The sequence below is a fragment of the Streptomyces sp. NPDC020780 genome, assembly GCF_044334475.1.
Lineage (GTDB): Bacteria > Actinomycetota > Actinomycetes > Streptomycetales > Streptomycetaceae > Streptomyces.
In genome coordinates, this window is record NZ_JBIRTB010000007.1 from 317,184 (window position 1) to 374,854 (window position 57,671).

50 protein-coding genes and 1 pseudogene (1 of these 51 only partly in view) are annotated in these 57,671 nt (G+C 71.7%); 42 read left to right on the forward strand and 9 right to left on the reverse strand.

Features of this window, described 5'->3' with window-relative positions:
• Positions 1 to 141: 141 nt before the first annotated feature.
• Together ACH4VO_RS16135 and ACH4VO_RS16140 are read right to left on the reverse strand one after the other, a co-directional pair.
• On the reverse strand, positions 142 to 1,371 hold the full coding sequence (locus ACH4VO_RS16135) for a DUF349 domain-containing protein (RefSeq protein ID WP_360997749.1): 1,230 nt from the start codon (positions 1,369 to 1,371) through the stop codon (positions 142 to 144).
• Between the two features lie 190 nt (positions 1,372 to 1,561).
• Entirely contained in the window at positions 1,562 to 2,347 is a 786-nt protein-coding gene (locus tag ACH4VO_RS16140; protein WP_360997751.1) for a peptidylprolyl isomerase, read from the reverse strand.
• A 149-nt stretch (positions 2,348 to 2,496) separates the two neighbouring features.
• On the opposite strand from ACH4VO_RS16140, the gene ACH4VO_RS16145 reads away from it, so the two are divergent.
• The 4 genes from ACH4VO_RS16145 (at position 2,497) to ACH4VO_RS16160 (ending at position 6,861) form a co-directional block, all read left to right on the forward strand.
• Entirely contained in the window at positions 2,497 to 3,183 is a 687-nt protein-coding gene (locus ACH4VO_RS16145; RefSeq protein WP_360997752.1) for an MBL fold metallo-hydrolase, read from the forward strand.
• A gap of 13 nt (positions 3,184 to 3,196) precedes the next feature.
• Complete coding sequence (gene hisS / locus ACH4VO_RS16150; RefSeq protein ID WP_360997754.1) at positions 3,197 to 4,459, forward strand: histidine--tRNA ligase; 1,263 nt, start codon at positions 3,197 to 3,199, stop codon at positions 4,457 to 4,459.
• A gap of 339 nt (positions 4,460 to 4,798) precedes the next feature.
• Complete coding sequence (locus ACH4VO_RS16155) at positions 4,799 to 5,446, forward strand: vitamin K epoxide reductase family protein (protein ID WP_360997756.1); 648 nt, start codon at positions 4,799 to 4,801, stop codon at positions 5,444 to 5,446.
• Positions 5,447 to 5,487: 41 nt separating this feature from the next.
• Positions 5,488 to 6,861, forward strand: coding sequence for a replication-associated recombination protein A (locus tag ACH4VO_RS16160; RefSeq protein WP_360997758.1), 1,374 nt, complete (start codon positions 5,488 to 5,490; stop codon positions 6,859 to 6,861).
• Positions 6,862 to 6,957: 96 nt separating this feature from the next.
• On the opposite strand, the pseudogene ACH4VO_RS16165 reads toward ACH4VO_RS16160, so the two are convergent.
• Positions 6,958 to 7,029: pseudogene (locus ACH4VO_RS16165) on the reverse strand (DUF2470 domain-containing protein); the annotation flags it as partial.
• Positions 7,030 to 7,213: 184 nt separating this feature from the next.
• On the opposite strand from ACH4VO_RS16165, the gene rpsD reads away from it, so the two are divergent.
• The 14 genes from rpsD to nusB all read left to right on the forward strand — a co-directional run bounded on the left by rpsD (position 7,214) and on the right by nusB (position 21,856).
• The gene (gene rpsD, locus ACH4VO_RS16170) at positions 7,214 to 7,828 is read left to right on the forward strand and encodes a 30S ribosomal protein S4 (RefSeq protein ID WP_069173264.1); all 615 of its coding nucleotides are present in this window, start codon (positions 7,214 to 7,216) and stop codon (positions 7,826 to 7,828) included.
• A 622-nt stretch (positions 7,829 to 8,450) separates the two neighbouring features.
• Positions 8,451 to 8,894 (forward strand): DUF948 domain-containing protein, encoded by a 444-nt coding sequence (locus tag ACH4VO_RS16175; protein WP_360997810.1) that lies wholly within the window; start codon positions 8,451 to 8,453, stop codon positions 8,892 to 8,894.
• 7 nt (positions 8,895 to 8,901) lie between these two features.
• Positions 8,902 to 9,246, forward strand: a complete 345-nt coding sequence (locus tag ACH4VO_RS16180; RefSeq protein WP_360997759.1) for a DUF6167 family protein — start codon at positions 8,902 to 8,904, stop codon at positions 9,244 to 9,246.
• Positions 9,246 to 11,915: an alanine--tRNA ligase gene (gene alaS / locus ACH4VO_RS16185; protein WP_360997760.1), complete on the forward strand. Its 2,670-nt coding sequence runs from the start codon at positions 9,246 to 9,248 to the stop codon at positions 11,913 to 11,915. The genes ACH4VO_RS16180 and alaS overlap by 1 nt, the downstream gene beginning before the upstream one ends.
• An 8-nt stretch (positions 11,916 to 11,923) precedes the next feature.
• Positions 11,924 to 12,397: a Holliday junction resolvase RuvX gene (gene ruvX / locus ACH4VO_RS16190; protein WP_360997812.1), complete on the forward strand. Its 474-nt coding sequence runs from the start codon at positions 11,924 to 11,926 to the stop codon at positions 12,395 to 12,397.
• 99 nt (positions 12,398 to 12,496) lie between these two features.
• Positions 12,497 to 14,383: an endolytic transglycosylase MltG gene (gene mltG / locus ACH4VO_RS16195; protein ID WP_360997762.1), complete on the forward strand. Its 1,887-nt coding sequence runs from the start codon at positions 12,497 to 12,499 to the stop codon at positions 14,381 to 14,383.
• The gene (locus ACH4VO_RS16200) at positions 14,370 to 15,206 is read left to right on the forward strand and encodes a shikimate dehydrogenase (RefSeq protein ID WP_360997764.1); all 837 of its coding nucleotides are present in this window, start codon (positions 14,370 to 14,372) and stop codon (positions 15,204 to 15,206) included. Before mltG ends, ACH4VO_RS16200 begins: the two co-directional genes overlap by 14 nt.
• A 161-nt stretch (positions 15,207 to 15,367) precedes the next feature.
• On the forward strand, positions 15,368 to 16,552 hold the full coding sequence (gene aroC / locus ACH4VO_RS16205) for a chorismate synthase (RefSeq protein ID WP_360997766.1): 1,185 nt from the start codon (positions 15,368 to 15,370) through the stop codon (positions 16,550 to 16,552).
• Positions 16,549 to 18,195, forward strand: coding sequence for a 3-dehydroquinate synthase (gene aroB, locus ACH4VO_RS16210; RefSeq protein ID WP_360997768.1), 1,647 nt, complete (start codon positions 16,549 to 16,551; stop codon positions 18,193 to 18,195). Before aroC ends, aroB begins: the two co-directional genes overlap by 4 nt.
• Positions 18,192 to 18,635: a type II 3-dehydroquinate dehydratase gene (aroQ, locus tag ACH4VO_RS16215; RefSeq protein ID WP_360997770.1), complete on the forward strand. Its 444-nt coding sequence runs from the start codon at positions 18,192 to 18,194 to the stop codon at positions 18,633 to 18,635. The genes aroB and aroQ overlap by 4 nt, the downstream gene beginning before the upstream one ends.
• 107 nt (positions 18,636 to 18,742) lie before the next feature.
• Positions 18,743 to 19,600: a Pro-rich N-terminal domain-containing protein gene (locus ACH4VO_RS16220; RefSeq protein ID WP_360997771.1), complete on the forward strand. Its 858-nt coding sequence runs from the start codon at positions 18,743 to 18,745 to the stop codon at positions 19,598 to 19,600.
• Between the two features lie 74 nt (positions 19,601 to 19,674).
• A complete protein-coding gene (locus ACH4VO_RS16225) occupies positions 19,675 to 20,781 on the forward strand; it encodes a M24 family metallopeptidase (protein ID WP_360997772.1) in 1,107 nt (368 codons plus the stop codon).
• Positions 20,782 to 20,855: 74 nt separating this feature from the next.
• Positions 20,856 to 21,422, forward strand: a complete 567-nt coding sequence (gene efp / locus ACH4VO_RS16230) for an elongation factor P (RefSeq protein ID WP_030918902.1) — start codon at positions 20,856 to 20,858, stop codon at positions 21,420 to 21,422.
• Between the two features lie 2 nt (positions 21,423 to 21,424).
• Complete coding sequence (nusB, locus tag ACH4VO_RS16235) at positions 21,425 to 21,856, forward strand: transcription antitermination factor NusB (protein WP_358685974.1); 432 nt, start codon at positions 21,425 to 21,427, stop codon at positions 21,854 to 21,856.
• Between the two features lie 181 nt (positions 21,857 to 22,037).
• Here the strand turns inward: nusB and bldD are convergent, their stop codons facing one another.
• Complete coding sequence (bldD, locus tag ACH4VO_RS16240; RefSeq protein ID WP_014157378.1) at positions 22,038 to 22,538, reverse strand: transcriptional regulator BldD; 501 nt, start codon at positions 22,536 to 22,538, stop codon at positions 22,038 to 22,040.
• A gap of 222 nt (positions 22,539 to 22,760) precedes the next feature.
• On the opposite strand from bldD, the gene pyrR reads away from it, so the two are divergent.
• From pyrR to ACH4VO_RS16310, 14 genes are all read left to right on the forward strand, one after another.
• Positions 22,761 to 23,345 carry a bifunctional pyr operon transcriptional regulator/uracil phosphoribosyltransferase PyrR gene (gene pyrR / locus ACH4VO_RS16245; protein ID WP_360997774.1) on the forward strand — a complete coding sequence of 195 codons (585 nt, stop codon included), beginning with the start codon at positions 22,761 to 22,763 and terminating at the stop codon, positions 23,343 to 23,345.
• 85 nt (positions 23,346 to 23,430) lie between these two features.
• Positions 23,431 to 24,450, forward strand: coding sequence for an aspartate carbamoyltransferase catalytic subunit (locus ACH4VO_RS16250; protein ID WP_360997775.1), 1,020 nt, complete (start codon positions 23,431 to 23,433; stop codon positions 24,448 to 24,450).
• A complete protein-coding gene (locus ACH4VO_RS16255) occupies positions 24,447 to 25,733 on the forward strand; it encodes a dihydroorotase (RefSeq protein WP_360997776.1) in 1,287 nt (428 codons plus the stop codon). Before ACH4VO_RS16250 ends, ACH4VO_RS16255 begins: the two co-directional genes overlap by 4 nt.
• Positions 25,730 to 26,317 (forward strand): hypothetical protein, encoded by a 588-nt coding sequence (locus ACH4VO_RS16260; RefSeq protein WP_360997778.1) that lies wholly within the window; start codon positions 25,730 to 25,732, stop codon positions 26,315 to 26,317. The genes ACH4VO_RS16255 and ACH4VO_RS16260 overlap by 4 nt, the downstream gene beginning before the upstream one ends.
• Entirely contained in the window at positions 26,314 to 27,456 is a 1,143-nt protein-coding gene (carA, locus tag ACH4VO_RS16265) for a glutamine-hydrolyzing carbamoyl-phosphate synthase small subunit (protein WP_360997780.1), read from the forward strand. The genes ACH4VO_RS16260 and carA overlap by 4 nt, the downstream gene beginning before the upstream one ends.
• Positions 27,449 to 30,757, forward strand: coding sequence for a carbamoyl-phosphate synthase large subunit (gene carB / locus ACH4VO_RS16270; protein ID WP_360997782.1), 3,309 nt, complete (start codon positions 27,449 to 27,451; stop codon positions 30,755 to 30,757). Before carA ends, carB begins: the two co-directional genes overlap by 8 nt.
• 77 nt (positions 30,758 to 30,834) lie before the next feature.
• Positions 30,835 to 31,944, forward strand: a complete 1,110-nt coding sequence (locus ACH4VO_RS16275) for a quinone-dependent dihydroorotate dehydrogenase (protein ID WP_360997784.1) — start codon at positions 30,835 to 30,837, stop codon at positions 31,942 to 31,944.
• 2 nt (positions 31,945 to 31,946) lie between these two features.
• Positions 31,947 to 32,786 (forward strand): orotidine-5'-phosphate decarboxylase, encoded by an 840-nt coding sequence (gene pyrF / locus ACH4VO_RS16280; RefSeq protein ID WP_360997813.1) that lies wholly within the window; start codon positions 31,947 to 31,949, stop codon positions 32,784 to 32,786.
• Positions 32,787 to 33,029: 243 nt separating this feature from the next.
• Positions 33,030 to 33,353 carry an integration host factor gene (locus ACH4VO_RS16285; RefSeq protein ID WP_014157387.1) on the forward strand — a complete coding sequence of 108 codons (324 nt, stop codon included), beginning with the start codon at positions 33,030 to 33,032 and terminating at the stop codon, positions 33,351 to 33,353.
• Positions 33,354 to 33,391: 38 nt separating this feature from the next.
• A complete protein-coding gene (gene gmk, locus ACH4VO_RS16290) occupies positions 33,392 to 34,009 on the forward strand; it encodes a guanylate kinase (RefSeq protein WP_360997785.1) in 618 nt (205 codons plus the stop codon).
• 101 nt (positions 34,010 to 34,110) lie between these two features.
• Positions 34,111 to 34,383, forward strand: coding sequence for a DNA-directed RNA polymerase subunit omega (rpoZ, locus tag ACH4VO_RS16295; protein ID WP_003970369.1), 273 nt, complete (start codon positions 34,111 to 34,113; stop codon positions 34,381 to 34,383).
• Between the two features lie 172 nt (positions 34,384 to 34,555).
• Positions 34,556 to 35,758, forward strand: a complete 1,203-nt coding sequence (gene coaBC, locus ACH4VO_RS16300; protein ID WP_360997787.1) for a bifunctional phosphopantothenoylcysteine decarboxylase/phosphopantothenate--cysteine ligase CoaBC — start codon at positions 34,556 to 34,558, stop codon at positions 35,756 to 35,758.
• Between the two features lie 241 nt (positions 35,759 to 35,999).
• Entirely contained in the window at positions 36,000 to 37,208 is a 1,209-nt protein-coding gene (metK, locus tag ACH4VO_RS16305; protein ID WP_360997788.1) for a methionine adenosyltransferase, read from the forward strand.
• A 465-nt stretch (positions 37,209 to 37,673) separates the two neighbouring features.
• Positions 37,674 to 39,818, forward strand: coding sequence for a primosomal protein N' (locus tag ACH4VO_RS16310; protein ID WP_360997790.1), 2,145 nt, complete (start codon positions 37,674 to 37,676; stop codon positions 39,816 to 39,818).
• 199 nt (positions 39,819 to 40,017) lie between these two features.
• Here the strand turns inward: ACH4VO_RS16310 and ACH4VO_RS16315 are convergent, their stop codons facing one another.
• Positions 40,018 to 40,578: a hypothetical protein gene (locus tag ACH4VO_RS16315; RefSeq protein ID WP_360997792.1), complete on the reverse strand. Its 561-nt coding sequence runs from the start codon at positions 40,576 to 40,578 to the stop codon at positions 40,018 to 40,020.
• 494 nt (positions 40,579 to 41,072) lie between these two features.
• On the opposite strand from ACH4VO_RS16315, the gene fmt reads away from it, so the two are divergent.
• The 4 genes from fmt to ACH4VO_RS16335 all read left to right on the forward strand — a co-directional run bounded on the left by fmt (position 41,073) and on the right by ACH4VO_RS16335 (position 45,543).
• Positions 41,073 to 42,002, forward strand: coding sequence for a methionyl-tRNA formyltransferase (gene fmt / locus ACH4VO_RS16320; protein WP_360997793.1), 930 nt, complete (start codon positions 41,073 to 41,075; stop codon positions 42,000 to 42,002).
• Positions 42,003 to 42,103: 101 nt separating this feature from the next.
• Positions 42,104 to 43,537 carry a transcription antitermination factor NusB gene (locus ACH4VO_RS16325; protein ID WP_360997795.1) on the forward strand — a complete coding sequence of 478 codons (1,434 nt, stop codon included), beginning with the start codon at positions 42,104 to 42,106 and terminating at the stop codon, positions 43,535 to 43,537.
• A 196-nt stretch (positions 43,538 to 43,733) separates the two neighbouring features.
• On the forward strand, positions 43,734 to 44,417 hold the full coding sequence (gene rpe / locus ACH4VO_RS16330; protein ID WP_360997797.1) for a ribulose-phosphate 3-epimerase: 684 nt from the start codon (positions 43,734 to 43,736) through the stop codon (positions 44,415 to 44,417).
• 139 nt (positions 44,418 to 44,556) lie between these two features.
• Entirely contained in the window at positions 44,557 to 45,543 is a 987-nt protein-coding gene (locus ACH4VO_RS16335; protein WP_360997815.1) for a sugar-binding domain-containing protein, read from the forward strand.
• A gap of 120 nt (positions 45,544 to 45,663) precedes the next feature.
• Here the strand turns inward: ACH4VO_RS16335 and ACH4VO_RS16340 are convergent, their stop codons facing one another.
• A complete protein-coding gene (locus ACH4VO_RS16340) occupies positions 45,664 to 46,722 on the reverse strand; it encodes a terpene cyclase (RefSeq protein WP_360997799.1) in 1,059 nt (352 codons plus the stop codon).
• A 294-nt stretch (positions 46,723 to 47,016) separates the two neighbouring features.
• Between ACH4VO_RS16340 and ACH4VO_RS16345 the strand changes: the two genes are divergently transcribed.
• From ACH4VO_RS16345 to ACH4VO_RS16365, 5 genes are all read left to right on the forward strand, one after another.
• Positions 47,017 to 48,483 carry a GuaB1 family IMP dehydrogenase-related protein gene (locus ACH4VO_RS16345; RefSeq protein ID WP_360997801.1) on the forward strand — a complete coding sequence of 489 codons (1,467 nt, stop codon included), beginning with the start codon at positions 47,017 to 47,019 and terminating at the stop codon, positions 48,481 to 48,483.
• A gap of 185 nt (positions 48,484 to 48,668) precedes the next feature.
• Positions 48,669 to 50,129 (forward strand): aldehyde dehydrogenase family protein, encoded by a 1,461-nt coding sequence (locus ACH4VO_RS16350; RefSeq protein WP_360997803.1) that lies wholly within the window; start codon positions 48,669 to 48,671, stop codon positions 50,127 to 50,129.
• 159 nt (positions 50,130 to 50,288) lie between these two features.
• Positions 50,289 to 50,744 carry an Lrp/AsnC family transcriptional regulator gene (locus ACH4VO_RS16355; protein WP_360997805.1) on the forward strand — a complete coding sequence of 152 codons (456 nt, stop codon included), beginning with the start codon at positions 50,289 to 50,291 and terminating at the stop codon, positions 50,742 to 50,744.
• 177 nt (positions 50,745 to 50,921) lie between these two features.
• The gene (locus tag ACH4VO_RS16360) at positions 50,922 to 51,719 is read left to right on the forward strand and encodes a carbon-nitrogen hydrolase family protein (RefSeq protein ID WP_360997806.1); all 798 of its coding nucleotides are present in this window, start codon (positions 50,922 to 50,924) and stop codon (positions 51,717 to 51,719) included.
• Between the two features lie 98 nt (positions 51,720 to 51,817).
• Positions 51,818 to 53,509, forward strand: a complete 1,692-nt coding sequence (locus ACH4VO_RS16365) for an NAD(P)/FAD-dependent oxidoreductase (RefSeq protein WP_360997808.1) — start codon at positions 51,818 to 51,820, stop codon at positions 53,507 to 53,509.
• Positions 53,510 to 53,566: 57 nt separating this feature from the next.
• Here the strand turns inward: ACH4VO_RS16365 and ACH4VO_RS16370 are convergent, their stop codons facing one another.
• The 3 genes from ACH4VO_RS16370 to ACH4VO_RS16380 all read right to left on the reverse strand — a co-directional run bounded on the left by ACH4VO_RS16370 (position 53,567) and on the right by ACH4VO_RS16380 (position 57,339).
• Complete coding sequence (locus ACH4VO_RS16370; protein WP_398440952.1) at positions 53,567 to 54,313, reverse strand: DUF5995 family protein; 747 nt, start codon at positions 54,311 to 54,313, stop codon at positions 53,567 to 53,569.
• A 124-nt stretch (positions 54,314 to 54,437) separates the two neighbouring features.
• The gene (locus tag ACH4VO_RS16375; protein ID WP_360998136.1) at positions 54,438 to 55,832 is read right to left on the reverse strand and encodes a solute carrier family 23 protein; all 1,395 of its coding nucleotides are present in this window, start codon (positions 55,830 to 55,832) and stop codon (positions 54,438 to 54,440) included.
• Between the two features lie 271 nt (positions 55,833 to 56,103).
• A complete protein-coding gene (locus ACH4VO_RS16380; protein WP_360998134.1) occupies positions 56,104 to 57,339 on the reverse strand; it encodes an MFS transporter in 1,236 nt (411 codons plus the stop codon).
• Positions 57,340 to 57,480: 141 nt separating this feature from the next.
• Between ACH4VO_RS16380 and ACH4VO_RS16385 the strand changes: the two genes are divergently transcribed.
• Positions 57,481 to 57,671, forward strand: partial view of an ROK family transcriptional regulator gene (locus tag ACH4VO_RS16385; protein ID WP_360998132.1) — the 5' portion only. The gene runs 1,015 nt beyond the window's last position; 191 of the gene's 1,206 nt are visible here — the first part of the coding sequence; it begins with the start codon at positions 57,481 to 57,483; its stop codon lies off the right edge, out of view.

Consider the following 57,671-nt stretch of genomic DNA (forward strand, 5'->3'; position numbering starts at 1 on the left):
AACCTTTTCTCCGGCGGGGGGGGGCCCGGCCGGGGGCGGGGGGGGGGGGGGCCCCCGGGGGGGGGCCCCCCCCGGGCCCCCGGGGGGGGCCCCCGGGGGGGGGGGGGGGCCCCCCCTTCCGTGCGTCCGCCGTGACCGGCTTCAGCCGCCGAACTCCTCCAGGCCCTTGAGCGCCTGGTCCAGCAGCGCCTGCCGGCCTTCGAGCTCACGCGAGAGCTTGTCGGCACGCGCGTTGTTGCCCGAGGCGCGCGCCGCGTCGATCTGCGTGCGCAGCTTGTCGACGGCGGCCTGGAGCTGACCGGTCAGGCCCTCGGCGCGGGCCCGCGCCTCCGGGTTCGTCCGGCGCCACTCGGACTCCTCGGCCTCCTGGAGCGCCCGCTCCACCGCGTGCATCCGCCCCTCGACCTTCGGGCGGGCGTCACGCGGCACATGGCCGACGGCCTCCCAGCGCTCGTTCAGGGCACGGAACGCGGCCCTGGCCGCCTTCAGGTCCGTCACGGGCACCAGTTTCTCGGCCTCGGCAGCGAGCTCCTCCTTGAGCTGGAGGTTCTCGCCCTGCTCCGCGTCCCGCTCGGCGAAGACACCGCTGCGGGCCGCGAAGAACACGTCCTGCGCACCCCGGAAGCGGTTCCACAGCTCGTCCTCGGCCTCGCGCTGGGCTCGTCCCGCCGCCTTCCACTCGGTCATCAGGTCGCGGTAGCGGGCGGCCGTGGCACCCCAGTCGGTCGAGCCGGAGAGCGACTCCGCCTCGGCGGCCAGCTTCTCCTTGACCTTGCGGGCTTCCTCGCGCTGGGCGTCCAGCGCGGCGAAGTGCGCCTTGCGGCGCTTGGAGAACGCGGACCGGGCGTGCGAGAAGCGGTGCCACAGCTCGTCGTCCGACTTGCGGTCGAGACGCGGCAGCCCCTTCCACGTGTCGACGAGCGCCCGCAGCCGCTCACCGGCGGACCGCCACTGCTCGCTCTGCGCCAGCTCCTCGGCCTCGACGACGAGCGCCTCCTTGGCGCCGCGCGCCTCGTCGGCCTGCTTCGCCTTCTGGGCTTTGCGTTCCTCGCGCCGGGAGTCGACCGTCGCGACGAGCGCGTCCAGCCGCTTGCCCAGCGCGGCGAGGTCGCCGACGGCGTGGTGCTCGTCGACCTGCTGACGCAGGTGCTCGATCGCAGCGGTGGCGTCCTTCGCCGACAGGTCGGTGGTCTTCACCCGCCGCTCGAGGAGGCCGATCTCGACCACCAGGCCCTCGTACTTGCGCTCGAAATAGGCCAGGGCCTCCTCGGGGGAACCGGCCTGCCACGATCCGACGACCTGCTCGCCCTCGGCCGTACGCACGTACACGGTGCCCGTCTCGTCGACACGGCCCCACGGGTCGCTGCTCACAGCGCCTCCTCCACCTGATGCCAGCGAGGGGGTTCGCCCCCCGTGCATCGTCCACAGTTTCCTGGGGCGGGCAGCGCCCGCCCTGCACAACGCCAATCTAGGCGACCGGCCGCCCGGCTGTCCGCACTCCGCGCGGCCGAAATTATCCCGTCCGCGCCGGTCCGCCGGGGCCGCCCGGCCGCCCGGCCGTTCAGGCCTTCTCGACAGCCGCCTTCTCGACCGTGACGGTCTTCTTCGGAGCGCCGTCGGCCGCCCCACCGGTGACACCGGCCTCGGCGATCTTCTTGACCGCCTTCAGGCCGGCTTCGTCCATCGTGCCGAACGGCGTGTAGGTGGGCGGCAGTTTGGTGTCCTTGTAGACCAGGAAGAACTGGCTGCCGCCGGTGCCCGGCTGGCCGGTGTTCGCCATCGCGACCGTGCCCGCCCGATACGTCACCGAGCCGTCGCCGCCCGGCTTGCCCAGCGCGGTGAGGTTCTCGTCGGGGATCGTGTAGCCCGGACCGCCCGTCCCATCGCCCTTCGGGTCGCCGCACTGCAGGACGAAGATGCCCTGCGTGGTCAGCCGGTGGCACTTCGTGCCGTCGAAGTACCCCTTGTCCGCGAGCGACTTGAACGAGTTCGTGGTGTGCGGGGTCTTCGCCGCGTCCATCGTGATCGCTATGTCGCCCTGGCTGGTCTTCAGCGACATCGCGTACGTCGCCTTCTTGTCGATCTTCATCGCCGGCTCGGGCACACTGCTCTCGCTCGCCGACGGCGACGCGGAAGGGCTCGCGGCCGCTTCGTCGGCCTTCTTGCCGTCGTCGTCCCCGTCGAGGGAGACGTACGCGCCCGCGCCGATGACCGCCACCACGGCCACCGAGGACGCGATGATCACCGCGAGGCGCCTGGTTCTCCGGCGCGCCTCCTCCCGGCGCTGCTGCTGCCGCTCGAACTTCTCCCGGGCGAGCTGCCGCCGCCGCTGATCGCTGCTGACCACCGGTTGGTCTCCTTGTACGTCGTGTGATCGGGCCTCGGTTGCCCCGTACGGTATATGGGTTAGCTGTGGAATGAGGAGCGCCGGTAGTCTCTGATCTGCCGCATTCCTCTCCGCGGCCCTCCCGCTACGGACGAACACTAAGGACGATCGTGCTCATTGCCGGGTTCCCCGCCGGGGCCTGGGAGACCAACTGCTATCTGGTCGCCCCTGCCGCAGGCGAGGAGTGCGTGATCATCGACCCCGGCCACCAGGCCGCCCAGGGCGTCGAGGAAGCGCTGAGGAAGCATCGGCTCAAGCCCGTCGCCGTCGTGCTCACCCACGGCCACATCGACCACGTCGCCTCGGTCGTCCCCGTCTGCGGCGCCCACGACGTTCCCGCGTGGATCCACCCCGAGGACCGGTACATGATGAGCGACCCGGAGAAGGCCCTCGGCCGTTCCATCGGGATGCCGCTCATGGGGGAGCTCGCCGTGGGCGAGCCCGACGACGTCAGGGAACTGGCCGACGGGTCCAGGCTGGAACTGGCCGGCATGGAGTTCGGCGTCGCGCACGCACCGGGGCATACCAAGGGGTCGGTGACGTTCAGGATGCCCGAGGCCGCGGACGTACCGCAGGTCCTCTTCTCGGGCGACCTGCTCTTCGCCGGCTCCGTCGGACGCACCGACCTGCCCGGCGGTGACCACGCCGAGCTGCTCGAGTCGCTGGCCCGCGTGTGCCTGCCGCTCGACGACTCGACCGTGGTGCTGTCCGGCCACGGACCCCAGACGACCATCGGCCGCGAGCGCGCCTCCAATCCGTACCTGCACGGCCTGGACGCGCCCCGCCGAGGAATGTGACGAGAGAAAAAACGTGAGCACCTTCCAGGCCCCCAAGGGCACGTACGACCTGATCCCGCCGGACTCCGCGACGTTCCTGGCAGTGCGCGAGGCCATCTCCGCGCCCCTGCGCAACTCCGGTTACGGCTACGTCGAGACGCCCGGCTTCGAGGACGTCGCCCTGTTCGCGCGGGGAGTCGGCGAGTCGACCGACATCGTGTCCAAGGAGATGTACGCCTTCGAGACCAAGGGCGGCGACAAGCTGGCCCTGCGGCCCGAGGGAACCGCCTCGGTGCTGCGTGCCGCGCTGGAGGCCAACCTCCACAAGGCGGGCAACCTCCCCGTCAAGCTCTGGTACTCCGGCTCGTACTACCGCTACGAGCGGCCGCAGAAGGGCCGTTACCGCCACTTCTCGCAGGTCGGTGCCGAGGCCATCGGCACCGAGGACCCGGCGCTCGACGCCGAGCTGATCATCCTCGCGGACCAGGCCTACCGTTCGCTGGGCCTCGCGCGGTTCCGCATCCTGCTGAACTCACTGGGCGACAAGGAGTGCCGCCCGGTCTACCGCGAGGCGCTCCAGGCCTTCCTGCGCGACCTCGATCTGGACGAGGACACCCGCCGCCGCGTCGAGATCAACCCCCTGCGGGTGCTCGACGACAAGCGGCCCGACGTCCAGAAGCAGCTGACGGGCGCGCCGATGCTGCGCGACTTCCTCTGTGACGCCTGCAAGGCGTACCACGAGGAGGTCCGCGAACTGCTGACGGCGGCCGGGGTGGTGTACGAGGACGACGAGAAGCTGGTCCGGGGCCTCGACTACTACACCCGCACCACCTTCGAGTTCGTCCACGACGGTCTGGGATCCCAGTCCGCGGTGGGCGGCGGCGGCCGCTACGACGGCCTCTCCGAGATGATCGGCGGTCCCGCGCTGCCGTCCGTCGGCTGGGCGCTCGGCGTGGACCGCACGGTGCTCGCGCTGGAGGCGGAGGGCATCGAACTCGACATCCCCGCCCCCACCAGCGTCTACGCGGTCCCGCTCGGCGAGGAGGCCCGGCGCGTGCTCTTCGGCCTGGTCACGGAGTTGCGGAAGGCCGGGGTCGCCACGGACTTCGCGTTCGGTGGCCGTGGGCTCAAGGGTGCGATGAAGAGCGCCAACCGCTCCGGGGCCCGCTACACCGTCGTGGCCGGCGAGCGTGATCTCGCCGAGGGCAGCGTCCAGCTCAAGGACATGGAGTCCGGGGAACAGGAGCCGGTCGCGCTCGGCGACCTGGTGGCCGTCGTCCAGGCCCGGCTCGCCTGACCCCTGCGCCGTCCGCCCGACGCCCGCGCACGCCCCGCCTGTGCCCGCCCGGTCCGTCCGGGCGGGCACAGCGTGTTGCACGGGACGTGAACCGACGTGAACGCGGAAGGGGCCGGGGTCCGGTCCCGGCCGGACGCCGTCAACGCGGCGCTCGCTGGTTCACCCCGTGGGAGGTTTCGGGGGGGAGTGGCGGCCCCGCCCCGGCGGCGCGCACCCCGGACGATTCCCGGCTCCGGCCCCGTCCGTGCGCACATCTTTATCTCCATCGAACGGATGGGCGCATCGGCGGTGCGGCAGAATGACCGTGCCCGGCCGGCTACTCAGTGATGGAACGGCGATATGACGATGGCAGCGGTAGACCACTCCTCCTCCGAGCGTGACCCGGAGCAGGGTGAGGACAGCGGGAAGAGGACCGTCGGGGGCAGCCGCGCGCTCGCGCTGCTGCTGGTGATCACGGGAGCGGCCGGACTGCTCGCCGCCTGGGTGATCACCATCGACAAGTTCAAGCTGCTCGAGGACCCGAGCTTCACCCCGGGGTGCAGCCTCAACCCCGTGGTCGCGTGCGGCAACATCATGAAGAGCGAGCAGGCGTCCGCCTTCGGGTTCCCCAACCCGATGCTCGGCATCGCGACCTACTCGGTGGTCATCGGCATCGGCATGGCGCTCCTGGCGGGAGCGCGCTTCCGCTCCTGGTACTGGCTCGGCCTCAACGCGGGCACGCTGTTCGGCGTCGGCTTCTGCACGTGGCTGCAGTACCAGTCGCTGTACAACATCAACTCGCTCTGCCTGTGGTGCTGCCTGGCCTGGGTCGCCACGATCGTCATGTTCTGCTACGTCACCACGCACAACATCAAGCACCGCATCCTCCCCGCCCCCGCCTGGCTCAGGAACGGCCTCACCGAGTTCCACTGGGTGCCGCCGGTGCTCTGGATCGGCATCATCGGCATGCTGATCCTCACGCGCTGGTGGGACTTCTGGACCAGCTGACGCCCGCGGTCCTGTCGGTGGGGTGACATAGGCTTCGAAGCGTGGAGCCCGACCTCTTTACCGCAGCCGCCGAAGACCGCCAGGAGAAGGACCCGTCCAGCAGCCCTCTGGCTGTCCGGATGCGTCCTCGCACGCTGGACGAGGTCGTCGGCCAGCAGCATCTGCTCAAGCCGGGCTCGCCGCTGCGCCGGCTCGTCGGTGAAGCCGGCGGAGGTCCTGCGGGTCCCTCGTCCGTCATCCTCTGGGGACCGCCCGGCACCGGCAAGACGACTCTGGCGTACGTGGTCAGCAAGGCCACCAACAAGCGTTTCGTGGAGCTCTCCGCGATCACGGCGGGTGTCAAGGAGGTCAGGGCCGTCATCGAGGGCGCCCGCCGCGCCACCGGGGGCTTCGGCAAGGAGACGGTCCTTTTCCTCGACGAGATCCACCGCTTCTCCAAGGCCCAGCAGGACTCCCTGCTGCCCGCCGTGGAGAACCGCTGGGTGACCCTCATCGCGGCCACCACGGAGAACCCGTACTTCTCCATCATCTCGCCGCTGCTCTCGCGCTCCCTGCTCCTCACCCTGGAGCCCCTCACCGACGAGGACCTGCGGGCCCTGCTGCGCCGCGCCCTGACCGACGAGCGCGGCCTGGGCGGCGCGGTCACGCTGTCCGAGGCCGCCGAGGCGCACCTGCTGCGGATCGCGGGCGGCGACGCCCGGCGTGCGCTGACCGCGCTGGAGGCGGCGGCCGGAGCGGCCCTCGCCAAGCGCGAACCGGAGATCACGCTGGAGACGCTCGAGGAGACCGTCGACCGCGCCGCGGTGAAGTACGACCGTGACGGCGACCAGCACTACGACGTGGCGAGCGCCCTCATCAAGTCGATCCGCGGATCGGACGTGGACGCCGCCCTGCACTACCTGGCCCGGATGATCGAGGCGGGGGAGGACCCGCGCTTCATCGCCCGCCGGCTGATGATCTCCGCCAGCGAGGACATCGGCCTCGCCGACCCGACGGCGCTGCCCACGGCGGTGGCGGCGGCCCAGGCCGTCGCCATGATCGGTTTCCCGGAGGCGGCTCTCACCCTCAGCCACGCCACCATCGCGCTGGCCCTGGCTCCGAAGTCCAACGCCGCGACCCTGGCGATCTCGGCCGCGCAGGACGATGTGCGCAGAGGACTCGCGGGCCCGGTCCCGGCGCATCTGCGCGACGGCCACTACAAGGGCGCCGCCAAGCTGGGCCACGCCCAGGGTTACATCTACCCGCACGACGTGCCCGGCGGCATCGCAGCCCAGGAGTACGCCCCGGACGCGGTCCGCGGCAGGCGGTACTACGAACCCACGCGCTACGGCGCGGAGGCGCGGTACGCCGAGGTGGCGGACCGGGTGCGCGAACGGCTCGGCCGCAGCGAGGCGGGCGGCCCGGCGCCGTCCTGACCCGCCCCCGACCAGCGGGGCGCGGGTCGCCTGCCAGCTCGCCCGGGGACCCGTGCCTCCGGCCCTCCGACGCCGGCCGGTGCCCGGGGTCACAGGCCCGGGTACGAGCAGTACGACGGAGCAGGTACTCTGTACGAGAGTTCGTGTGCGTTCGGCTGCTGACGGCAACCGAATGTTTTCAAGCCCGCTGGGACGCGGCTGACCACGATCAGATCGGCCTTCCGTCGTAGCGGCGCTTTTCAGACGCGCCGCCGCTGTCTGTGCTGTCCGTGACGTGTGTGGTGTTCCCAGGGCGAGACATGCGATCTCCTTGAGTAAGGTAAACCTAACCTACAACGGAGGTCTGGAGAACGTGCCTAACCAGTCGCGTCCCAAGGTCAAGAAGTCGCGTGCCCTCGGCATCGCCCTGACGCCGAAGGCTGTCAAGTACTTCGAAGCCCGCCCCTACCCGCCGGGCGAGCACGGCCGTGGCCGCAAGCAGAACTCGGACTACAAGGTCCGTCTGCTCGAGAAGCAGCGTCTGCGTGCGCAGTACGACATCAGCGAGCGCCAGATGGCGCGCGCCTACGACCGCGCCCGTAAGGCCGAGGGCAAGACGGGCGAGGCGCTGGTCGTCGAGCTCGAGCGCCGTCTCGACGCCCTGGTCCTGCGTTCGGGCATCGCCCGGACCATCTACCAGGCCCGCCAGATGGTCGTCCACGGCCACATCGAGGTCAACGGTGGCAAGGTCGACAAGCCGTCCTTCCGCGTGCGCCCCGACGACATCGTCCAGGTCCGCGAGCGCAGCCGCTCCAAGGTCCCCTTCCAGGTGGCCCGCGAGGGTGGTTACGACACCGACGGCGAGACCCCGCGCTACCTCCAGGTGAACCTGAAGGCCCTGGCCTTCCGCCTGGACCGGGACCCGAACCGCAAGGAAATCCCGGTCATCTGCGACGAGCAGCTCGTCGTCGAGTACTACGCCCGCTGATCCAGGCGTAGCGGCTCTCCGAGCTCGGGCCCGCCCCTCCCTGTCATCCGGGAGGCGCGGGCCTTCGTCTTTCCCGCCCGTCCGGCCGCGTACGCCCTCCGGGCCGGACCGCCGGGATCCAGGCCGCCCGCGCTACCGCGGCCCCGCCCGTCCGGCCGGGCGCCCGAGCGCCACTCCGCCTCGTACCGCCCGTCGGCGCTTTCAGCCCGGGCGGGCTCCGAGCCCCGCATCCGGGAGCCCGCCGCAGGGGGCGGAGCCGCACGCGGGCAGGGCCGCCGAGGGCTGCCACCCCCGCAGGACCCGGCCTCTTTCGTGCTCGCCCCCGACCGGGGTGACCAAGGCCGTGAAGGGCGTACGCGAGGGACAGGGCCTCGCGGGCATCCGGCGAGCCGGGCCGGTCCGCCCGGCATCCGGTGCCGGGTACGCCGGCAGGTACGTCCTGCTCCACCCCGGGTTCGGCAGGGCAGGAATGCGGTACGGCGGGTGACGCCCGGCGCGATAGGCTCGAGGGACGACGATCGGCCGGGGCGGCGGGACGCGCACGGCCGGTCGGGCAGGCCGGGACAGGCCCCGGCCCGAGCGAGCGACGAGAAGAGAGCGGTGCACTGTGTCCGGTGGAGAGGTGGCCGGGATCCTGGTGGCCGTCTTCTGGGCGATCCTGGTCTCCTTCCTGGCCGTGGTGCTGGTGAGGCTGGCCCAGACGCTCAGGGCGACCACCGCGCTGGTGGCGGACGTGACCGAGCAGGCCGTGCCGCTGCTCGCCGACGCCTCCGCGACGCTGCGTTCCGCGCAGACGCAGCTCGACAAGGTCGACGCCATCGCGAGCGACGTGCAGGAGGTCACCTCCAACGCCTCCGCGCTGTCGACCACCGTCGCCTCCACCTTCGGCGGCCCGCTCGTGAAGGTGGCCGCCTTCGGCTACGGAGTGCGCGAGGCGCTCGGCCGCCGGACCGCGGCCGAGCCGGAGCCGGAACGCCGCCTCCGCCGCACGGTGATCGTCGGCCGTACCGTGCCGTCCGCACGCAGGAAGCGGAACGGCCGTAGCTCCCGCGGACAGAAGGACTGACGCAGCGATGTTCCGCCGTACGTTCTGGTTCACCGCCGGCGCAGCCGCCGGTGTATGGGCCACCACCAAGGTCAACCGCAAGATCAGGCAGCTGACCCCCGAGAGCCTCGCGGCGCAGGCCGCCGACAAGGCCCTCGAAGCGGGGCACCGGCTCAAGGACTTCGCGCTCGACGTGCGCGAGGGCATGGTCAGGCGGGAGGCCGAACTGGGCGGCGCGCTGGGCCTGCGGGCTCCGGTCGATCCCGAACTCCCGGCCCCCTCACGGGCGGCCGTCGAAGCGGCCGAGGCGCGCCGCGCCCCCACCTACCGCACACTTCCCTACAACTCGGACAACCGGAATGAGGACCACTAATGGAGTCGGCTGAAATTCGCCGCCGCTGGCTGAGCTTCTTCGAGGAGCGCGGCCACACCGTCGTGCCTTCGGCGTCGCTCATCGCGGACGACCCGACTCTGCTGCTGGTCCCCGCGGGCATGGTGCCCTTCAAGCCGTACTTCCTCGGCGAGGTCAAGCCGCCCGCCCCTCGCGTCACCAGCGTGCAGAAGTGCGTGCGCACGCCGGACATCGAAGAGGTCGGCAAGACCACCCGGCACGGCACGTTCTTCCAGATGTGCGGCAACTTCTCCTTCGGCGACTACTTCAAGGAAGGCGCCATCCGCTACGCCTGGGAGGCTCTCACGACCTCCGTGGCGGAGGGCGGCTTCGGCCTCGACCCCGAGCGCCTGTGGATCACCGTCTACCTCGACGACGACGAAGCCGAGGCCATCTGGCGCGAGAAGATCGGCGTGCCGGCCGAGCGCATCCAGCGCCTGGGCAAGAAGGACAACTTCTGGTCCATGGGCGTTCCCGGCCCGTGCGGCCCGTGCTCGGAGATCAACTACGACCGCGGCCCCGAGTTCGGCGTCGAGGGCGGCCCCGCCGTCAACGACGAGCGGTACGTGGAGATCTGGAACCTGGTCTTCATGCAGTACGAGCGCGGCGCCGGCGACGGCAAGGAGGACTTCCCGATCCTGGGGGACCTCCCGTCGAAGAACATCGACACCGGTCTCGGCCTCGAACGCCTCGCCATGATCCTGCAGGACGTACAGAACATGTACGAGACCGACACCCTGCGCGTCGTGATGGACAAGGCCACCGAGCTGACCGGCGTCCGCTACGGAGCCGAGCACGGTTCCGACGTCTCCCTGCGCGTCGTCGCCGACCACATCCGTACGTCGGTGATGCTCATCGGCGACGGCGTCACCCCCGGCAACGAGGGCCGCGGCTACGTCCTGCGCCGCATCATGCGCCGTGCCATCCGCAATATGCGGCTGCTGGGCGCCACCGGACCGGTCGTCCGGGACCTGGTCGAGGTCGTCGTCGACACGATGGGGCAGCAGTACCCCGAGCTGATCACCGACCGCAAGCGCATCGAGACCGTCGCCCTGGCCGAGGAAGCCGCCTTCCTGAAGGCGCTCAAGGGCGGCACGAACATCCTCGACACCGCCGTGAGCGAGACCAAGGCCGCCGGTGGCAAGGTCCTGGCCGGCGACAAGGCCTTCCTGCTCCACGACACCTGGGGCTTCCCGATCGACCTCACGCTGGAGATGGCCGCCGAACAGGGCCTCTCGGTCGACGAGGACGGGTTCCGCCGCCTGATGAAGGAGCAGCGGGAGCGCGCCAAGGCCGACGCCAAGGCCAAGAAGACCGGTCACGCCGACCTGTCCGCCTACCGCGAGGTCGCCGACAACTCGGGCGTCACCGAGTTCACCGGCTACACCAGCAACGAGGGCGAGTCGAAGATCGTCGGCCTGCTCGTCGACGGCGTCCCCTCACCCGCCGCCACCGAGGGCGACGAGGTCGAGGTCGTCCTGGACCGCACCCCGTTCTACGCCGAGGGCGGCGGCCAGCTCGCCGACCAGGGCCGGATCAGGCTCGACACCGGTGCCGTCATCCAGGTCCGCGACGTCCAGCAGCCGGTCCCCGGCGTCTCGGTCCACAAGGGTTCGGTGCAGGTCGGCGAGGTGACCGTCGGCGCCTCGGCCTACGCCGCCATCGACGGCACCCGTCGCCGTGCCATCGCCCGCGCCCACAGCGCCACACACCTCACGCACCAGGCACTGCGCGACGCGCTCGGCCCGACGGCCGCCCAGGCCGGTTCGGAGAACTCGCCCGGCCGCTTCCGCTTCGACTTCGGCTCGCCCGCCGCCGTACCCGGCACGGTCCTCACCGACGTCGAGCAGAAGATCAACGAGGTCCTCGCCCGGGAGCTCGACGTCCAGGCCGAGGTCATGTCCATCGAAGAGGCCAAGAAGCAGGGCGCCATCGCCGAGTTCGGCGAGAAGTACGGCGAGCGCGTCCGGGTCGTGACCATCGGCGACTTCTCCAAGGAGCTGTGCGGCGGTACGCACGTCCGCAACACCGCTCAGCTGGGCCTGGTGAAGCTGCTCGGCGAGTCGTCCATCGGGTCGGGTGTGCGCCGTATCGAGGCGCTGGTCGGCGTCGACGCGTACAACTTCCTGGCCAGGGAGCACACGGTCGTCGCCCAGCTCCAGGAACTGCTCAAGGGCCGCCCCGAGGAGCTCCCCGAGAAGATCTCCGGCATGCTCGGCAAGCTGAAGGACGCCGAGAAGGAGATCGAGAAGTTCCGCGCGGAGAAGGTCCTCCAGGCCGCCGCCGGGCTCGTGGACTCGGCCAAGGACGTCCGAGGTGTCGCCCTGGTCACCGGGCAGGTGCCCGACGGCACGTCGGCCGACGACCTGCGCAAGCTGGTCCTCGACGTGCGCGGGCGCATCCAGGGCGGCCGGCCGGCCGTCGTGGCCCTGTTCACCACGGCCAACGGACGCCCGCTGACCGTCATCGCCACCAACGAGGCCGCCCGCGAGCGTGGCCTCAAGGCCGGCGACCTGGTCCGCACGGCCGCCAAGACCCTCGGCGGCGGTGGAGGCGGCAAGCCGGACGTCGCGCAGGGCGGCGGTCAGAACCCGGACGCCATCGGCGATGCCGTCGCCGCTGTCGAACGCCTCGTCACCGAGACGGCGTGACGCCGGGCATGCCGCAGATGCGCCGTGGACGCCGACTCGCCATCGACGTCGGGGACGCCCGTATCGGGGTCGCCTCGTGCGACCCCGACGGGATCCTCGCCACGCCGGTGGAGACCGTGCCGGGACGTGACGTCCCGGCCGCCCACCGGCGGCTCGGCCTGATCGTCGAGGAGTACGAGCCGATCGAGGTCATCGTCGGTCTGCCCCGCTCCCTGGGCGGTGGCGAGGGCCCCGCCGCCGCCAAGGTCCGCGCCTTCGCCCAGGTCTTCGCACGGGCGATCGCGCCGGTCCCCGTGCGCCTGGTGGACGAGAGGATGACCACAGTGACGGCGACCCACGGGCTGCGGGCCTCGGGCGTGAAGTCCAAGAAGGGCCGTTCTGTCATCGACCAGGCTGCCGCTGTGGTGATCCTCCAGAACGCTCTGGAGTCCGAACGGGCGTCAGGTAGCGCGCCGGGCGAGGGCGTCGAAGTGGTTGTCTGATCGCGATACGGTAACGTTCCGCGCGATGCGCCGGTGTTCGAACAGACACCGCACAGCCAAGCGAAGAGACGGAACGCGTCTCGCGGCTCTAGGGGATCGATGACTGAGTATGGCCGGGGCCCCGGCTCCGAACCGTGGCATCCCGAGGACCCGCTCTACGGGGACCAGGGATGGGCCGCCCACGGCCAGGGCCCGGGCCAGTACGAAGGCCAGCAGCAGCCGCCCTACGCGCAGGACCCGTACGCCCAGCAGGGCTACCAGCAGGACCCGTACGCGCAGCATCAGCAGCAGGACCCGTACGCGCAGCATCAGCAGCAGGACCCGTACGCGCAGCAGCACCAGCAGCAGGACGCATACGCCCAGCAATACCAGCAGGACCCGTACGCCGTCCAGCAGTCCCAGCACCAGCACCAGCAGCAGTACGGCACCCCGCACGACCCGTACGCGCAGCAGTCGCCCGAGCAGCCGCAGCAGTACAACGGCGGCTGGGACACGGGCCCGCAGCAGACCGTGCCGTACGATCCGCAGCTCCCGTACGGCGACACCCAGGGTGGCTACGGCGAGCAGGTCGACTACTACGGCACGCCCGAGGCCTACCCCCCGCCGCAGCCCCCCGGCCACCGCGAGCAGGCCCACCAGAACCACGACCAGCACCAAGACCACAACGAGCAGCACCAGGGCCAGCAGCCCCAGCCGCTTCAGCAACCCCGGCAGCCCCGGCAGCAGAACCCCGACTGGGACCCGGACGTGCCGCAGGAGGAGACGCACCCCTTCTTCACGGGCGCGGACGAACCGGCGACCGGCCGGGACACGCGCCGCGACACGAGGCGGGACGAGGACGAAGAGGACGCGTACGACGACGACCCGCGCGCGTCCCGCCGGGGCGGCGGCGAGCGCCGGGGCAAAGGCAAGAAGAAGAGCCGTAACGGCTGTGCCTGCCTGGGCGTGGCGGTGGTCCTCGTCGGCGGCCTCGGCGGGGTGACCTACCTGGGCTACTCCTATTACCAGAACCAGTTCGGCGCGGCGCCCGACTACGCGGGCAGCGGCACGGAGACGGTCGAGGTGGAGATCCCGCAGGGTGCTCTCGGGAACGAGATCGCGAACATCCTCAAGAAGGCCGGCGTCGTGAAGTCGGCGGACGCGTTCATCTCGGCCCAGAACGGAAATCCCAAAGGCAAGTCCCTCCAGGCGGGCGTCTATCTCCTGAAGAAGGAGATGTCGGCGAAGAACGCCGTGGAAATGATGCTGAACCCGGCGAGTCAGAACGGTTACGTCGTTCCCCCGGGCACACGCAACGCCAAAGTGTACGAGGACATCGACGCGAGACTGGATCTCAAGAAGGGGACGACCGAGCAGATCGCCAGGACCAAGGCCGAAAGCCTGGGCCTGCCCGACTGGGCCGACAACGACCCGGCCATAAAGGATCCGCTCGAAGGCTTCCTCTACCCGGCCACATACGCGGTGGCCAAGGGTGCGAAGCCGGAGGCCGTCCTCGGGAAGATGGTGGCCCGGGCCAACGCGGAGTACGGAAAACTGGACCTCGAGGCCGCTGCCAAGAAGTACGACCTGGACGGCCCCTGGCAGGTGCTGACCGTGGCGAGCCTCGTCCAGGCGGAGGGGAAGACCCACGACGACTTCCGCAAGATGAGCGAAGTCATCTACAACCGTCTCAAGCCCAGCAACACCGAGACGAACCAGAAGCTCCAATTCGACTCGACGTTCAATTACCTGAAGAAGCAGAGCAAGATCAACATTGGTGTCTCCGAGATCCATAAGAACATGGACCCGTACAACACCTACACGCAGCGAGGACTCACGCCCGGCCCCATCAGCAACCCGGGGTCCGAGGCGCTGGCCGCCGCGCTGAACCCGACCACGGACGGCTGGCTGTACTTCGTCGCCACCGACGGGCAGCACCGGACGGAATTCGCCAAGAACTACGACGACTTCCTGAAGCTCAAGGAAAAGTTCGATGCCCTCGACTGAGGCTCACCGGGCGGCCGTACTGGGCTCGCCCATCGCCCATTCCCTCTCCCCGGCCCTCCACCGCGCCGCCTACGCGGAGCTCGGCTTGGAGGGCTGGTCGTACGACCGCTTCGAGGTGGACGAGGCGGCGCTCCCCGGCTTCCTCGAGCGGCTGGACTCCTCCTGGGCAGGCCTCTCCCTCACCATGCCGCTCAAGCGGGCGGTCATCCCCCTGCTCGACGGGATCAGCGAGGCGGCGGCATCGGTCGAGGCCGTCAACACCGTGGTGTTCACGCGGGACGGCCGCCGGACCGGCGACAACACCGACATCCCCGGCATGGTCGCGGCCCTGCGTGAACGCGGGGTCGAGAAGGTCGAGTCCGCGGCCGTCCTCGGCGCCGGCGCCACGGCCTCCTCCGCGCTCGCCGCCCTCGCCCGGGTATGCACCGGACCCGTGACCGCGTACGTGCGCAGCCCGGAGCGCGCCGACGAGATGCGCGGCTGGGGCGAACGCCTCGGCGTCGACGTCGTGACCGCCGACTGGGCGACGGCGGACCGGGCGCTGCACGCTCCCCTGGTGATCGCGACGACTCCGGCCGGCGCCACGGACGCCCTGGCGGACGCCGTACCGGCGTCCCCCGGCACGCTGTTCGACGTGCTGTACGAGCCGTGGCCCACGGTCCTCGCCTCGCGCTGGTCGGCGACCGGCGCGAGCGTCGTCGGAGGACTCGACCTCCTGGTCCACCAGGCCGTCTTCCAGGTGGAACAGATGACCGGGCGCGGCGCACCGCTCGCCGCCATGCGGGCCGCCGGCGAGCGCGCCTTGTCCGCACGGGCCCGCTGAGGTCGTCCACCGGCACCGGGTCCCGGGGCACGCCGAACCGTCCGTCTGCTGGACCGGCGGCCGGTTCGTCCCCCCGGGCGTGGGAGGATCGGAGGTGGCGGGCCAGGGCCGCGCACCCGGTCGCGCCGTTGGATTTTCAGGCGCGAGCATGAGGAGCACCGTTGAGCAGGTTGCGCTGGCTGACCGCGGGGGAGTCGCACGGCCCCGCACTGGTGGCGACGCTGGAGGGTCTTCCCGCCGGTATCCCCGTCACCACGGAGATGGTGGCGGACGCGCTCGCCCGGCGACGGCTCGGTTACGGGCGCGGCGCGCGGATGAAGTTCGAGCGGGACGAGGTCACCTTCCTCGGCGGCGTCCGGCACGGGCGCACCATGGGCTCGCCCGTCGCCGTCATGGTGGGCAACACCGAGTGGCCCAAGTGGGAGCAGGTCATGTCGGCCGACCCGGTCGACCCCGAGGTGCTGGCCGCGCAGGCCCGTAACGCCCCGCTGACCCGTCCCCGGCCCGGTCACGCCGACCTCGCCGGGATGCAGAAGTACGGCTTCGACGAGGCCCGGCCCATCCTGGAGCGCGCCAGCGCCCGGGAGACCGCGGCCCGCGTCGCCCTCGGCGCCGTCGCCCGCTCCTACCTCAAGGAGACCGCGGGCATCGAGATCGTCTCCCACGTCGTCGAGCTGGCCAAGGCCAAGGCGCCCTACGGCGTCCACCCCAAGCCCTCCGACGTCGAGCGGCTCGACGCCGACCCCGTGCGCTGTCTGGACGCCGACGCGTCCAAGGCGATGGTCGCGGAGATCGACCAGGCGCACAAGGACGGCGACACCCTGGGCGGGGTCGTCGAGGTCCTCGCCTACGGTGTGCCCGTCGGCCTCGGTTCACACGTGCACTGGGACCGCCGGCTCGACGCCCGCCTCGCCGCCGCCCTGATGGGCATCCAGGCCATCAAGGGCGTCGAGGTCGGTGACGGCTTCGATCTGGCCCGCGTACCGGGATCCAAGGCGCACGACGAGATCGTGGCCACCGAGAACGGCATCAAGCGCACCTCGGGCCGTTCCGGCGGCACCGAGGGCGGGCTCACCACCGGCGAACTGCTCCGCGTCCGCGCCGCGATGAAGCCCATCGCCACGGTGCCGCGCGCGCTCGCCACGGTCGACGTCGTCACCGGCGAGGCGGCCAAGGCACACCACCAGCGCTCCGACGTGTGCGCCGTCCCGGCCGCCGGGATCGTCGCGGAGGCGATGGTCGCCCTGGTGCTGGCCGACGCGGTCGCCGAGAAGTTCGGCGGCGACAGCGTCACCGAGACGCACCGCAACGTGCAGTCCTACCTCTCCCACCTCCAGATCCGGTGAGCGGCCCGCTGATCGTCCTCGTCGGCCCCATGGGGGTCGGCAAGTCCACGGTGGGCGAGCTGCTCGCCGAACGCCTCGGCACCACGTACCGCGACACCGACGCGGACGTCGTGGCCAGGGCGGGCAAGCCGATCTCCGAGATCTTCTTCGACGAGGGCGAGGACCACTTCCGGGCCCTGGAGCGGCAGGCGGTACAGGACGCGGTCGCCCGGCACACCGGCGTCCTCGCCCTCGGTGGCGGCGCCGTGCTCGACGGGGAGACCCGTGCCCTGCTCGCGGGCCGCCCGGTCGTCTATCTGTCCATGGACGTGGACGAGGCCGTCCGCAGGGTCGGCCTGAACACCGCCCGCCCCCTGCTCGCCGTCAACCCGCGACGGCAGTGGCGCGAGCTCATGGACGCCCGGCGTCCTCTCTACGAGGAGGTGGCCGCCGTCACCGTCGCCACCGACGCCCGCACTCCCGAAGAGGTCGCCCGGGCGATCACCGAGGCACTGGACCTTCCGGAGCGTACAGACGGGCCCGTACCGTCCGACCAGGAGAACACACGCATGACCGAGCAGGGCACCACGCGCATCCAGATCGCCGGCACGGCGGGCACCGACCCGTACGAGGTGCTCGTCGGCCACCAACTCCTGGGCGAGCTGCCGCACCTCATCGGCGACCGCGCCAAGCGGGTCGCCGTCCTGCACCCCGAGGCGCTCGCCGAGACCGGTGAAGCGGTCCGCCAGGATCTGGCCGGCCAGGGCTACGAGGTCATCGCGATCCAGCTGCCCAACGCGGAGGAGGCCAAGACCGTCGAGGTCGCCGCCTACTGCTGGAAGGCGCTCGGCCAGACCGGCTTCACCCGCACCGACGTCATCGTCGGCGTGGGCGGCGGCGCCACCACCGACGTCGCCGGCTTCGTGGCCGCGTCGTGGCTGCGCGGGGTGCGCTGGATCGCCGTACCGACGACCGTGCTCGCCATGGTCGACGCGGCGGTCGGAGGCAAGACGGGCATCAACACCGCCGAGGGCAAGAACCTCGTCGGCGCCTTCCACCCGCCCGCAGGGGTGCTCTGCGACCTCGCCGCGCTCGACTCGCTGCCGGTCCACGACTACGTCTCCGGCATGGCCGAGATCATCAAGGCCGGCTTCATCGCCGACCCGGTCATCCTGGACCTCGTCGAGGCCGACCCGCAGGGTGCCCGTACGCCCGCCGGACCGCACACCGCGGAGCTGATCGAGCGTTCCATCCGGGTCAAGGCCGAGGTCGTCTCCAGCGACCTCAAGGAGTCCGGGCTCCGGGAGATCCTCAACTACGGGCACACCCTGGCCCACGCCATCGAGAAGAACGAGCGCTACAAGTGGCGCCACGGCGCCGCCGTCTCGGTCGGCATGGTCTTCGCCGCCGAGCTCGGCCGGCTCGCCGGACGCCTCGACGACGCCACCGCCGACCGGCACCGCGCCGTCCTGGAGTCCGTCGGCCTGCCGCTCACCTACCGCGGCGACCAGTGGCCCAAGCTGCTGGAGAACATGAAGGTCGACAAGAAGTCCCGCGGCGACCTGCTGCGCTTCATCGTCCTGGACGGCATCGGGAAGCCCACCGTGCTCGAGGGCCCCGACCCGGCCGTCCTGCTCGCGGCCTACGGGGAGGTCTCCGCGTGAGCACCCGCAGGGTCTTCGTGCTCAACGGTCCCAACCTCGGCCGGCTCGGCTCCCGCGAGCCCGACGTGTACGGGGCGACGTCCTACGCCGGTCTCGTCGACACCTGCCGGGCCCTCGGCAAGGAACTCGGCTTCGACGTCGACGTGCGGGAGACCAACGACGAGGGGGAGCTGATCCGCTGGCTCCACGAGGCCGCGGACGGCGCGATTCCCGTCGTCCTCAACCCCGGCGCGTTCACCCACTACTCGTACGGCATGCGGGACGCCGCCGCCCAGCGCACCGCCCCGCTGATCGAGGTGCACATCTCCAACCCGTACGCACGGGAGGAATTCCGCCACACTTCCGTCGTCGCCCCCGTGGCCACCGGCACCGTGGCAGGATTCGGCATCGGCTCCTACCGGCTCGCCCTGAGGGCTCTCGCCGGTGAACTGACGGACTGAAACCAGGCACGTCGTGCCCTCCCCGGCCGTTCACCGCGTGGCGGCCTGGGAGGGTACGGTTGCCGTCGACCAGCGCCAGTTGCCTGTACGAGACGGAGTGGCACCGGATGCAGCACGCAGTGGGGGCCCCGCTGCCGCCGCCGAACGGTCCCGGTAACGGGCCGTGGACGCACCAGGCCCAGCACCCCGGCCACCCCGGTCCACCGGGGCCGCCGCCCCCGATACCGCCCGCGCCCCAGGACCGGCCCCCGTCCGGTCCGCCGCCGGTCCCGCACGGACCTCAGGGCCCCGGCCCGGCGCCCCTGCACGCGCCCGTTCCGCCGTCGCGGGAGACGACCGGGCACATCCAGCTCCCTCCCGGCGGTCCCGTACCGCTGCCGGCGCCGCCCGCCGGGGCGGGCACCGGCGCCGCCACCCTGGCCGTGCTCCTGATCGGCCCCGCGGGAGCAGGGAAGACCACGGTCGCCAAGCTCTGGGCCGGCCGCCGCCGTGTCCCCACCGCGCACGTCTCCCTCGACGACGTCCGCGAATGGGTCTGCTCCGGCTTCGCCGACCCGCAGGCGGGGTGGAACGACCACTCCGAGGCCCAGTACCGCCTGGCCCGGCGCACCTGCGGATTCGCCGCCCGCAACTTCCTGGCCAACGGCATCTCCTGCATCCTCGACGACGCGGTCTTCCCGGACCGTCCCGTCGTCGGCCTCGGCGGCTGGAAGCGCCACGTGGGTCCCGGGCTGCTGCCCGTCGTCCTGCTGCCCGGCCTGGAGGTCGTCCTGGAGCGCAACGCCGCCCGCAGCGGCAACCGCCGCCTCTCCGACGAGGAGGTCGCACGGATCCACGGCCGGATGGCCGGCTGGTACGGCTCCGGGCTCCCGATCATCGACAACTCCTCCTACGACGTGGAGACGACCGCCCGGGTCCTCGACGACGTGCTGGCCCGCTCCATAGCGAGCCCCCCGGCCTGGTAGCGGCAGGGGGCGCCGGCCCCCGGTCGGATGCGCTGACCGGGCGGGCCGCCGCCCCCGCTCGTAGGCTCGAGAACATGTCAGAGGTGTACGCCGTACGACGCGGGCTGCTGCGTGACCGGTACGCCGCCGCCGGTTCCGCGGCCGCCCTGGTCTCCCGCCCCGCCAACGTCCGCTATCTCGCGGGCGGGGCCCCGCCCGGCGCCGTGCTGCTGCTCGGCCCCGGCGAGGACGTCCTGCTCTGCCCCCGGGTGCCGGGCGGTGACCCCGCTCCCGGGCGCCCCGACGAGCAGCTCCGGCTGACCGTCCTGCCGGAGCCCGGCGGCGACCCCGTCGTCGCCGCCGCCGGACTGGCCGCCTCGCTGGACGTGGGCTCCCTCGCCGTCGAGGAGCACGACCTGACGGTCTCCCGCCACCGCGCGATGCACTCCGTCGCGCCCCAGCTGCGCCTGGCCGATCTCGGCTTCTCGGTGGAGCAGCTGCGGATCGTCAAGGACGAAGAGGAGATCGCCTGTCTGCGGATCGCCGCGGAGATCACCGACCAGGCCCTCGGCGAGCTCCTGGAATCGATCCTCGTGGGCCGTACCGAACGCCATCTCGCTCTGGAGCTGGAGCGCCGCCTGGTGGACCACGGCGCCGACGGCCCCGCCTTCCCCACCTCCGTGGGGACGGGCCCGAACTCGGGCCAGGGCCGTCACAGGCCCTCGGACCGGAGGGTGGAGGAAGGGGATTTCCTCTCCGTCTGCCTGGGCGCGAACTACCACGGCTACCGGTGCGAGATCGGTCGGACGTTCGTCATCGGCACCGCTCCCGCCGACTGGCAGATCGAGCTCTACGACCTCGTTTTCGCCGCTCAGCGGGCCGGACGGGAAGCTCTCGTGCCGGGTGCGGCCTACCGTGACGTGGACCGCGCCGTCCGCCACCTCCTGGACTCCGCGGGCCACGCGGACGGCCTCCCGCTCTGCACCGGGCACGGTGTCGGACTGGAAATCGACGAGGACCCGCAGTTGGCACCGGCAGCCATGGGTAAACTGGACGCTTGCGTGCCGGTCACCGTCGAACCGGGGGTCCACCTCCCGGGCCGGGGCGGTGTCCGGATCGATGACACGCTCGTCGTACGCCCCGAGGCGGACGGCGGACCCGAGCTACTCACCATTACGACCAAGGAGCTGCTCGCGCTCTAGGAGAACCCCTTCGCGGAGACTCCGGCGCGCATCCTCGGTCGTCCACCAGCTTCAGTCCAGGAGATTCCGCAACCGTGGCTTCCACGAACGACCTCAAGAACGGCCTGGTGCTCAAGCTCGACGGAGGCCAGCTCTGGTCCGTCGTCGAGTTCCAGCACGTCAAGCCCGGCAAGGGCCCCGCCTTCGTGCGCACCAAGCTCAAGAACGTGCTCTCCGGCAAGGTCGTCGACAAGACGTTCAACGCCGGCGTGAAGGTCGAAACGGCCACGATCGACCGCCGGGACATGCAGTTCTCGTACATGGACGGCGAGTACTTCGTCTTCATGGACATGGACACGTACGACCAGCTCATGGTCGACCGCAAGGCCGTCGGCGACGCTGCCAACTTCCTGATCGAGGGCTTCACGGCCTCTGTCGCCCAGCACGAGGGCGAGGTGCTCTACGTCGAGCTGCCCGCCGCTGTCGAGCTGACGATCCAGCACACGGACCCGGGCGTCCAGGGCGACCGCTCCACCGGTGGCACCAAGCCCGCGACCCTGGAGACCGGCTACGAGATCGGTGTCCCGCTCTTCATCACCACCGGCGAGAAGATCAAGGTCGACACCCGCACGGGCGACTACCTCGGCCGGGTGAACAGCTAACCGTGGCTGCCCGGAACAAGGCCCGCAAACGCGCCTTCCAGATTCTCTTCGAGGCCGACCAGCGCGGTGAGTCCGTGCAGACGGTCCTCGCTGACTGGGTACGGCTCTCGCGGACCGACGACCGCCAGCCGCCGGTCGGCGAATTCACCATGGAGCTCGTCGAGGGGTACGCGCAGTACGCGGACCGCATCGACGACCTCATCGTCACCTACGCCGTGGACTGGGAGATCGACCGCATGCCGGTCGTCGACCGGAGCATCCTGCGGCTCGGGGCGTACGAGCTGATCTGGGCGGACTCCACGCCGGACGCTGTGGTGATCGACGAGGCGGTCCAGCTCGCCAAGGAGTTCTCCACGGACGACTCCCCGTCCTTCGTGAACGGCCTGCTGGCCCGTTTCAAGGACCTCAAGCCGAATCTCCGCCGGGAGCAGTAGCGGCGGCGCGGTTCAGCCGAAGGAAGGGTCCACGGTCGCCATGACCGTGGACCCTTCGGTCTGCCGGCCGGGACACGGTGCCCGGCGGGGGGAAGCGGGGCCGGGCCCGGAAGGCGAAACGCCGGGTGGGCGGGGCCTTCGCGGCCCCGCCCACCCGGCGGTACGTTTCTGCGGGGGCGGATCAGCCCTCGTCGTGGGCCACCGCGCGACGCGCGTCGGCGTCCAGCACACCCCAGCTGATCAGCTGCTCGGTGAGAACGGACGGCGACTGGTCGTAGATCACGGCCAGGGTGCGCAGGTCGTCCTGGCGGATCGACAGCACCTTGCCGTTGTAGTCGCCGCGCTGGCTCTGGATCGTCGCCGCGTAACGCTGCAGCGGTCCGGCCTTCTCCGGCGGGACGTGGGCGAGGCGCTCCAGGTCCAGGACGAGCTTCGGCGGGGGCTCGGCGGCACCGCCGGGTGTCGTGCCGGGCAGGAGCTCCTGCACCGGGACGCCGTAGAAGTCAGCCAGCTCGGCAAGGCGCTGCACGGTCACGGCGCGGTCGCCGCGCTCGTACGAACCGACCACGACGGCCTTCCAGCGGCCCTGGGACTTCTCCTCCACGCCGTGGAGGGAAAGGCCCTGCTGGGTGCGGATGGCGCGGAGCTTGGCCCCGAGCTGCTTTGCGTATTCGCTGGACATAAGGCTCCCCGGACGCTGGAACAGTTCTTGCGGCTCAGCCGCGTGGCTGGTAACTCACTGTGAGGTTACGCAGCGTTACCTGTCTGCGTCAAGCCGAAAGGTCCGGACTGCACCTCCCAGGGGCTCCGTCATGAGCCCGCACACGCCCTGGTACCTTGGATGACGCACATCCGACGTCCTTTAACGTCCGTCCAGTGAGGCGGAGAAGGAGGTCCGTTTCTTATGGACGCACAGCACCACCGCACCGGCAACGCGGCACGCCCCGTTCTCGAGGCTCCCGACATCGCCCGGGTCCTGACCCGTATCGCCCACGAGATCGTCGAACGCGCCAAGGGCGCCGACGACGTGGTGCTCCTCGGCATCCCCACCCGCGGGGTCCACCTCGCCCGCCGGCTGGCCGGAAAGCTCGAGGAGATCACCGGCCGCGGTACGCCGGTCGGCTCGCTCGACATCACCATGTACCGCGACGACCTGCGGATGCGCCCGGCTCGCGCCCTGGCCCGCACGGAGATCCCCGGCGAGGGGATCGAGGGCCGTCTCGTCGTCCTGGTCGACGACGTCCTCTTCTCCGGCCGCACGATCCGCGCCGCACTCGACGCGCTCGGCGACATCGGCCGGCCCCGTGCCGTGCAGCTCGCGGTCCTCGTCGACCGCGGCCACCGCGAACTCCCGATCCGCGCCGACTACGTCGGCAAGAACCTCCCCACGTCGCTGCGGGAGACGGTCAAGGTCCAGCTCGCCGAGGAGGACGGCCGCGACGCCGTGCTGCTCGGTGTCGAGCAGACCGTCCCGGCCGGCGAGCGGTAGCTGCCGCCCCGTACGCCGCACCGGCCGTACGGCAGCTTCCGCACGCCCGTACGCCTGATTCCTCCACCATCCACGGAGACCCCAGATGCTGTGTCCTCCCGGGGGCAACCCCCGGCCCCCCCGTCACCTCATCTCGGCCGCAGACCTCACCCGCGACGACGCCGTCCTGATCCTCGACACCGCCGAGGAGATGGCCCGGGTCGCGGACCGGCCGATCAAGAAGCTTCCCACCCTGCGCGGCCGCACCGTCGTCAACCTCTTCTTCGAGGACTCGACCCGGACCCGTATCTCCTTCGAGGCCGCCGCCAAGCGCCTTTCCGCCGACGTCATCAACTTCTCGGCGAAGGGCTCCTCCGTCTCCAAGGGCGAGTCGCTCAAGGACACCGCCCTCACCCTGGAGGCGATGGGTGCCGACGCCGTCGTCATCCGCCACGGCGCCTCCGGAGCCCCCTACCGCCTGGCGACCTCGGGATGGATCGACAGCGCGGTCGTCAACGCCGGTGACGGCACGCACGAGCACCCGACCCAGGCCCTGCTGGACGCGTTCACCATGCGCCGCAGGCTCGTCGGCGCCGACGCCGGGCTCGGCCGGGACCTCGAGGGCCGCCGCATCACGATCGTCGGCGACATCCTGCACAGCCGGGTGGCCCGCTCCAACGTCCACCTGCTGGCCACGCTCGGCGCGCAGGTCACCCTGGTGGCCCCGCCGACCCTCGTGCCCGTCGGCGTCGAGCGGTGGCCCTGCGAGGTCAGCTACAGCCTCGACGCCGTGCTCCCGACGTCCGACGCCGTGATGATGCTCCGGGTGCAGCGTGAGCGGATGAACGCCGCCTACTTCCCGACCGAGCGCGAGTACTCCCGCCGCTACGGCCTGGACGGTGAGCGCATGGCGAAGATGCCCGGGCACGCCATCGTGATGCACCCCGGGCCCATGGTCCGCGGCATGGAGATCACGGCCCAGGTCGCCGACTCCGACCGCTGCACCGCCGTCGAGCAGGTGGCCAACGGCGTCTCCACCCGCATGGCCGTCCTGTACCTGCTGCTGGGCGGCTCCGAGACCGCCCTGCCGTCCGCCGCCGCCCGTACCGAGGAGAACAACGCATGAGCAAGACCCTGATCCGCGGCGCGAAGGTCCTCGGCGGCGAGCCGCAGGACGTCCTCGTCGACGGCGAGACCATCGCGCGCGTCGCGCCGTCCGTCGACGCCGGCGACGCCACCGTGATCGAGGCGCAGGGCCGGATCCTGCTGCCCGGCCTCGTCGACCTCCACACCCACCTGCGCGAGCCCGGCCGCGAGGACTCCGAGACCGTCCTCACCGGCACCAGGGCCGCGGCGATCGGCGGCTTCACCGCCGTGCACGCCATGGCCAACACCTTCCCCGTCGCGGACACCGCCGGCGTCGTCGAGCAGGTCTGGCGGCTCGGCAGGGAGTCCGGCTACTGCGACGTGCAGCCCGTCGGCGCCGTCACCGTCGGCCTGGAGGGCAAGCAGCTCGCCGAGCTCGGCGCCATGCACGACTCCGCCGCCGGGGTGAAGGTCTTCTCCGACGACGGCAAGTGCGTCGACGACGCCGTGATCATGCGCCGGGCGCTGGAGTACGTGAAGGCCTTCGACGGCGTCGTCGCGCAGCACGCCCAGGAGCCCCGCCTCACCGAGGGCGCACAGATGAACGAGGGCGTCGTCTCGGCGGAACTCGGCCTCGGCGGCTGGCCCGCCGTCGCCGAGGAGTCGATCATCGCCCGCGATGTGCTGCTCGCCGCCCACGTCGGCTCCCGGGTGCACATCTGCCACCTGTCGACCGCCGGCTCCGTGGAGATCGTCCGCTGGGCGAAGTCCAAGGGCTGGAACGTCACCGCCGAGGTCACCCCGCACCACCTGCTGCTCACGGACGAGCTCGTACGGTCCTACAACCCCGTGTACAAGGTGAACCCGCCGCTGCGCACCGAGGCCGACGTCATGGCCCTGCGCGAGGCGCTCGCCGACGGCACGATCGACTGCGTCGCCACCGACCACGCCCCCCACCCGCACGAGGACAAGGACTGCGAGTGGGCCGCCGCCGCCATGGGGATGGTGGGCCTGGAGACCGCGCTCTCCGTGGTCCAGCAGACGATGGTGGACACCGGCCTCCTCGACTGGGCCGGCGTCGCCGACCGGATGTCGGCACGGCCCGCGGCCATCGGCAGGCTCGACGGACACGGCCGGCCCGTCTCGGCGGGTGAGCCCGCCAACCTCACCCTGGTCGATCCGGCATACCGTGGAACCGTGGACCCCGCGGGCTTCGCCTCCCGCAGCCGCAACTCTCCCTACGAGGGCCGCGAGCTGCCGGGCCGAGTGACGCACACCTTCCTGCGGGGCCGTGCCACGGTCGTCGACGGGAAGCTCGCGTGACAACACTCACCCCCAGCCACCAGCTGTACCACCTGGCCGCCGAGCAGAGGTCGGCCGATGTGACGGACTGGTCCGCCCGCATCAGCTGGGTCGTCGGACTGCTCGTCCTCATCGCCTTCGTCTACTGGCTGATGCGCCAGGGATGGAAGTGGCGGGCGAGGCTCCAGTCCGACCTGCCCGAGCTCGCGACCGCCCCGCCCGGCTACGCGGACGGCACGCCGCTGCTGACCCTGACCGGCCGCTACCACGCCTCGACCACCGCGGGGCAGTGGCTCGACCGCATCGTCGCCCACGGCCTCGGCACCCGCAGCCGGGTCGAGCTGACCCTCACCGAGCAGGGCCTGGACGTCGTACGCCCCGGAGCCGCCGACTTCTTCGTGCCGGCCGCCGCCCTGCGCGAGGCCCGGCTCGACAAGGCGCTCGCCGGGAAGGTCCTGCCCGAGGGCGGCCTCCTCGTCATCACCTGGGCCCACGGCGACCAACTGATCGACTCCGGCTTCCGCTCCGACCACGCGGCCGAGCACCCGGCCTGGGTCGACGCCGTCAACCACCTCACCAGTACTACGGAAGGCACCGCACGATGACGATCTCCACCCGGGGAGCCGGCCAAGCTCCCGCCGTACTCGTCCTGGAGGACGGCCGCTCCTTCCGCGGCCGCGCCTACGGGGCCGTGGGGGAGACCTTCGGCGAGGCGGTGTTCTCCACCGGCATGACCGGCTACCAGGAAACGCTGACCGACCCCTCCTACCACCGCCAGGTCGTCGTGATGACCGCCCCGCACGTCGGCAACACCGGCGTGAACGACGAGGACCCCGAGTCGAAGCGCATCTGGGTCTCCGGCTACGTCGTACGCGACCCCGCCCGCACCCCCTCCAACTGGCGCTCCCGGCGCTCACTGGACGAGGAGCTCGTCGCGCAGGGCGTCGTCGGCATCAGCGGCATCGACACCCGCGCGCTCACCCGCCACCTGCGCGAGCGCGGCGCCATGCGCGTCGGCATCTTCTCCGGGAACGCCGTCCAGGACGAGGGCGTACTGCTCGCCAAGGTGCGCCAGGCCCCCGAGATGAGCGGCGCCGACCTGGCCGCCGAGGTCGCCACCAAGGAGGCGTACGTCGTCCCCGCGGCCGGCACGAAGAAGTTCACCGTCGCCGCGATCGACCTCGGCATCAAGGGCATGACCCCGCACCGCATGGCCGAGCGCGGCATAGAGGTGCACGTCCTGCCCGCCACCGCCACCCTCGACGAGGTGTACGCGGTCGCGCCCGACGGAGTCTTCTTCTCCAACGGCCCCGGCGACCCCTCCACCGCCGACCACCCGGTCTCCCTGATGCGGGGCGTCCTGGAGCGCGGTACGCCCCTCTTCGGCATCTGCTTCGGCAACCAGATCCTCGGCCGCGCCCTCGGCTTCGGCACGTACAAGCTGAAGTACGGCCACCGCGGCATCAACCAGCCCGTGCAGGACCGCACGACCGGCAAGGTCGAGGTCACCGCGCACAACCACGGCTTCGCCGTCGACGCCCCCCTCGACCGGGTCTCCGACACCGAGTACGGCCGCGCCGAGGTCTCCCACGTCTGCCTGAACGACCAGGTCGTCGAGGGACTCCAGCTCCTGGACCGGCCCGCCTTCAGCGTCCAGTACCACCCCGAAGCGGCAGCCGGCCCGCACGACGCCGCCTACCTCTTCGACCGCTTCGTTTCCCTGATGGAGGGCCCGCGTGCCTAAGCGCTCCGATATCCAGTCCGTCCTGGTCATCGGCTCCGGCCCGATCGTCATCGGTCAGGCCGCCGAGTTCGACTACTCCGGCACCCAGGCCTGCCGCGTCCTCAAGGCCGAGGGCCTGCGCGTCATCCTGGTGAACTCCAACCCCGCGACGATCATGACCGACCCGGAGATCGCCGACGCCACGTACGTCGAGCCGATCACCCCCGAGTTCGTCGAGAAGATCATCGCCAAGGAGCGCCCCGACGCCCTGCTGCCCACCCTGGGCGGCCAGACCGCGCTCAACACGGCGATCTCCATGCACGAGAACGGTGTCCTGGAGAAGTACGGCGTCGAGCTCATCGGCGCCAACGTCGAGGCCATCAACAAGGGCGAGGACCGCGACCTCTTCAAGGGCGTCGTCGAGGCCGTCAAGGCGAAGATCGGGTACGGCGAGTCCGCCCGCTCGGTCATCTGCCACTCCATGGACGACGTCATCAAGGGTGTCGACACGCTCGGCGGCTACCCCGTCGTCGTCCGCCCCTCCTTCACCATGGGCGGCGCCGGCTCCGGCTTCGCGCACGACGAGGAGGAGCTGCGCCGCATCGCCGGACAGGGCCTCACCCTCTCGCCGACCACCGAGGTGCTCCTGGAGGAGTCCATCCTCGGCTGGAAGGAGTACGAGCTGGAGCTGATGCGCGACCGCAACGACAACGTCGTGGTCGTCTGCTCCATCGAGAACTTCGACCCGATGGGCGTCCACACCGGTGACTCCATCACCGTCGCCCCGGCGATGACGCTCACCGACCGCGAGTACCAGCGGCTGCGTGACATCGGCATCGCCATCATCCGCGAGGTCGGCGTCGACACCGGCGGCTGCAACATCCAGTTCGCCATCGACCCCGCCGACGGCCGGATCATCGTCATCGAGATGAACCCGCGCGTCTCACGCTCCTCGGCGCTGGCCTCCAAGGCGACCGGCTTCCCGATCGCCAAGATCGCCGCCAAGCTGGCCGTCGGGTACACGCTCGACGAGATCCCCAACGACATCACCGAGAAGACCCCGGCCTCCTTCGAGCCGACCCTCGACTACGTCGTCGTCAAGGCCCCGCGCTTCGCCTTCGAGAAGTTCCCGTCGGCGGACTCCACCCTCACCACCACCATGAAGTCGGTGGGCGAGGCCATGGCGATCGGCCGCAACTTCACCGAGGCGCTGCAGAAGGCCCTGCGCTCCCTGGAGAAGAAGGGCTCGCAGTTCGCCTTCACCGGCGAGCCCGGCGACAAGGCCGCCCTGCTGGCCGAGGCGGTCCGTCCGACCGACGGCCGCATCAACACCGTGATGCAGGCGATCCGGGCCGGCGCCACCCAGGAGGAGGTCTTCGACGCCACGAAGATCGACCCCTGGTTCGTCGACCAGCTCTTCCTGATCAAGGAGATCGCCGACGACCTCGCCGCCGCCGAGCGCCTGGACACCGAGCTGCTCGCCGAGGCGAAGCGGCACGGCTTCTCCGACGTCCAGATCGGCGAGATCCGCGGCCTGCGCGAGGACGTCGTCCGCGAGGTCCGGCACGCTCTCGGCATCCGCCCGGTCTACAAGACGGTCGACACCTGCGCCGCGGAGTTCGCCGCGAAGACGCCGTACTTCTACTCCAGTTACGACGAGGAGAGCGAGGTCGCGCCCCGCACCAGGCCCGCGGTGATCATCCTCGGCTCGGGTCCCAACCGCATCGGCCAGGGCATCGAGTTCGACTACTCCTGCGTCCACGCCTCCTTCGCCCTGCACGACGCGGGCTACGAGACCGTGATGGTCAACTGCAACCCGGAGACCGTCTCCACGGACTACGACACCTCCGACCGCCTGTACTTCGAGCCGCTCACGCTCGAGGACGTGCTGGAGATCGTGCACGCCGAGTCGCTGGCCGGCCCGATCGCCGGTGTGATCGTCCAGCTCGGCGGCCAGACCCCGCTCGGCCTCTCGCAGGCGCTCAAGGACAACGGCGTACCGGTCGTCGGCACCTCGCCGGAGGCCATCCACGCCGCCGAGGACCGCGGCGCCTTCGGCCGGGTCCTCGCCGAGGCCGGCCTGCCGGCCCCGAAGCACGGCACCGCCACCACCTTCTCCGAGGCGAAGGCCATCGCCGACGAGATCGGCTACCCCGTCCTCGTCCGCCCGTCGTACGTGCTCGGCGGCCGGGGCATGGAGATCGTCTACGACGAGACCCGCCTCTCCTCGTACATCGCCGAGTCCACCGAGATCAGCCCCACCCGGCCGGTCCTGGTCGACCGCTTCCTCGACGACGCGATCGAGATCGACGTCGACGCGCTCTACGACGGCACCGAGCTGTACCTCGGCGGTGTCATGGAGCACATCGAGGAGGCCGGTATCCACTCCGGCGACTCCGCCTGCGCGCTGCCCCCCATCACGCTGGGCGGCTTCGACATCAAGCGGCTGCGGGCCTCCACCGAGGGCATCGCCAAGGGCGTCGGCGTGCGCGGGCTGATCAACATCCAGTTCGCACTCTCCGGCGACATCCTCTACGTCCTGGAGGCCAACCCGCGCGCCTCGCGGACCGTCCCCTTCACCTCGAAGGCGACCGCCGTCCCGCTCGCCAAGGCCGCCGCCCGCATCTCGCTGGGCGCGACCGTCGCCGAGCTGCGCGCCGAGGGCCTGCTGCCCAGGCACGGCGACGGCGGCACCCTGCCGCTCGACGCGCCGATCTCCGTCAAGGAGGCCGTCATGCCGTGGTCGCGCTTCCGCGACATCCACGGCCGCGGCGTCGACACGGTCCTCGGCCCGGAGATGCGCTCCACCGGCGAGGTCATGGGCATCGACTCGGTCTTCGGCACGGCGTACGCCAAGTCGCAGGCCGGCGCGTACGGCCCGCTGCCCACCAAGGGCCGCGCCTTCATCTCCGTCGCCAACCGCGACAAGCGCTCCATGATCTTCCCGGCCCGCGAGCTCGTCGCCCACGGCTTCGAGCTGATGGCCACCTCCGGTACCGCCGAGGTCCTCAAGCGCAACGGCATCAACGCCACCGTCGTGCGCAAGCAGTCCGAGGGCGAGGGCCCGAACGGTGAGAAGACCATCGTCCAGCTGATCCACGACGGCGAGGTCGACCTCATCGTCAACACCCCGTACGGAACGGGCGGCCGGCTCGACGGCTACGAGATCCGCACCGCGGCCGTCGCCCGGTCCGTGCCCTGCCTCACCACGGTCCAGGCGCTCGCCGCCGCCGTCCAGGGCATCGACGCGCTCAACCACGGGGACGTCGGCGTGCGTTCCCTCCAGGAACACGCGGAGCACCTGACCGCGGCCCGCGACTGAGGGCCTCCCGTCCGGATCAGAGCCACCCCCAGGGGGACACCGGAAACGGTGTCCCCCTCCTCATGAGGACACCTGTGATGTACAAACTCTTCTTCCGGCTGTTCTTCACGCGGATGGACCCGGAACAGGCTCACCACCTGGCCTTCCGCTGGATCCGGCTCGCCGCCCGGATCCCGGTCCTGCGCACCTTCGCCGCCGCCGCGCTCGCCCCCCGCTTCGAGGAACTGCGCACCGAGGCCCTCGGCCTGCGGATGCACGGCCCCTTCGGGCTCGCCGCCGGCTTCGACAAGAACGCCGTCGCGATCGACGGCATGGCGATGCTCGGCTTCGACCACGTCGAGATCGGCACGGTCACCGGCGAGCCCCAGCCCGGCAACCCGAAGAAGCGGCTGTTCCGCCTCGTCGCGGACCGGGCGCTGATCAACCGCATGGGCTTCAACAACGAGGGCTCCGCGGCCGTCGCCGAGCGCCTGGCCGCCCGCACCCCGGTCTTCCGTACGACCGTCGGTGTCAACATCGGCAAGACCAAGGCCGTCCCCGAGGCCGAGGCGGTGGGGGACTACGTCAAGTCCACCGAGCGGCTCGCCGCCCACGCCGACTACCTCGTGGTGAACGTCTCCTCGCCCAACACTCCCGGGCTGCGCGACCTCCAGGCCACCGAGGCGCTCCGCCCGCTGCTCACCGCGGTACGCGAGGCCGCCGACCGTACCGTCACGGACCGGCGGGTCCCGCTGCTCGTCAAGATCGCCCCGGACCTCGCGGACGAGGACGTCGACGCCGTCGCCGACCTCGCCCTCGAACTCGGACTGGACGGCATCATCGCCACCAACACCACCATCGCCCGCGACGGCCTGGGCCTGAAGTCGGCGGCGTCCCTGGTCGAGGAGGCAGGCGGGCTCTCCGGAGCCCCCCTCAAGGAACGCTCCCTGGAGGTCCTGAGCCGCCTGTACGCCCGCGTGGGCACCAGGATCACCCTGGTGGGTGTCGGAGGCGTCGAGAACGCCGAGGACGCCTGGCAGCGCATCCTGGCGGGCGCCACCCTCGTCCAGGGCTACAGCGCCTTCGTCTACGAGGGCCCCTTCTACGCCCGGGCGATCCACAAGGGCCTGGCCGCCCGCCTGGCCGCCTCCCCGTACGCCACCCTCGCCGAGGCCGTCGGCGCCGAGACCCGGAAGGCCATGCCGTGACCGTGCCCCCCGCACCCTTCGGCGCCCGCCTGCGCCACGCCATGGACACCCGTGGACCGCTCTGTGTCGGCATCGACCCGCACGCCTCCCTGCTCACCTCCTGGGGCCTGGGCGACGACGTCGCGGGCCTGGAGCGCTTCACCCGTACCGTCGTCGAGGCGCTGGCCGACCGGGTCGCCGTACTCAAGCCGCAGTCCGCCTTCTTCGAGCGGTTCGGCTCGCGCGGTGTCGCGGTCCTGGAGAAGGCGGTCGGGGAGGCCCGCGCGGCCGGGGCGCTGGTGCTCATGGACGCCAAGCGCGGGGACATCGGCTCCACGATGGGCGCGTACGCCGCCACGTACCTCGACAAGGACTCGCCGCTCTACTCCGACGCGGTCACCGTCTCGCCGTACCTCGGCTTCGGCTCGCTGCGTCCCGCGCTCGACGCGGCCGCGGTCTCCGGCTCGGGGGTCTTCGTGCTCGCCCTCACCTCGAATCCGGAGGGTGCCGAGGTGCAGCGGGCCACGGCCGCCGACGGGCGGTCGCTGGCCCAGGTGATGCTCGACCACATGGCCGCCGAGAACGCGGGGGCCACGCCGCTCGGCTCCGTGGGCGCGGTGGTGGGTGCCACGCTCGGGGACGCCGGCGTGGACCTGGCGGTCAACGGCCCGCTCCTCGCGCCGGGCATCGGTGCCCAGGGGGCGACCGCGGCGGACCTGCCGCGCGTGTTCGGTGCCTCGGTCCGCAACGTCGTGCCGAGCGTGAGCCGGGGTGTCCTGCGTCACGGGCCGGATGTTTCCGGGCTGCGCGAAGCCGCCGGACGGCTCGCGGAGGAGATCCGCGCGGCCGTCCCGGAGGGCTGACGATGCCACGTGACAGCGTGTTGACGGAATCCTGACCAAAAAACCGGGTTGTTTTGTCTGGAATGTCCTGGTCGGCTCATGCTGACCAGGACTTTTCGTCTGTTCTCGCTGACTCAGGCGGCCATGGCGGCTAGTCTCCGTCGAGAGCCAACGAGTACACCGTGTTCGTTGCTCACCAGGTGTGGGGCTACCAGTTCCTCACCGGTCCGTATCCGACAGATCGACATCCGAGGTGACGTAGGCGTGGCTCTTCCGCCCCTTACCCCTGAACAGCGCGCAGCCGCGCTCGAAAAGGCCGCCGCGGCTCGCCGGGAGCGGGCCGAGGTCAAGAATCGACTCAAGCACTCCGGCGCCTCGCTCCATGAGGTCATCAAGCAGGGCCAGGAGAACGACGTCATCGGCAAGATGAAGGTCTCCGCTCTTCTCGAGTCCCTGCCGGGCGTGGGCAAGGTCCGCGCCAAGCAGATCATGGAGCGGCTCGGCATCTCCGAGAGCCGCCGGGTCCGGGGTCTCGGCTCCAACCAGATCGCATCCCTGGAGCGGGAGTTCGGCGGCAGCGCCGCCTGACGTTCTCAGGCACTCCTGAGAACCTGGATAATCGCCCCATGGCTGCAACATCCCGGGGGACGTCCCCCGTACCCCCGGACGTACGTCCGCGGCTGACCGTGCTCTCCGGCCCCTCCGGGGTCGGCAAGAGCACGGTCGTCGCTCATATGCGCAAGGTCCACCCAGAGGTGTGGCTGTCGGTGTCGGCCACGACCCGCAAGCCGCGTCCCGGCGAACGCAACGGTGTCCACTACTTCTTCGTGGACGACGAGGAGTTCGACAAGCTGATCGCCAACGGCGAGCTGCTGGAGTGGGCCGAGTTCGCGGGCAACCGGTACGGCACCCCGCGCCGGGCCGTGCTCGACCGCCTGGAGGCGGGCGAGCCGGTGCTGCTGGAGATCGACCTGCAGGGCGCCCGGCTGGTCCGCCAGTCGATGCCCGAGGCGCAGCTGGTCTTCCTGGCGCCGCCCAGCTGGGACGAGCTCGTGCGCAGGCTCACCGGCCGCGGGACGGAGTCGGCGGAGGTGATCGAGCGCAGGCTCGCCGCGGCGAGGACGGAACTGGCCGCCGAGGCCGAGTTCGACACGACGCTCGTCAACACCTCCGTCGAGGACGTCTCCCGTGAGCTGCTAACGTTGATGCTGCAGGCTTCCGGCCTCCACGGCACCGACGACTGACCTCAGGGTCCGCTCACCGGCCGTGGACGCAGAGCAGCACCACTGCGGAACCAGCACGGTCAAAGATCTCTTTGATCTCTATCCCCTTCGGAAGGCAGAGAGTGTCCTCTTCCATCACCACGCCCGAGGGCATCATCAACCCGCCGATTGATGAGCTCCTCGAGGCCACCGACTCGAAGTACAGCCTCGTGATCTACGCCGCCAAGCGCGCGCGCCAGATCAACGCGTACTACTCGCAGCTCGGTGAAGGCCTCCTCGAGTACGTCGGTCCGCTCGTCGACACCCACGTGCACGAGAAGCCGCTCTCGATCGCACTCCGCGAGATCAACGCGGGCCTGCTGACCTCCGAGGCCATCGAGGGCCCCGCGCAGTAAGCAGGAGAACGCACCTTCACCACAGGCCCGGCGGTCCGTACCGCCGGGCCTGTGGTGTGCCCGGCACCGAGCCCGCCGCAGGCCGCCCCACGCGGTGAGGCAGCATGGAACGCGTACGTCACGAGGCCGCACGGGGCCGAGTGCGCAGAGAACACGAGTGCGGGGAGACGCAGTGGACAAGCCCAAGGTCGTCCTGGGGGTCAGCGGTGGCATCGCCGCCTACAAGGCCTGCGAGCTGCTGCGCCGGCTGACCGAGTCGGGCCACGACGTACGGGTCGTCCCGACCGAGGCGTCGCTGAACTTCGTCGGCGCGGCCACCTGGTCGGCGCTCTCCGGGAACCCCGCCTCGACCGAGGTCTGGGAGAGCGTCCACGAGGTGCCGCACGTGCGGATCGGCCAGTCGGCCGACCTCGTCGTCGTCGCTCCGGCCACCGCGGACATGTTGGCCAAGGCCGCCCACGGGCTGGCCGACGACCTCCTCACCAACACCCTGCTGACCGCCCGCTGCCCGGTCGTCTTCGCGCCGGCGATGCACACCGAGATGTGGGAGCACCCCGCCACCCAGGAGAACGTCGCCGCGCTGCGCCGCCGCGGCGCCGTCGTCATCGAGCCCGCCGTCGGCCGGCTCACCGGGGTGGACACCGGCAAGGGACGGCTTCCGGATCCGGGGGAGATCTTCGAGGTCTGCCGCCGTGTCCTGACCCGCGGACCCGCCGTGCCCGACCTGGCCGGCCGCCATGTGGTGATCAGCGCCGGCGGCACCCGAGAGCCCCTCGACCCCGTCCGCTACCTGGGCAACCGCTCCTCCGGAAAGCAGGGCTACGCGCTGGCCCGCACCGCCGTCGCCCGCGGCGCCCGGGTCACGCTGATCGAGGCGAACACCGGGCTGCCCGACCCGGCGGGCGCCGACGTCCTGCGCGCCGGGAGCGCCGTGCAGCTGCGCGAGGCCGTGCTGAAGGCGGCCGCCGACGCCGATGTGGTGGTGATGGCGGCGGCGGTCGCCGACTTCCGTCCCGCCCGGTACGTCACCGGGAAGATCAAGAAGAAGGACGGGCAGGAACCTGCACCCCTCACCCTGGTCCGCAACCCCGACATCCTCGCCGAGGTCGCCGCGGACCGGGCACGGCCCGGGCAGATCGTCGTCGGCTTCGCCGCCGAGACCGACGACGTCCTCGCCCACGGCCGGGAGAAGCTGCGCCGCAAGGCCTGCGACCTCCTTGTCGTCAACGAGGTCGGAGAGCGCAAGACCTTCGGCTCCGAGGAGAACGAAGCCGTCGTGCTCGGGGCCGACGGCAGCGAGACGGCTGTGCCGTTCGGGCCCAAGGAAGTGCTCGCCGACACCGTTTGGGACCTCGTGGCGGCACGATTCCGCTAGATTGCGTAACTACCGCTCCGGCGGGAAAGAAATGCCAAGGTGAACGGTCCGCCGCGCACTCCGGAGGAGGGATTGTCGTACCGCAGTCAAGCGTGCCGCAGCTCACAGACCTCCCAAGGGGCGAGACGCGGCGCCCAACCGCCGGAAGCGACCGATAAACTGGTCGACGGAATGTTCCGGGCGCAGCTCCCGGAAGTCCACCCATGATCAGCCAGCAGCCGCTGCAACCCCAGGGAGCGATGTGTCCCGCCGCCTCTTCACCTCGGAATCTGTCACCGAGGGTCACCCCGACAAGATCGCTGACCAGATCAGCGACACGATTCTCGACGCGCTCCTGCGCGAGGACCCTTCCTCGCGCGTCGCCGTCGAGACCCTGATCACCACCGGTCTGGTGCATGTCGCGGGTGAGGTCACGACCAAGGCCTACGCCGACATCCCCAACCTCGTGCGCAACAAGGTGCTGGAGATCGGCTACGACTCGTCCAAGAAGGGCTTCGACGGCGCGTCCTGCGGTGTTTCGGTCTCCATCGGCGCGCAGTCCCCGGACATCGCCCAGGGTGTCGACACGGCGTACGAGCAGCGTGTCGAGGGCGACGAGGACGAGCTCGACAAGCAGGGCGCCGGCGACCAGGGGCTGATGTTCGGCTACGCCTGCGACGAGACGCCCGAGCTGATGCCGCTCCCGATCTACCTGGCGCACCGGCTCTCGCGCCGGCTGTCCGAGGTCCGCAAGAACGGCACCATCCCGTACCTGCGCCCCGACGGCAAGACGCAGGTCACCATCGAGTACGACGCCGACAAGGCCGTCCGTCTCGACACGGTCGTCGTCTCCTCGCAGCACGCCTCCGACATCGACCTGGACTCGCTGCTCGCTCCCGACATCCGTGAGTTCGTCGTCGAGCACGTCCTCGGCCAGCTCGTCGAGGACGGCATCAAGCTCGACACCGAGGGCTACCGTCTCCTGGTCAACCCGACCGGCCGCTTCGAGATCGGCGGCCCCATGGGCGACGCCGGCCTCACCGGCCGCAAGATCATCATCGACACGTACGGGGGCATGGCCCGTCACGGTGGCGGTGCCTTCTCCGGCAAGGACCCGTCCAAGGTCGACCGCTCGGCCGCTTACGCGATGCGCTGGGTGGCCAAGAACGTCGTCGCGGCCGGACTCGCGACGCGCTGCGAGGTCCAGGTCGCCTACGCGATCGGCAAGGCCGAGCCGGTGGGTCTGTTCGTCGAGACCTTCGGCACCGCCGCGGTCGAGACGGAGAAGATCGAGCACGCCATCGGCGAGGTCTTCGACCTCCGCCCGGCCGCGATCATCCGCGACCTCGACCTGCTCCGCCCGATCTACGCCCAGACCGCGGCCTACGGCCACTTCGGCCGTGAGCTCCCCGACTTCACCTGGGAGCGCACCGACCGCGTGGACGCGCTGCGCACGGCCGCAGGTCTCTAGGGCCCCTCCCGGCAAGCTCCGCCTCCGTCGCGTCGCACATCATGGGGCAGACAGTGCCGGTCACGGCGCTAGGCCGTGTATCGAAAGTCCCGCCTGCTCGGCGGCGCCCGGCACGCACACTCGCCGCGTTGTCGGGATCGCCCCGATACATCCAGTATCGGGGCGACCCTCCGCCTTGCGATCGCACGCACCGGGCACCGCCGAGCCTGCCCTTCGGGCAGACGGCGCTACTTTCGACACACGCCCTAGGGCGGTAGGTGTGCCCTGTCGCGCAGACCGCCGGTCGCGTACGGGAGTCATGTGCCGGTCCAGGGATCGCCGGGACCGCCTCACGCACCCCACCGGGGCCCGGACACCGTACGAGGTGTCCGGGCCCCGGTGTGTGGGGTGGGCAACCGGCCGGGGCGGCGGTCCCGGCCGGAGCCGCCCGGAGCCGCTGTCGGTGCCGTCTGGTAGGTATGAGCTGTGAGCAGCGACGACGAGCGGCCCGACGAGCCCGGGGCAGGGGCTCCGGAGCAGCTTGCGCTCATCCGGGAGACCGTGCGCAGGGCCAAGGTGCCGCGCGCCAAGCCCCGGACCTGGCGGGGCGCCGCGCTGGCCCCGGAACTGCCCGTGGCCCGGGTCCTGGTCAACAAGGGCGCACTCCATCTCGATCAGTACTTCGACTACGCGGTCCCGGAGGAGCTCGACGCGCAGGCGCAGCCGGGCGTGCGGGTGCGGGTGCGGTTCGGCGCGGGGGGACGGCAGGTCCGGGGCGGCCGGCGCGAGGGCGGCGGGCTGATCGACGGGTTCCTCATCGAGCGCCGGGCCGAGTCGGACTACCAGGGTGCCCTGGCGGCCCTCGCCTACGTCGTCTCACCCGAGCCGGTGCTCGGGCCCGAACTGCTCGCGCTCTCCCGCGCCGTCGCCGACCGCTACGCGGGCAGCCTCGCCGACGTCCTGCAGCTCGCCGTGCCGCCCAGGAACGGCCGGGCCGAGTCCAAGCCGTCCCCTGCGCCCCTGCCACCACCCGCCACCCCGCCGGCGGGGACGTGGGAGCGGTATGCCCAGGGGCCGGCCTTCCTGAAGGCACTTGCCGAGGGCGGTGCTCCCAGGGCCGTCTGGACGGCGCTGCCCGGACCGCACTGGCCCGCCGAGCTGGCGGCGGCCATGGCCGCGACCCTCGCCTCCGGGCGGGGCGCCCTCGTCGTCCTGCCGGACGGGCGCAGCGCGGCGAGGGTCGACGCCGCGCTCACCGCGCTCGTCGGGTCCGGCCACCACGCCCTGCTGACCGCCGAATCCGGCCCCGAGAAGCGCTACCGGCAGTGGCTCGCTGTCCGCCGCGGTTCCGTGCGGGCGGTGGTCGGCACCAGGGCGGCGATGTTCGCGCCCGTCGCCGATCCGGGTCTGGTGGCCGTCTGGGACGACGGGGACTCCAGCCACAGCGACGACAACGCACCGTTCCCGCACGTCCGCGAGGTACTGGAGCTGCGCGCGGCCCACGGCCGGTGCGCCTTCCTGCTCGGCGGGACGAGCTGCACGGTGGAGGCGGCGCAGCTGGTCGAGAGCGGCTGGGCGCTGCCGCTGCGCGCCGACCGGGAGCAGCTGCGCGCTGCGGCGCCCCTGGTGCGCACGGTGGGGGACAGCGAGCTCGCCCGGGACGGCGCGGCCCGTTCGGCGCGGTTGCCCAGCCTGGCCTGGCAGACCGTGCGGGACGGGCTGCGCGCCGGCCCGGTGCTGGTCCAGGTGCCGCGCCGCGGTTACGCGCCCCGGCTGTCCTGCGAGCGCTGCCGCGAGCCCGCCCGGTGTCGGCACTGCGCGGGTCCCCTGCAGGCCCCGGACCAGCAGGACCTCGACTGCGCGTGGTGCGGGCGGGCGGAGACCGCCTGGCACTGCGTCGCCTGCGGCGGACGGCGACTGCGGGCGCGGATCGTCGGGGCGCGCCGGACCGCCGAGGAGCTGGGGAGGGCGTTCCCCGCCGTTCCCGTGCGGACCTCCGGCCGTGACCATGTGCTCGAATCCGTACCGGACCAGCCCGCACTGGTGGTCAGCACCCCGGGGGCGGAGCCCGTCGCCGAGGGCGGCTACGCGGCCGCGCTGCTCCTGGACGGCTGGGCGATGGTGGGCCGGCCCGACCTGCGGGCGGGCGAGGAGGCGCTGCGCCGCTGGACGGCGGCGGCGGCGCTGGTGCGTGGGCAGCCGGAGGGAGGCACGGTCGTGGTCGTGGCCGAGCCGACACTCCGGCCCGTCCAGGCACTGGTGCGCTGGGACCCGGTCGGCCACGCCCGGCGCGAGCTGGCGGAGCGGGCCGAGCTCGGCTTCCCCCCGGTGTCCCGGATGGCCTCGGTGACGGGGCCGCCGGAGGCGGTCGCCGCGTACCTCGCCGCCGCGGAGCTGCCGCCCGAGGCGGAGGTGCTGGGACCCGTCCAGATAAGGGGAGCGGTGGCGGGCAGACCCCGGCGGCAGGGGGACGCCCCGCCGGGTGAGACCTGGGACCGGGCCCTGGTCAGGGTGCCGCCGGGGCGGGGCGCGGCGCTCGCCGCCGCCCTGAAGACGGCGCAGGCGGCGCGGACCGCACGGGGGACCGGCGATCCCGTACGGATCAGGATCGACCCACCGGACATCGGCTGACGGTCCGGACGCCGGCCGGCACCGCCCGGGCGGCCGGTCCCGGCGCGGGTCGTCGGGAGCGCGGCCCGGACCGGGACGGCGGCCCGGACTGTGCGGGGCCCGAGCTGGCCTGGACTGTGCGGGGCCCGAGCTGGCCCGGACGGTACGGGGCCGAGCTCGCCTGGACCGCACGCGGCCCGCGCAGGGCTGGTGCAGGCGGTCAGCCGTTGCGCGGGCCGGGGAAGGCGCCCGGGCGCGTCTCCTCGCGGGCTGGGGCTGGGGCTGGAGCTGGGGCTGGGGCGGGGCGGTCGGCCGAGGGCTGCGGAGGCATGGAGCGGGCCGCGGGCACGGTCGGCGCCGGGGAGGCCGGCGTGGCCGGCGGGCGGGCCGCCGTCTCGGCGGCGGCGACATCGGCCGCCCCCGGCTGCGGGGTCGCGCGGCGGGCGCCGTAACGGCGGTGCACCGCCTGCTTGGTGACGCCGAGAGCCGAGCCCACGGCGTCCCACGAGAATCCCAGCGAGCGGTCGAAGTCCACCGCCGCCGTGACCAGCGTCTCGACGCTGTCCCGGAGTTCCTGGGCCAGCCGGACCGTGGGGGCCGGCGCCCTGCCGTAGACGACGAAGCCGGCGGAGGGTCCGGAGCGGCGCGGACGGTAGACGTTGCCCAGCTGCGCGGTGAGGGTGCGCAGCGCGTCCACCTGCCGCCGGACCCGCTCGATGTCCCGCACCAACAGGTGCAGACTGGCACGCGCTTGAGCGTCGTGGGTTGCGTGGTCGGCCATGAAGAAGCCTCTCGAACCGGCGTTGAAAGGGATCGGACCGCACGGTGGCGGCCCACTTCGGTCAATCTCACTTGACCAACGCCTCACCCGCCGAAGTGGTCACGCTGTCGGGGCGTATGTCTCGATGCGCGGGGCGCGTGGACGTGCGCACGCCCCCGGAGGCCGGCTCCCGCCGGCACCGGAGGAACCGTTTGTCCTGATCAGCCCGGCCGGGCGCGGTGCCGGGGCGAGGGCCGGGCACCGCCGGGAGGAGCGCCTGGACGAGAGGCCCGTAGGGCTGTCCCGCGCCTTCCGGTGGATCAGCGCGCGGCGTCGGACGCGGGGCCGCGGGGCGTCGCAGGGCGGACGCCCGCGTGCCGCACGGGTGCGGACGTTCCGACCCATGCGGCGAGGTGGTCGTCACGCGCTCGCCGGGATGTACGGAACGGGACAACCCCTAGACTGGTGTGCTGCTCGCCACCGTACGTTCCGGCCCGAGAGGCAGTCCGCCACCCATGAAGCTCGTCTTCGCAGGCACCCCCGAGGTCGCCGTCCCCGCCCTGGACGCCCTGATCGCCTCCGGCCGCCACGAGGTGGCAGCCGTAGTGACCCGTCCCGACGCCCCCGCCGGGCGGGGGCGTCGGCTGGTCGCCAGCCCGGTGGCCGAGCGTGCCGAGGAGGCGGGGATCGAGGTGCTGAAGCCGGCCAGGCCGCGGGACGAGGAGTTCCTGGCCCGGCTGCGCGAGATCGGGCCCGACTGCTGCCCCGTCGTCGCCTACGGCGCGCTGCTGCCCAAGGTCGCACTCGACGTACCCCGCCGGGGATGGGTCAACCTGCACTTCTCCCTGCTGCCCGCCTGGCGCGGGGCCGCCCCCGTCCAGCACGCGGTGATGGCGGGGGACGAGGTCACCGGTGCCTCGACCTTCCTCATCGAGGAGGGCCTGGACTCCGGCCCGGTCTACGGCGTCCTGACCGAGGAGGTCCGGCCCACCGACACCAGTGGCGACCTGCTCACGCGGCTGGCCTTCGCCGGCGCAGGGCTGCTCGCCGCCACCATGGACGGCATCGAGGACGGCACCCTGCACGCCGTCCCGCAGCCCGCCGAGGGCGTCACCCTCGCCCCCAAGCTGACCGTCGAGGACGCCCAGGTGCGGTGGCCGGAGCCCGCGCTGCGGGTCGACCGCGTGGTGCGCGGCTGCACCCCCGCACCCGGGGCCTGGACCCTGTTCCGCGGGGAGCGCCTCAAGCTGGTCCAGGTCGCACCAGTCGTCGACCGCACGGAGCTGGCACCGGGCGAACTGTCCGCCGGCAAGAACACCGTTCACGTGGGCACCGGCTCGCACGCCGTGGAGCTCCTCTGGGTCCAGCCGCAGGGCAAGAAGCCGATGCGGGCCGCCGACTGGGCCCGTGGTGTCCGCATCGCCCCGGGTGAGGTGCTGGGCTGAGCCCTCCTCGGGAAGGGCAGGGCGGTCCGGCACGGGCCGCCCGCTCCGCCGACGTACGCTGGAGAGGTTCGCCCTCTCACCATCAGCGGAGCACCTTTCACGTGAACGACCAGCAGCGCCGCCGTCCCGCCAAGCAGCACCGCCGCCCCCAGAAGGACCCCGTCCGGTTCCTGGCCTTCGAAGCCCTCAGGGCGGTCGACGAACGCGACGCCTACGCCAACCTCGTCCTGCCGCCGCTGCTGAAGAAGGCGCGCGCCAAGGGGGACTTCGACGGCCGGGACGCGGCACTGGCGACCGAGCTGGTCTACGGGACCCTGCGCCGCCAGGGCACGTACGACGCCATCGTCGCCGCCTGCATCGACCGGCCGCTGCGCGAGGTCGACCCGCCGGTGCTCGACGTGCTGAACATGGGCGTGCACCAGCTGCTCGGCACCCGCATCCCCACCCACGCGGCCGTCTCCGCCAGCGTGGAGCTGGCCCGCGTCGTCCTCGGCGAGGGCCGCGCCAAGTTCGTCAACGCGGTGCTGCGCAAGGTCGCCGCCCACGACCTCGACAGCTGGGTGGAGCGCGTCGCCCCGCCCTACGACGAGGACGCCGAGGAGCACCTCTCCCTCGTCCACTCCCACCCGCGGTGGGTCGTCTCCGCCCTCTGGGACGCCCTCGGCGGCGGCCGTGCCGGCATCGAGGACCTGCTGGAGGCCGACAACGAACGGCCCGAGGTGACGCTGGTCGCCCGCCCCGGCCGCTCCACCACCGAGGAGCTGCTGGACGCCCTCGGTGAGGAGAGCGGCCTGCCGGGCCGCTGGTCGCCCTACGCCGTCCGGATGGCCGAGGGCGGCGAGCCCGGGGCCCTGACCGCCGTCCAGGACGGCAGGGCCGGGGTGCAGGACGAGGGCAGTCAGCTCGTCGCCGCCGCCCTCGCGGCCGCGCCCGTCGACGGCCGCGACACCCGCTGGCTCGACGGCTGCGCCGGACCGGGCGGCAAGGCCGCCCTGCTCGCCGCCCTCGCCGCCGGACGCGGAGCGACCCTCCTCGCCGCCGAGAAGCAGCCGCACCGGGCCCGGCTCGTCGAGCGCACCCTGGCCGGCAACCCCGGCCCGTATCAGGTGATCACCGCGGACGGCACCCGGCCGCCGTGGCAGCCCGGCTCCTTCGACCGGGTCCTGATGGACGTGCCCTGCTCGGGCCTCGGTGCGCTGCGCCGGCGGCCCGAGTCCCGCTGGCGGCGCCGCCCCGAAGACCTGGAGGGCTTCGCCCCTCTGCAACGCGGCCTGCTCCGGGAGGCGTTGAAGGCCGTACGGATCGGCGGGGTCGTCGGCTACGCGACCTGCTCGCCCCACCTCGCGGAGACCCGGGTCGTCGTCGAGGACGTGCTGAAGGGACGCGGGGGAGCGCCCGCGGAGGCGGAGTGGGTCGACGCCCGCCCGCTGCTCCCGGGAGTGCCCGCCCTGGGTGACGGGCCAGACATCCAGCTGTGGCCGCACCTGCACGGTACGGACGCGATGTACCTGGCACTGCTGCGCCGCACGGCCTGACCCGCAGCGGCGGCGGTACAGCGGCCGGTACGGGAGGCGCGTCTGCGTACCGGTGCGGCGGCCGGTGGGGTGCATACCACCCCGACGGCGCCGCCGGCCGGGCGAAAAGCCGGGAATGCGCGAACCGTAATGATCCCGTGAGGCTTTGGGGCGCACCGAGGCGGGGAAGTGGCGCGGAACATGGCAGGCTTGGAGCATGGCCCAGATCAACCCCAGCATCCTGTCCGCCGACTTCGCGCGCCTCGCCGAGGAGGCGAAGGCCGTCGAAGGCGCCGACTGGCTCCACGTCGACGTCATGGACAACCACTTCGTGCCCAACCTCACGCTGGGCGTGCCCATCGTGGAGGCGCTGAGCAAGGCCACGGACACCCCGCTGGACTGCCACCTGATGATCGAGGAAGCCGACCGCTGGGCCCCCCTGTACGTCGAGGCAGGCGCCGGCTCCGTCACCTTCCACGCCGAGGCCGCGGCGGCGCCCGTGCGGCTGGCGCGGGAGATCAGGGCCAAGGGCGCGCGGGCGTCCATGGCGCTCAAGCCCGCGACCCCCGTCGAGCCGTACGAGGACCTGCTGCCCGAGCTCGACATGCTGCTGATCATGACGGTGGAGCCCGGCTTCGGCGGCCAGGCCTTCCTGGACATCATGCTGCCGAAGATCCGCCGCACCCGGGAGCTGATCTCCAAGCACGGTCTCGAACTGTGGCTCCAGGTCGACGGCGGGGTCTCCGCCACCACCATCGAGCGGTGCGCGGAGGCGGGCGCGGACGTGTTCGTCGCCGGTTCCGCGGTGTACGGGGCGAAGGACCCGGCCGAGGCGGTGCGAGCACTGCGTGACCAGGCGGTCACGGCCACCGCGACGGCGCCCTGGGCGTGCGCACACTGAGCGAAGGGCAGATGAACGCGGCCCGACGGGCCGGATCGAAGATCGCAGGATCTGACAGGATGAACGGCGTATCGAGCGCGTGAACAGCAGTGAGGAGATCGCGGTGTCTGGCATCTCGGCGGGTCGGTCAGCCATGCGGATGGGACCCGCGGAGCTGGTGCAGGCGGCGGCCATGGCCCGCCGGTTCTACCTCGAGGGAAAGTCGAAGATCCAGATCGCCGAGGAGTTCGGCGTCAGCCGCTTCAAGGTGGCCCGGGTCCTGGAGACGGCTCTCGAACGTGATCTCGTACGGATCGAGATCCGGGTTCCGGCGGAGCTGGACGCGGAGCGTTCCGACGCACTCCGCGCGCGTTACGGCCTGCGGCACGCGGTCGTGGTGGAGTCCCCAGCGGAGGAGCAGGACGACGCCGCCGATCCGGAGAACCTGGGTGAGGTGGCGGCCGAGCTCCTCGGCGAGCTGGTGAACGAGGGTGACGTCCTGGGCCTTGCCTGGGGCCGTTCCACCATCCACATGGCGGCGGCCCTCGACCGGCTGCCGCCGTGCACGGTGGTCCAGCTCACGGGGGTCTACGACGCCGGGACGGCCGAGCGCGGCTCGGTCGAGGCGGTCCGCCGCGCGGCCCAGGTCTCGGGTGGCGAGGCCCACCCCATCTACGCCCCCATGCTGCTGCCGGACCCCGCGACGGCGGCAGCCCTGCGCCACCAGACGGGAATCGCCCGCGCCTTCGAGTACTTCGACAAGGTGACGGTCGCGGCGGTCTCCATCGGCTCCTGGGAGCCCGGCATCTCCACCGTCCACGACATGCTCTCGGACGAGGAGCGCGCGCACTACGCCTCGCTGGGTGTGGCCGCGGAGATGTCCGCACACCTCTTCGACTCCGAGGGCCGCAGGGTGGGCCGGGACCTGGGGGAGCGGTGCATCACCGTGGAGGCGGACCGGCTGCGCCGGATCCCCGAAGTGGTCGCCATCGCGGGTGGGCAGCGCAAGGCGGCGGCGATCGGTGCCGTGCTGCGCTCCGGTCTGGTCACCAGCCTCGTCACGGACACGGCAGCCGCCGACTACCTGCTGACGGAGTCCGCGGCCGGCCAGCGCCCCGCGCTGGAGCGCACCGACCCCGACGCCTGACGCCCGCGTTCCGGCCGGCGCTCTCCGGCGGGTGCGCGTCGACACCTGCGGCACCTCGGGGCGTGCCGCAGCTCACCGAACGGCGTTCGGGATGACGGACGCACCCGCGAACCGGCGTGCTCAGCTCCGGGCACCGCCGGCCGCGGCGTGTCCGGCGCGGTCCACGGCCACGCCGAGGACGGTCTCCTCCAGGTACGCGCCGGGTTCCGCGTACTGGCTGACGTCCGCCGGGTTGTAGCGGGGGGTCTGCCGCGACCAGTCGAGATTGCCGCGCATCCAGCTCCGCATCCCGTCGAGGTACGGGACGAGGGTGCCCGACAGCTGCGGGTACATCTCGATCAGCTCGTCCTCGGCCGTGAGGAAGCGCTCGGTCTCGGCCGCTATCTCCGCGCACACGTGGTCGAGAGCCTGCTGCTCGCCGTAGCCGCGGTGGTGGCGTACCAGGTGCACGAGGTTGTGGATCTCCCCGAGCACCTGCTCCTTCTCGTAGGAATAGACGTCGTTGGCCCAGCACACGACGTTGCAGGAGGCCTCGAGGGCCGTGATGAACCGGGGGTCGTTGTGGATCGACTCGGGTGCCTCTATGCCCGCCACGATCTCGATCAGATCCATGCACACGTGGATCGCGCCGGTGTGCCGGCGGTTGGTCATGTACGCCGCCTCGGACGGCACCACGCCGTCGGCGCGGTTGCCGGCCTCCCACGTCGTGGCGGTCGTCAGGTAGGTCATCAGGTGCCAGGCGAAACGGGCACGCCAGTGCGGGGCGGCCCGTACGACCGTACGTTCCCACAGGTCCGCGAGGGCGACGACGGCGGCGGGGAGCTCTTCGCCCAGGAGGGGACCGGGGGCGTCGCCCTCGACGACCGCCCGCATCCGGGCCACCACGTCGCGTACCCGCTCGGGGCTGCGGCCGAGATGTCCGTCGTCCAGCTGGTCGTCGACGAGGAAGAGCCAGACGAACCAGTCGGCGACCAGGTCCAGGTCCTCTCTGTCCGCCGTCGGGTAGACCATGCCGACGAACGCACCGAAGTCGGCCTGCTCGAAGCGCTCCCTGGCGGACTCGCGGTGCACCAGGCCGGTGCGGCGCGTCCAGGCCGCGAGATGCTCACGGGTGTGCCCCACGTGCGGATTGCTCCGTTGCGGGAACGGGCAGTAGATGTCCGGCAGTTCGCTCTCCACAGGCGGATCCGAGTCCTTTCCGGTGATACGCGGGGCAGGCGCGTCCGGGCACTCCCGCGCAGCGCTGCGGTCACCCGGGACCTGCGGATGCGAAGCTACCTGACCCCCCGTCACCCGGTCCAGGGATCGTGATCACGAAGGGGCGAATCGTGTTCGGGTAGGGTCCCTGGGTAAGGCAGGTTCCACTTGCCCGGCGCCCCCGGGGCCTCTTCGGAGGAATCTATGAACGCGGGGGTGCTTTGCTGTGTCTTCGTGGAGACGACCTGCACCGTTTCGTATGAAAACATGAGCGTTATGCGTTTTCTTGAGCCCGGCACCGGTCGTCACACGGCCGCACCCTCGGTCCCCTACGACCTCACGTACGACGACGTCTTCATGGTCCCCGGCCGTTCCTCGGTCGGTTCCCGGCAGGCCGTGGACCTCTCCTCGCCCGACGGTTCCGGCACGACCATCCCCCTCGTCGTCGCCAACATGACCGCCATCGCAGGCCGCCGGATGGCGGAGACCGTCGCCCGCCGCGGCGGTCTCGTCGTCATCCCGCAGGACATCCCCATCGAGGTCGTCACCGAGGTCATCGGCTGGGTCAAGACGCGCCACCTCGTCCTCGACACACCCATCGTGCTGGCTCCGGGGCAGACCGTCGCCGACGCCCTCTCCCTGCTGCACAAGCGGGCCCACGGCGCGGGGGTCGTCGTCGACGCCGACCACCGGCCCGTCGGTGTCGTCACCGACCACGACCTCGCCGGTGTGGACCGCTTCACCCAGCTCTCCGAGGTCATGTCCCGGGACCTGGTCGTCCTGGACGCCGGCATCGACCCCCGCGACGCCTTCCACACACTCGACGGCGCCAACCGCAAGCTCGCCCCCGCGGTCGACGCCGACGGCAGGCTCGTCGGCATCCTCACCCGCAAGGCGGCGCTGCGCGCGACGCTCTACACCCCCGCCACCGACGCGGACGGCAAGCTGCGTATCGCCGCCGCCGTCGGCATCAACGGTGACGTCGCCGGCAAGGCCCGGCAGCTCCTGGACGCCGGCGTCGACACCCTCGTGGTCGACACCGCGCACGGCCACCAGGAATCGATGATCAGCGCGGTCGCCGCGGTCCGGGCGCTCGACCCGCGCGTACCGCTCGTCGCGGGCAACGTCGTGGCCGCCGAGGGTGTCCGCGACCTGATCGAGGCCGGCGCCGACATCGTCAAGGTGGGCGTCGGTCCGGGCGCGATGTGCACCACCCGGATGATGACCGGTGTGGGCAGGCCGCAGTTCTCCGCCGTTCTGGAGTGCGCCGCCGAGGCACGCAAGCACGGCAAGCACGTCTGGGCCGACGGCGGTGTCCGGCACCCGCGTGACGTCGCCATGGCGCTCGCCGCCGGGGCGTCCAACGTCATGATCGGCTCCTGGTTCGCGGGGACGTACGAGTCACCCGGAGACCTCCAGCAGTCCGCCGACGGCCGCTCCTACAAGGAGTCCTTCGGCATGGCCTCGGCGCGCGCGGTGAAGAACCGCACCTCCGAGGAGTCCGCCTACGACCGGGCCCGCAAGGGCCTGTTCGAGGAGGGCATCTCCACGTCGCGGATGTTCCTCGACCCGGCCCGCCCCGGTGTGGAGGACCTGATCGACTCCATCATCGCCGGGGTCCGCTCCTCCTGCACGTACGCGGGCGCCGCCTCGCTCGAGGAGTTCGCCGAGAAGGCGATCGTCGGGGTGCAGAGCGCCGCCGGTTACGCGGAGGGCAAGCCGCTGCACGCCAGCTGGAACTGACGCCTTCCTCGGCACATCGGAGCCCTCCCGGACGTCTGTCCGGGAGGGCTCCGGCGTGTGTGGCCGGATGACCGTGCACGGTCGTTCGCTTTCGGCCGCAGCTCTCTTCTGTCGCTTCAACTCGGTTGCCCTGTCAGTAATATGAACAACCGTCAGCTATCCGCCCCTCTGTGGTAAGGGATTTCATGTCCTCGTTCTTCACCGACCTGGCCCAGCAGTACATCGACGGCGAGTGGAGGCCGGGCAAGGGGTCCTGGGACATCATCGACTTCAACCCGTACGACGGGGAGAAGCTCGCGTCGATCACCGTGGCCACGGTCGGCGAGGTCGACCAGGCCTACCGTGCGGCCGAGCGCGCGCAGCAGGAGTGGGCGGACACCAACCCGTACGTCCGCCGCGCCGTGCTGGAGAAGGCCCTGCGGATCGTGGAGGAGCGCGAGCCCGAGATCAGCGAGGCGATCGTCGCGGAGCTCGGCGGCACCCGGCTGAAGGCGGGCTTCGAACTGCACCTGGCCAAGGAGTTCCTGCGCGAGGCGGTCCACCTCGCGCTGCGGCCGGCCGGGCAGATCCTCCCGTCGCCCACCGAGGGCAAGGAGAACCGGGTCTACCGGGTCCCCGTCGGTGTCGTGGGCGTCATCAGCCCCTTCAACTTCCCCTTCCTGCTGTCCCTCAAGTCGGTCGCACCCGCGCTGGCCCTCGGCAACGCAGTGGTCCTCAAGCCGCACCAGAACACCCCGGTCTGCGGCGGCACGCTGCTGGCGAAGGTGTTCGAGGAGGCCGGACTGCCCGCCGGGCTGCTGAACGTCGTGGTCACCGACATCGCGGAGATCGGCGACACGCTGCTGGAGCACCCGGTCCCGCAGGTCATCTCCTTCACCGGGTCCGACAAGGTGGGCCGCCACGTCGCCACCGTCTGCGCGGCCAACTTCAAGCACGCCGTCCTCGAACTGGGCGGCAACAGCGCGCTGATCGTCCTCGACGACGCCGACGTGGACTACGCCGTCGACGCCGCCGTCTTCAGCCGCTACATCCACCAGGGCCAGGTCTGCATGGCGGCCAACCGGATCCTTATCGACCGCGCGGTGGAGCGGGAGTTCACCGAGAAGTTCGTCGCGAAGGTGACCTCCCTGCGGGTCGGGGACCCGGCCGACCCCGCGACGCACATCGGCCCGCTGATCAACTCCTCGCAGGCCGAAGCCGTTTCCGCCCTCGTGGACCGGACGGTGGAGGCCGGCGCCACGGCCCTGCTGCACGGCACGGCCGAGGGCAATCTCGTGAGCCCGTCCGTCCTGACCGGCATCGCCGCCGGCTCTCCCGTGCTGCACCAGGAGATCTTCGGGCCCGTCGCCCTCCTCATACCCTTCGACGGCGAGGACGAGGCCGTCCGCATCGCCAACGACACCCCGTACGGACTGAGCGGCGCGGTCCACACCGCAGACATCGAGCGTGGTGTACGGGTGGGCAAGCGCATCCGCACCGGCATGATCCACATCAACGACGGTACGGTCCACGACGAGCCCATCGTTCCCTTCGGCGGGATGAAGAACTCCGGCCTGGGGCGGCTCAACGGCGACGCGATGATCGAGGCCTTCACCACCCAGAAGTGGATCTCGGTCCAGCACGGACGCTCGCTCTTCCCCTTCTGACCGGTCCGTTCTCCGCGGGCGCGCGCCAGGCCGTTCTCTGCGAGGCGCGCCCGGCCGTACCCGTGGCGGACGCGCCCCCGCTCGGCGCCCGTGGTCTACTTCGGGGGCGGCCCGTGCCGCCCCCGGACCGGCCTCCCGCAGAGAAGTGATCCACCTGACGTGCGCCTGAACGACCTCGACGAACGCATCGTCCACGCCCTCGCCGAAGACGCCCGCCGCTCCTACGCCGACATCGGCGCGCTCATCGGCCTGTCCGCGCCCGCCGTGAAACGCCGGGTGGACCGGCTGCGCGCCGAAGGCGCCATCACGGGCTTCACCGTACGCGTCGACCCGGCGGCGCTCGGCTGGGAGACCGAGGGATACATCGAGATCTACTGCAGCCGCAACACTGCCCCCGAGGCCATCCGGAAGGGCCTGGCCCACTACCCGGAGATCGCGTCCGCGTCCACCGTCACCGGTGACGCCGACGCGATCGTGCAGGTCTTCGCCGCCGACATGCGCCACTTCGAGCAGGTGCTCGAGCGGATCGCGGGCGAGCCGTACGTCGAGCGGACCAAGTCGGTGCTCGTCCTCTCCCCCCTGCTGCGGCGGTACACCTCGGGCCCGCCCGCCTGAGACCCAGATCACGCGCCTGACCTGCGCGAAGAGGGTACGCAACGAATCGCCGATCCGGCCGGGAAAGGCGCAACAGATCGACGGTGCACGCGCAACAGTCGCGCCTTGCCGCGCCTGATCACCGCCCCGTACCGTCGATACGTCTCCTCACCCCTCCCGCACCGCCCGAGGTCAGCCATGCCGCCGTTGCGTACCGCCCTGCTTCAGAGCTCCGGACGACCCGGCTCCGTGGCACGGAACACCGAGGTGCTCGACGAGGCCGCGGGACGCGCGGCCGAGGCCGGCGCCCGGCTCCTGGTCTGCCCGGAGATGTTCCTCACCGGATACGCCGTCGGCGACGCCGTCCCCGAACTCGCCGAACCCGCCGACGGCCCCGGCGCCCGTGCGGTCGCCGACATCTGCGCGCGCCACGGGCTGGCCGTCCTGTACGGCTACCCGGAGCGCGCCGGTGGGCTGCTCTTCAACTCGGCCCAGCTCATCGGCCCGGACGGCACCGCGCTCGCCCACTACCGCAAGACCCACCTCTTCGGTGACTTCGAACAGAAGTGGTTCGCCCCCGGGGAGCAGCCCGTGGTCCAGGCCGAGCTGGACGGTGTCCGGATCGGGCTGCTGATCTGCTACGACGTCGAGTTCCCGGAGAACGTCCGGGCGCACGCCCTGGCCGGGACCGACCTGCTGGTGGTGCCGACCGCGCTGATGCACCCCTTCGGCTTCGTCGCCGAATCGGTCGTGCCCGTCCGCGCCTTCGAGAGCCAGATGTACGTCGCCTACGTCAACAGGACCGGCCCTGAGGGTGAGTTCGACTTCACCGGGCTCAGCTGCCTGGCCGGCCCCGACGGCACCGTCCGCGCCCGCGCGGGCCGTGAGGAGGAGCTCGTGGTCGGCGCCGTGGACCTCGGCCTCCTCCGGGCGTCCCGTGCGGCCAACCCCTATCTCGACGGCCGCCGCCCCGCGCTGTACCGCTCCCTCGTCTGAGCTCCCCGCCCCGCCCGCGCGTCCCGCGCCCGGCTCCGCCCCTCCGCGCCCCCGCCTTGCCCCCTTCCCCGCGTTCCCTCGCAAGGAGTCCGTACCCCATGACGTCCACGGTCCCCAACGCCGTCCAGCACACCGACGCGCAGCCGCCGATCACCATGTTCGGGCCGGACTTCCCCTACGCCTACGACGACTTCCTCGCCCACCCCGCGGGCATCGGCCAGATACCGGCGACCGAACACGGGGCCGAGGTCGCCGTCATCGGCGGCGGGCTCTCGGGCGTCATCGCCGCCTACGAGCTGATGAAGATGGGCCTGAAGCCGGTCGTCTACGAGGCGGACCGGATCGGCGGCCGGCTGCGGACGGTCGGTTTCGAGGGCTGCGACCCCTCGCTGACCGCCGAGATGGGTGCCATGCGCTTCCCGCCCTCCTCCACGGCGCTCCAGCACTACATCGACCTCGTGGGCCTGCGGACCGAGCCGTTCCCCAACCCGCTCTCCCCGGCCACCCCGTCGACCGTCGTCGACCTCAAGGGCGAGTCCCACTACGCGAGGACGATCGACGACCTCCCGCAGGTCTACCGCGACGTCGCCGACGCGTGGAGCGCCTGCCTGGAGGAGGGGGCCGACTTCTCCGACATGAACCGGGCGATGCGCGATCGCGACGTGCCCCGTATCCGGGAGATCTGGGCGAAGCTCGTCGAGAAGCTCGACAACCAGACCTTCTACGGCTTCCTCTGCGACTCCGAGGCCTTCAGGTCGTTCCGGCACCGTGAGATCTTCGGCCAGGTCGGGTTCGGTACCGGAGGCTGGGACACGGACTTCCCCAACTCCATCCTGGAGATCCTCCGGGTCGTCTACACCGAGGCCGACGACCACCACCGCGGGATCGTGGGCGGCAGCCAGCAACTGCCGCTGCGGCTGTGGGACCGCGAGCCGGAGAAGATCGTGTACTGGCCGCTGGGTACGTCGCTGGCCTCGCTGCACGGCGGAGAGCCGCGGCCCGCCGTGACCCGGCTCGACCGTACCGCGGGGAACCGGATCACGGTCACCGATGCCAGCGGCGACATCCGTACGTACCGGGCCGCGGTCTTCACCGGCCAGTCCTGGCTGCTGCTGTCCAAGATCGCCTGCGACGACGCGCTCTTCCCGATCGACCACTGGACGGCGATGGAGCGCACCCACTACATGGAGTCGTCCAAGCTGTTCGTCCCCGTCGACCGGCCGTTCTGGCTGGACAAGGACGAGGTGACGGGCCGCGACACGATGTCCATGACGCTCACGGACCGGATGACCCGGGGCACGTACCTGCTGGACGACGGCCCGGACAAGCCGGCCGTCATCTGCCTCTCGTACACCTGGTGCGACGACAGCCTGAAGTGGCTGCCGCTCTCCCCGAACGAGCGCATGGACGTCATGCTCAAGTCGCTGGGCGAGATCTATCCGGGCGTCGACATCCGGAAGCACGTCATCGGCAACCCGGTCACCGTCTCCTGGGAGAACGAGCCCTGGTTCATGGGCGCGTTCAAGGCCAACCTGCCCGGCCACTACCGCTACCAGCGACGGCTGTTCACCCACTTCATGCAGGACCGGCTGCCAGCCGACAAGCGGGGCCTGTTCCTGGCCGGCGACGACATCTCGTGGACGGCCGGCTGGGCGGAGGGCGCCGTGCAGACCGCGCTGAACGCCGTCTGGGGCGTCATGACCCAGTTCGGCGGCGGCACGGACCCGTCGAACCCCGGCCCCGGCGACGTCTTCGACGAGATCGCCCCGGTCGAGCTGCCGGAGGACTGAGCACCGCGGGCGCGGGGGCGGACCCGTACGGGTCCGCCCCCGCGCCGTACGGGAAGGTCAGCGGCAGGGTGTGAGCAGGAAGCGCCCCACCAGGCCGACTCCCGCGTCCGTACGGGCCCTGAACTCCTCGGCCAGCAGGGGCAGGCCGCGCAGCCGCCAGAGCACGCCGGCCGCGGTCCAGGCCGCCTCGCGGGCCCGCTCCAGGCTCCAGACACCCGCCAGGTGGGTGAGCGGGTCGGCCACCTCCAGCAGATCGGGGCCGGGCATCAGACCGTCGCGGATCTGCTCCTCCAGCACCGCGAGGAGATCACCCACCCGCTCGAACTCCTCCTCCAGATCCCGGGGAGCGCAGTCGAGCGCGCGGCAGGTGTCCACGACGGCCAGGGCGAGGTCGTGGCCGATGTGGGCGTTGATCCCGGCCAGCGCGAACTGGAGGGGCCGGAGCCCCGGGTGCCCCCGGAACTGGAACAGGGGACGCCAGCAGGCGGGTGGGTCCCCGCCCGCCTCGGCCGTGTCGACCGCTGCCAGGTAGCGCTCCGCGAACCGGACGTCCAGCGCGGACACGGCCGCCCGGTCGGCGAAGGCGCCGTACCCGATCCGCGCGCCGAGGGCCTCGGTGACCCTCAGGTAGACCTCGTTGAAGACCGCGACGCCGTCCCTGGGCGGCCAGCCGGAGCGCAGTCCGCGCATCCGTTCGATCACCGTGCCGACGCCCACCACCGTGCCGACATCGGCCGCTCCGCTGCCATCGGCCACCGGGCCGACCATGCCGACCGGATCCGCGAACTGCTCGAACTGCTTCATCCGCGCAGCGTCCCAGCCGTCGGCCCCCGAGGGAGCCGACGGGCCGTGGCGTTCATCGGAACGGGCGAACGCCACGCGCCGGGGGAGGGAACGCCGTGCCGTTCCCGCACTCCCCGTGCGGCTGTCAGACCGATCCGGCCGGCGGTTTCTCGTCGTACGTGGAGGTGCCCGAGTCGAGCAGGGGCTCCTGCGTCTTGAGGTGGGCGGGGGCGAAGGCGCGCAGGGCGTGGTAGCCCGTGATCACGACGAGGGTGCCGAGGGCGATGCCGCTCAGCTCGAAGTTGTCGGTGATCTTCAGGCTGACCCCGCCGACGCCGATGATGATGCCCGCGGCGGCCGGTACGAGGTTGAGCGGGTTGCGCAGGTCGACCTTGGCGTTCAGCCAGATCTGGGCACCCAGCAGACCGATCATCCCGTACAGGATGACGGTGATGCCGCCCAGCACACCGCCGGGGATCGCGGCGACGACCGCGCCGAACTTGGGGCACAGGCCGAACAGCAGCGCGAAGAAGGCGGCTGCCCAGTAGGCGGCGGTGGAGTAGACGCGGGTCGCCGCCATCACGCCGATGTTCTCGGAGTACGTCGTGTTGGGCGGACCGCCCACGGCGGTGGACAGCATCGAGGCGGCGCCGTCCGCCGCGATGGCGGTGCCCAGCTCGTCGTCCAGCGAGTCGCCGGTCATCTCGCCGACGGCCTTCACATGCCCGGCGTTCTCCGCGATCAGGGCGATCACGACCGGCAGCGCCACCAGGATCGCCGACCACTCGAAGCTCGGTGCGTGGAAGGACGGCAGCCCGATCCAGTCGGCGTTCGCCACGGCGGACAGATCGAGGCGCCAGTGGTCGACGGCCTCGGCCCCGCCCGCCGGCGAGTGGATCTTGCCGAAGACGAGGTCCAGAACCCAGGACAGCACGTATCCGAAGACGAGCCCGAGGAAGATCGCGATACGGGAGAAGAAACCCCGCAGGCAGACCACGGCGAGCCCGGTGAACAGCATCACCAGCAGCGCCGTCCACTGGTCCTGGGGCCAGTACGTCGACGCGGTCACCGGGGCCAGGTTGAAACCGATCAGCATGACGACGGCGCCGGTCACCACCGGCGGCATCGCCGCGTGGATGATCCGCGCACCGAACCGCTGCACGGTGAGCCCCACCAGGAACAGCACGGCACCGACCACCAGCACCGCGCCCGTCACGGTGGCACTGGTGCCGCCGCTCGCCCGGATCGTGGCGGCGACGCCCACGAAGGAGAGCGAGCACCCGAGGTAACTGGGCACCCGGCCCCGCGTGGACAGCAGGAAGATGGCGGTCGCCACGCCGGACATCATGATGGCGAGGTTGGGGTCCAGGCCCATCAGGACCGGCGCCACGAAGGACGCGCCGAACATGGCGACCACGTGCTGGGCGCCGAGCCCGAAGGTACGGGGCCAGGAGAGCCGCTCGTCCGGGCGCACCACCGCCCCCGGCGCGGGGGTCTTCCCGTCGCCGTGCAAGGTCCAGCGCACGCCGAGGCCGCCCATGGTCACTCCTGTCGGTGTGTGCGGTGTACCCGTCCTGGTCTCCACCGCGAGAAAAATCAGAGCCATGGTAGTGCCGCGACCCCGTGACCTCGCCCTCGGCCCCCGCAGGCCGGCCTCTCGGCGGAGTTCGGTCCCCCGGTCCCGGTCCCGGTTCCGGAGGACGCGGCGGCTTCGGGGCTACGGGGTCGGGTGGGGCCGCCACCGGGTCCCGGCCGGGAACGGGCCGTGCCCGGCTGCCGGCGGGAGCGCGTGTGCTCCGGCCGGCAGCCGCTCAGTCCCCGGTCGTGCTCGCGGCCGGGGACTGAGCGGCGGCCCGTACGCCGCCCTCGGCGACCTTGCGGTCGCCCGCGCGCAGCACTCCGGCGCCCAGCACCAGACCGAAGGCCAGCACCGTCACCAGACCGAAGGACACGAGCAGCGAGGTCGCCTCGGCCAGCGATCCGATCGCGGACGGGGCGATCAGCCCGGAGGTGTACGTGATGGTGGCCACACCCGCGATGGCCCGGCTCGGGTTCGGCCCGCTGCGCCCGGCAGCCGCGAAGGCCAGCGGCACGACGACCGCGACACCCAGTCCGAGCAGCCCGAAGCCGCAGAGCGCGAGCGCCGTGTTCGGCGACAGGACCACCAGCAGTCCGCCCGCCGTGGCCAGGAGTCCGGCGACGCGTACGGTCCGTACGGCGCCGAACCGGTCGACGACCCGGTCGCCGGCGATCCGCGCCACGGCCATCGTCAGGGCGAACGCCGTGGTCGAGGCCGCCGCGAGCCCGGCCGAACTGTCCATGACGTCCCTCAGGTAGACCGCCGACCAGTCCATGCTGGCACCCTCGGCGAACACCGCGCAGAAGCCGACCGCGCCGATGAGCAGGGCCGATTTCGGCGGCAGGGTGAACCGCGGCGGCGGCTCCTCGTCGGGTGCGCTGCGCAGGTCGAGTACGCCCCCGCAGGCGGCCAGTCCGAGCACGGTGAGCACCAGTGCGGCCACCGCGTGGTGCAGCCGGGCGTCCGCCCCGACGTGGGCGGCGACGGTACCGGCCGCCGAACCGATCAGGGCGCCCACGCTCCACATGCCGTGGAGCCCGGACATGATCGACCGGTCGAGCCGGTTCTCCACCTCGACCCCGAGCGCGTTCATCACCACGTCCGACATCCCGGCACTCGCCCCGTACACGAAGAGCGCGCCGCAGAGCGCCAGGAGGTTCGGGGCGACGGCCGGCAGGACCAGCGACAGCGTCCAGAGCGCCAGCAGCCCCCGCAGGGCCGTCCGGGCGCCGAAGCGGTGACTGATGCGGCCGGCCAGCGGCATCGCGAGGGTGGCGCCGATGGCGGGGAAGGCGAGGGCGAGCCCGAGCTGGCCCGCGCTCACCGAGGCGTGGTCCTGGATCCACGGCACGCGGGTCGCGAAGCTCCCGGTCACCGCCCCGTGCACGGCGAAGACCGCGGCCACCGCGTACCTCGCCCGCCTGACCTGCTCCGTACCGAAGACCGGAACCGTTGAATCCGTCGTCATACGCCGTACCCTCCCCTGGACTGTGTCGACCGCCGGCGCCCTGGGCGTCCGAGTGTGCGGTGCGGGCCGTAAACTATCAGGAACCCTGCCTGATAAATAGCCCGTGAGGGCGGACCCGCAGTGATCTGGAAGGATCCCCGCATGCCCGCATCCCCGAGCACCGCCCGGGCCATCAACGACCGGCTCGCCCTGCGACTGCTCCAGCAGGACGGCCCGCTGACGGCCACGCAGCTGAAGACCCTGACCGGACTCTCCCGTCCCACCGTCGCCGACCTGGTGGACCGGCTGCAGGAGGCCGGCCTCGTCCGGGTGGTGGGGGAGAGCGGCTCCCA

Excerpts from the sequence above, each read along its gene's own strand:
- carA (WP_360997780.1), top strand. The coding sequence starts at position 26,314 with ATGACGATCTCCACCCGGGGAGCCGGCCAAGCTCCCGCCGTACTCGTC.
- bldD (WP_014157378.1), bottom strand. The coding sequence starts at position 22,538 with ATGTCCAGCGAATACGCAAAGCAGCTCGGGGCCAAGCTCCGCGCCATC.
- ruvX (WP_360997812.1), top strand. The coding sequence starts at position 11,924 with ATGCCGCAGATGCGCCGTGGACGCCGACTCGCCATCGACGTCGGGGAC.
- mltG (WP_360997762.1), top strand. The coding sequence starts at position 12,497 with ATGACTGAGTATGGCCGGGGCCCCGGCTCCGAACCGTGGCATCCCGAG.
- ACH4VO_RS16375 (WP_360998136.1), bottom strand. The coding sequence starts at position 55,832 with ATGGGCGGCCTCGGCGTGCGCTGGACCTTGCACGGCGACGGGAAGACC.
- ACH4VO_RS16155 (WP_360997756.1), top strand. The coding sequence starts at position 4,799 with ATGACGATGGCAGCGGTAGACCACTCCTCCTCCGAGCGTGACCCGGAG.
- ACH4VO_RS16335 (WP_360997815.1), top strand. The coding sequence starts at position 44,557 with ATGGGACCCGCGGAGCTGGTGCAGGCGGCGGCCATGGCCCGCCGGTTC.
- rpe (WP_360997797.1), top strand. The coding sequence starts at position 43,734 with ATGGCCCAGATCAACCCCAGCATCCTGTCCGCCGACTTCGCGCGCCTC.
- ACH4VO_RS16315 (WP_360997792.1), bottom strand. The coding sequence starts at position 40,578 with ATGGCCGACCACGCAACCCACGACGCTCAAGCGCGTGCCAGTCTGCAC.
- ACH4VO_RS16350 (WP_360997803.1), top strand. The coding sequence starts at position 48,669 with ATGTCCTCGTTCTTCACCGACCTGGCCCAGCAGTACATCGACGGCGAG.
- ACH4VO_RS16360 (WP_360997806.1), top strand. The coding sequence starts at position 50,922 with ATGCCGCCGTTGCGTACCGCCCTGCTTCAGAGCTCCGGACGACCCGGC.
- ACH4VO_RS16180 (WP_360997759.1), top strand. The coding sequence starts at position 8,902 with ATGTTCCGCCGTACGTTCTGGTTCACCGCCGGCGCAGCCGCCGGTGTA.
- fmt (WP_360997793.1), top strand. The coding sequence starts at position 41,073 with ATGAAGCTCGTCTTCGCAGGCACCCCCGAGGTCGCCGTCCCCGCCCTG.
- ACH4VO_RS16380 (WP_360998134.1), bottom strand. The coding sequence starts at position 57,339 with ATGACGACGGATTCAACGGTTCCGGTCTTCGGTACGGAGCAGGTCAGG.
- alaS (WP_360997760.1), top strand. The coding sequence starts at position 9,246 with ATGGAGTCGGCTGAAATTCGCCGCCGCTGGCTGAGCTTCTTCGAGGAG.
- ACH4VO_RS16225 (WP_360997772.1), top strand. The coding sequence starts at position 19,675 with ATGTCAGAGGTGTACGCCGTACGACGCGGGCTGCTGCGTGACCGGTAC.
- ACH4VO_RS16250 (WP_360997775.1), top strand. The coding sequence starts at position 23,431 with ATGCTGTGTCCTCCCGGGGGCAACCCCCGGCCCCCCCGTCACCTCATC.
- ACH4VO_RS16345 (WP_360997801.1), top strand. The coding sequence starts at position 47,017 with ATGCGTTTTCTTGAGCCCGGCACCGGTCGTCACACGGCCGCACCCTCG.
- pyrR (WP_360997774.1), top strand. The coding sequence starts at position 22,761 with ATGGACGCACAGCACCACCGCACCGGCAACGCGGCACGCCCCGTTCTC.
- ACH4VO_RS16370 (WP_398440952.1), bottom strand. The coding sequence starts at position 54,313 with ATGAAGCAGTTCGAGCAGTTCGCGGATCCGGTCGGCATGGTCGGCCCG.
- gmk (WP_360997785.1), top strand. The coding sequence starts at position 33,392 with ATGGCTGCAACATCCCGGGGGACGTCCCCCGTACCCCCGGACGTACGT.
- ACH4VO_RS16255 (WP_360997776.1), top strand. The coding sequence starts at position 24,447 with ATGAGCAAGACCCTGATCCGCGGCGCGAAGGTCCTCGGCGGCGAGCCG.
- ACH4VO_RS16275 (WP_360997784.1), top strand. The coding sequence starts at position 30,835 with ATGTACAAACTCTTCTTCCGGCTGTTCTTCACGCGGATGGACCCGGAA.
- ACH4VO_RS16200 (WP_360997764.1), top strand. The coding sequence starts at position 14,370 with ATGCCCTCGACTGAGGCTCACCGGGCGGCCGTACTGGGCTCGCCCATC.
- ACH4VO_RS16220 (WP_360997771.1), top strand. The coding sequence starts at position 18,743 with ATGCAGCACGCAGTGGGGGCCCCGCTGCCGCCGCCGAACGGTCCCGGT.
- ACH4VO_RS16365 (WP_360997808.1), top strand. The coding sequence starts at position 51,818 with ATGACGTCCACGGTCCCCAACGCCGTCCAGCACACCGACGCGCAGCCG.